General features: G+C 71.3%; 53 protein-coding genes, 2 tRNA genes, 1 rRNA gene and 1 other RNA gene (1 of these 57 cut by a window edge). 28 read left to right on the top strand and 29 right to left on the bottom strand.

Going from position 1 to position 57280, the window contains the following annotated elements:
- Positions 1-1058, top strand: the 3' portion of a protein-coding gene (locus QSK20_RS25625) for a GGDEF domain-containing protein (RefSeq protein WP_285791164.1). It extends 403 nt beyond the left edge of the window; the window shows 1058 of its 1461 coding nt (coding positions 404-1461); its start codon lies beyond the left edge, outside the window; the stop codon is at positions 1056-1058.
- A gap of 154 nt (positions 1059-1212) precedes the next feature.
- On the opposite strand, the gene QSK20_RS25620 is transcribed toward QSK20_RS25625, so the two are convergent.
- Together QSK20_RS25620 and QSK20_RS25615 are read right to left on the bottom strand one after the other, a co-directional pair.
- The gene (locus QSK20_RS25620; RefSeq protein ID WP_285791163.1) at positions 1213-2274 is read right to left on the bottom strand and encodes an aspartate-semialdehyde dehydrogenase; all 1062 of its coding nucleotides are present in this window, start codon (positions 2272-2274) and stop codon (positions 1213-1215) included.
- 5 nt (positions 2275-2279) lie between these two features.
- Positions 2280-3545 carry an aspartate kinase gene (locus QSK20_RS25615; protein ID WP_088981685.1) on the bottom strand — a complete coding sequence of 422 codons (1266 nt, stop codon included), beginning with the start codon at positions 3543-3545 and terminating at the stop codon, positions 2280-2282.
- A 232-nt stretch (positions 3546-3777) separates the two neighbouring features.
- Here QSK20_RS25615 and QSK20_RS25610 point away from each other — a divergent pair, with 232 nt between their 5' ends.
- The 3 genes from QSK20_RS25610 (at position 3778) to leuA (ending at position 7463) form a co-directional block, all read left to right on the top strand.
- Positions 3778-4596 carry a hypothetical protein gene (locus QSK20_RS25610; RefSeq protein ID WP_285791162.1) on the top strand — a complete coding sequence of 273 codons (819 nt, stop codon included), beginning with the start codon at positions 3778-3780 and terminating at the stop codon, positions 4594-4596.
- An 85-nt stretch (positions 4597-4681) separates the two neighbouring features.
- Positions 4682-5383 carry a nitroreductase family protein gene (locus QSK20_RS25605; protein ID WP_285791161.1) on the top strand — a complete coding sequence of 234 codons (702 nt, stop codon included), beginning with the start codon at positions 4682-4684 and terminating at the stop codon, positions 5381-5383.
- Between the two features lie 388 nt (positions 5384-5771).
- Positions 5772-7463: a 2-isopropylmalate synthase gene (leuA, locus tag QSK20_RS25600; RefSeq protein ID WP_285791247.1), complete on the top strand. Its 1692-nt coding sequence runs from the start codon at positions 5772-5774 to the stop codon at positions 7461-7463.
- A 169-nt stretch (positions 7464-7632) separates the two neighbouring features.
- Here leuA and QSK20_RS25595 read toward each other — a convergent pair whose 3' ends face one another.
- Positions 7633-9141, bottom strand: a complete 1509-nt coding sequence (locus QSK20_RS25595) for an MFS transporter (RefSeq protein ID WP_285791160.1) — start codon at positions 9139-9141, stop codon at positions 7633-7635.
- 142 nt (positions 9142-9283) lie between these two features.
- On the opposite strand from QSK20_RS25595, the gene QSK20_RS25590 reads away from it, so the two are divergent.
- Positions 9284-9895 carry an HNH endonuclease family protein gene (locus QSK20_RS25590; RefSeq protein ID WP_502889021.1) on the top strand — a complete coding sequence of 204 codons (612 nt, stop codon included), beginning with the start codon at positions 9284-9286 and terminating at the stop codon, positions 9893-9895.
- The gene (locus QSK20_RS25585) at positions 9886-10275 is read left to right on the top strand and encodes a hypothetical protein (protein ID WP_285791158.1); all 390 of its coding nucleotides are present in this window, start codon (positions 9886-9888) and stop codon (positions 10273-10275) included. Before QSK20_RS25590 ends, QSK20_RS25585 begins: the two co-directional genes overlap by 10 nt.
- A 133-nt stretch (positions 10276-10408) precedes the next feature.
- Here the strand turns inward: QSK20_RS25585 and QSK20_RS25580 are convergent, their stop codons facing one another.
- From QSK20_RS25580 to QSK20_RS25550, 7 genes are all read right to left on the bottom strand, one after another.
- Positions 10409-11512, bottom strand: coding sequence for an ABC transporter ATP-binding protein (locus QSK20_RS25580; protein ID WP_285791157.1), 1104 nt, complete (start codon positions 11510-11512; stop codon positions 10409-10411).
- A complete protein-coding gene (locus QSK20_RS25575; protein WP_285791156.1) occupies positions 11509-12531 on the bottom strand; it encodes an ABC transporter ATP-binding protein in 1023 nt (340 codons plus the stop codon). Before QSK20_RS25575 ends, QSK20_RS25580 begins: the two co-directional genes overlap by 4 nt.
- Before the next feature lie 8 nt (positions 12532-12539).
- Positions 12540-13511: an ABC transporter permease gene (locus tag QSK20_RS25570; protein WP_088981678.1), complete on the bottom strand. Its 972-nt coding sequence runs from the start codon at positions 13509-13511 to the stop codon at positions 12540-12542.
- Entirely contained in the window at positions 13508-14512 is a 1005-nt protein-coding gene (locus QSK20_RS25565) for an ABC transporter permease (protein ID WP_285791155.1), read from the bottom strand. Before QSK20_RS25565 ends, QSK20_RS25570 begins: the two co-directional genes overlap by 4 nt.
- Positions 14513-14586: 74 nt before the next feature.
- Positions 14587-16251, bottom strand: a complete 1665-nt coding sequence (locus tag QSK20_RS25560) for an ABC transporter substrate-binding protein (RefSeq protein ID WP_285791154.1) — start codon at positions 16249-16251, stop codon at positions 14587-14589.
- A 319-nt stretch (positions 16252-16570) separates the two neighbouring features.
- Positions 16571-17164 (bottom strand): recombination mediator RecR, encoded by a 594-nt coding sequence (gene recR / locus QSK20_RS25555; RefSeq protein ID WP_088981675.1) that lies wholly within the window; start codon positions 17162-17164, stop codon positions 16571-16573.
- A gap of 8 nt (positions 17165-17172) precedes the next feature.
- On the bottom strand, positions 17173-17481 hold the full coding sequence (locus QSK20_RS25550) for a YbaB/EbfC family nucleoid-associated protein (protein ID WP_222433135.1): 309 nt from the start codon (positions 17479-17481) through the stop codon (positions 17173-17175).
- A gap of 160 nt (positions 17482-17641) precedes the next feature.
- Between QSK20_RS25550 and QSK20_RS25545 the strand changes: the two genes are divergently transcribed.
- Positions 17642-18703, top strand: coding sequence for a DUF2332 domain-containing protein (locus QSK20_RS25545; RefSeq protein ID WP_285791153.1), 1062 nt, complete (start codon positions 17642-17644; stop codon positions 18701-18703).
- Positions 18704-18752: 49 nt separating this feature from the next.
- Here QSK20_RS25545 and QSK20_RS25540 read toward each other — a convergent pair whose 3' ends face one another.
- Both QSK20_RS25540 and ffs read right to left on the bottom strand, forming a co-directional pair.
- The gene (locus QSK20_RS25540) at positions 18753-21233 is read right to left on the bottom strand and encodes a DNA polymerase III subunit gamma and tau (protein WP_285791152.1); all 2481 of its coding nucleotides are present in this window, start codon (positions 21231-21233) and stop codon (positions 18753-18755) included.
- A 111-nt stretch (positions 21234-21344) separates the two neighbouring features.
- Positions 21345-21434: signal recognition particle sRNA small type (ffs, locus tag QSK20_RS25535), an RNA gene on the bottom strand.
- Between the two features lie 81 nt (positions 21435-21515).
- Between ffs and QSK20_RS25530 the strand changes: the two genes are divergently transcribed.
- Positions 21516-21603 (top strand) — tRNA-Ser (locus QSK20_RS25530).
- Positions 21604-21897: 294 nt separating this feature from the next.
- Positions 21898-22410 carry a hypothetical protein gene (locus QSK20_RS25525; RefSeq protein WP_285791151.1) on the top strand — a complete coding sequence of 171 codons (513 nt, stop codon included), beginning with the start codon at positions 21898-21900 and terminating at the stop codon, positions 22408-22410.
- Between the two features lie 107 nt (positions 22411-22517).
- Here QSK20_RS25525 and QSK20_RS25520 read toward each other — a convergent pair whose 3' ends face one another.
- The 3 genes from QSK20_RS25520 to QSK20_RS25510 form a co-directional block, all read right to left on the bottom strand.
- A complete protein-coding gene (locus tag QSK20_RS25520) occupies positions 22518-22769 on the bottom strand; it encodes a hypothetical protein (RefSeq protein ID WP_285791150.1) in 252 nt (83 codons plus the stop codon).
- On the bottom strand, positions 22769-23962 hold the full coding sequence (locus QSK20_RS25515; RefSeq protein ID WP_502889020.1) for a helix-turn-helix domain-containing protein: 1194 nt from the start codon (positions 23960-23962) through the stop codon (positions 22769-22771). The genes QSK20_RS25520 and QSK20_RS25515 overlap by 1 nt, the downstream gene beginning before the upstream one ends.
- Positions 23963-24181: 219 nt before the next feature.
- Positions 24182-24505, bottom strand: coding sequence for a DivIVA domain-containing protein (locus QSK20_RS25510; RefSeq protein ID WP_285791149.1), 324 nt, complete (start codon positions 24503-24505; stop codon positions 24182-24184).
- 242 nt (positions 24506-24747) lie between these two features.
- Here QSK20_RS25510 and QSK20_RS25505 point away from each other — a divergent pair, with 242 nt between their 5' ends.
- Both QSK20_RS25505 and QSK20_RS25500 read left to right on the top strand, forming a co-directional pair.
- Entirely contained in the window at positions 24748-24966 is a 219-nt protein-coding gene (locus QSK20_RS25505) for a helix-turn-helix transcriptional regulator (RefSeq protein ID WP_285791148.1), read from the top strand.
- Positions 24947-25180, top strand: a complete 234-nt coding sequence (locus tag QSK20_RS25500; protein ID WP_285791147.1) for a helix-turn-helix transcriptional regulator — start codon at positions 24947-24949, stop codon at positions 25178-25180. Before QSK20_RS25505 ends, QSK20_RS25500 begins: the two co-directional genes overlap by 20 nt.
- 326 nt (positions 25181-25506) lie before the next feature.
- Here the strand turns inward: QSK20_RS25500 and QSK20_RS25495 are convergent, their stop codons facing one another.
- Positions 25507-27276, bottom strand: a complete 1770-nt coding sequence (locus QSK20_RS25495) for an NAD(P)/FAD-dependent oxidoreductase (RefSeq protein WP_285791146.1) — start codon at positions 27274-27276, stop codon at positions 25507-25509.
- 369 nt (positions 27277-27645) lie between these two features.
- On the bottom strand, positions 27646-28926 hold the full coding sequence (locus tag QSK20_RS25490) for a DUF418 domain-containing protein (protein WP_285791145.1): 1281 nt from the start codon (positions 28924-28926) through the stop codon (positions 27646-27648).
- 108 nt (positions 28927-29034) lie between these two features.
- Here QSK20_RS25490 and QSK20_RS25485 point away from each other — a divergent pair, with 108 nt between their 5' ends.
- Positions 29035-29772, top strand: coding sequence for a TetR/AcrR family transcriptional regulator (locus tag QSK20_RS25485; RefSeq protein ID WP_285791144.1), 738 nt, complete (start codon positions 29035-29037; stop codon positions 29770-29772).
- 121 nt (positions 29773-29893) lie between these two features.
- On the opposite strand, the gene QSK20_RS25480 is transcribed toward QSK20_RS25485, so the two are convergent.
- On the bottom strand, positions 29894-31663 hold the full coding sequence (locus QSK20_RS25480) for an NAD(P)/FAD-dependent oxidoreductase (protein WP_285791143.1): 1770 nt from the start codon (positions 31661-31663) through the stop codon (positions 29894-29896).
- Positions 31664-32007: 344 nt separating this feature from the next.
- Between QSK20_RS25480 and QSK20_RS25475 the strand changes: the two genes are divergently transcribed.
- The 9 genes from QSK20_RS25475 (at position 32008) to QSK20_RS25435 (ending at position 38886) form a co-directional block, all read left to right on the top strand.
- Positions 32008-32976 (top strand): NAD-dependent epimerase/dehydratase family protein, encoded by a 969-nt coding sequence (locus tag QSK20_RS25475; protein ID WP_285791142.1) that lies wholly within the window; start codon positions 32008-32010, stop codon positions 32974-32976.
- 207 nt (positions 32977-33183) lie between these two features.
- Positions 33184-33798, top strand: a complete 615-nt coding sequence (locus QSK20_RS25470) for a hypothetical protein (protein ID WP_285791141.1) — start codon at positions 33184-33186, stop codon at positions 33796-33798.
- A gap of 32 nt (positions 33799-33830) precedes the next feature.
- A complete protein-coding gene (locus QSK20_RS25465; RefSeq protein WP_502889027.1) occupies positions 33831-34331 on the top strand; it encodes a hypothetical protein in 501 nt (166 codons plus the stop codon).
- A 134-nt stretch (positions 34332-34465) separates the two neighbouring features.
- Positions 34466-34984 carry a ribbon-helix-helix protein, CopG family gene (locus QSK20_RS25460; protein WP_285791139.1) on the top strand — a complete coding sequence of 173 codons (519 nt, stop codon included), beginning with the start codon at positions 34466-34468 and terminating at the stop codon, positions 34982-34984.
- A 76-nt stretch (positions 34985-35060) separates the two neighbouring features.
- Positions 35061-35909, top strand: a complete 849-nt coding sequence (locus tag QSK20_RS25455) for a DUF4097 family beta strand repeat-containing protein (protein ID WP_285791138.1) — start codon at positions 35061-35063, stop codon at positions 35907-35909.
- 24 nt (positions 35910-35933) lie between these two features.
- The gene (locus QSK20_RS25450) at positions 35934-36890 is read left to right on the top strand and encodes an ATP-binding cassette domain-containing protein (RefSeq protein ID WP_285791137.1); all 957 of its coding nucleotides are present in this window, start codon (positions 35934-35936) and stop codon (positions 36888-36890) included.
- Entirely contained in the window at positions 36887-37678 is a 792-nt protein-coding gene (locus QSK20_RS25445) for an ABC transporter permease (protein WP_285791136.1), read from the top strand. Before QSK20_RS25450 ends, QSK20_RS25445 begins: the two co-directional genes overlap by 4 nt.
- Before the next feature lie 147 nt (positions 37679-37825).
- Complete coding sequence (locus QSK20_RS25440) at positions 37826-38533, top strand: hypothetical protein (RefSeq protein ID WP_285791135.1); 708 nt, start codon at positions 37826-37828, stop codon at positions 38531-38533.
- The gene (locus tag QSK20_RS25435) at positions 38530-38886 is read left to right on the top strand and encodes a transcriptional regulator (RefSeq protein ID WP_502889019.1); all 357 of its coding nucleotides are present in this window, start codon (positions 38530-38532) and stop codon (positions 38884-38886) included. Before QSK20_RS25440 ends, QSK20_RS25435 begins: the two co-directional genes overlap by 4 nt.
- Before the next feature lie 86 nt (positions 38887-38972).
- Here QSK20_RS25435 and QSK20_RS25430 read toward each other — a convergent pair.
- Positions 38973-39059 (bottom strand) — tRNA-Ser (locus QSK20_RS25430).
- Between the two features lie 75 nt (positions 39060-39134).
- Between QSK20_RS25430 and deoD the strand changes: the two genes are divergently transcribed.
- Positions 39135-39842 (top strand): purine-nucleoside phosphorylase, encoded by a 708-nt coding sequence (gene deoD, locus QSK20_RS25425; protein WP_285791134.1) that lies wholly within the window; start codon positions 39135-39137, stop codon positions 39840-39842.
- Positions 39843-39956: 114 nt separating this feature from the next.
- Here deoD and QSK20_RS25420 read toward each other — a convergent pair whose 3' ends face one another.
- The 4 genes from QSK20_RS25420 to QSK20_RS25405 form a co-directional block, all read right to left on the bottom strand.
- Positions 39957-40403 carry a nucleoside deaminase gene (locus QSK20_RS25420; RefSeq protein WP_285791244.1) on the bottom strand — a complete coding sequence of 149 codons (447 nt, stop codon included), beginning with the start codon at positions 40401-40403 and terminating at the stop codon, positions 39957-39959.
- A gap of 206 nt (positions 40404-40609) precedes the next feature.
- A complete protein-coding gene (locus QSK20_RS25415) occupies positions 40610-41128 on the bottom strand; it encodes a tRNA adenosine deaminase-associated protein (protein ID WP_285791133.1) in 519 nt (172 codons plus the stop codon).
- Positions 41129-41316: 188 nt separating this feature from the next.
- Positions 41317-41484 carry a hypothetical protein gene (locus QSK20_RS25410; protein WP_170107950.1) on the bottom strand — a complete coding sequence of 56 codons (168 nt, stop codon included), beginning with the start codon at positions 41482-41484 and terminating at the stop codon, positions 41317-41319.
- 110 nt (positions 41485-41594) lie between these two features.
- On the bottom strand, positions 41595-41984 hold the full coding sequence (locus QSK20_RS25405) for a hypothetical protein (protein ID WP_416902015.1): 390 nt from the start codon (positions 41982-41984) through the stop codon (positions 41595-41597).
- A gap of 44 nt (positions 41985-42028) precedes the next feature.
- On the opposite strand from QSK20_RS25405, the gene QSK20_RS25400 reads away from it, so the two are divergent.
- From QSK20_RS25400 to QSK20_RS25390, 3 genes are all read left to right on the top strand, one after another.
- Positions 42029-42787 (top strand): M23 family metallopeptidase, encoded by a 759-nt coding sequence (locus tag QSK20_RS25400; protein ID WP_502889018.1) that lies wholly within the window; start codon positions 42029-42031, stop codon positions 42785-42787.
- A gap of 158 nt (positions 42788-42945) precedes the next feature.
- Positions 42946-45840: a glycosyl hydrolase gene (locus QSK20_RS25395; RefSeq protein WP_285791131.1), complete on the top strand. Its 2895-nt coding sequence runs from the start codon at positions 42946-42948 to the stop codon at positions 45838-45840.
- Positions 45841-46013: 173 nt separating this feature from the next.
- Positions 46014-47087 carry a PHP domain-containing protein gene (locus tag QSK20_RS25390; RefSeq protein ID WP_285791130.1) on the top strand — a complete coding sequence of 358 codons (1074 nt, stop codon included), beginning with the start codon at positions 46014-46016 and terminating at the stop codon, positions 47085-47087.
- A 61-nt stretch (positions 47088-47148) separates the two neighbouring features.
- Here QSK20_RS25390 and QSK20_RS25385 read toward each other — a convergent pair whose 3' ends face one another.
- On the bottom strand, positions 47149-48123 hold the full coding sequence (locus tag QSK20_RS25385; RefSeq protein WP_285791129.1) for a DMT family transporter: 975 nt from the start codon (positions 48121-48123) through the stop codon (positions 47149-47151).
- Positions 48124-48239: 116 nt separating this feature from the next.
- Between QSK20_RS25385 and QSK20_RS25380 the strand changes: the two genes are divergently transcribed.
- Together QSK20_RS25380 and QSK20_RS25375 are read left to right on the top strand one after the other, a co-directional pair.
- Entirely contained in the window at positions 48240-48839 is a 600-nt protein-coding gene (locus QSK20_RS25380; protein WP_285791128.1) for a Uma2 family endonuclease, read from the top strand.
- Positions 48840-48925: 86 nt separating this feature from the next.
- The gene (locus QSK20_RS25375; RefSeq protein WP_285791127.1) at positions 48926-50596 is read left to right on the top strand and encodes a DUF885 domain-containing protein; all 1671 of its coding nucleotides are present in this window, start codon (positions 48926-48928) and stop codon (positions 50594-50596) included.
- A gap of 55 nt (positions 50597-50651) precedes the next feature.
- Here QSK20_RS25375 and QSK20_RS25370 read toward each other — a convergent pair whose 3' ends face one another.
- The 3 genes from QSK20_RS25370 to nudC form a co-directional block, all read right to left on the bottom strand.
- Positions 50652-52196 (bottom strand): DUF6114 domain-containing protein, encoded by a 1545-nt coding sequence (locus QSK20_RS25370; RefSeq protein WP_285791126.1) that lies wholly within the window; start codon positions 52194-52196, stop codon positions 50652-50654.
- Between the two features lie 88 nt (positions 52197-52284).
- Positions 52285-52887, bottom strand: a complete 603-nt coding sequence (locus tag QSK20_RS25365; RefSeq protein WP_145834917.1) for a DUF6230 family protein — start codon at positions 52885-52887, stop codon at positions 52285-52287.
- A gap of 389 nt (positions 52888-53276) precedes the next feature.
- Positions 53277-54293 carry an NAD(+) diphosphatase gene (gene nudC / locus QSK20_RS25360; protein ID WP_285791125.1) on the bottom strand — a complete coding sequence of 339 codons (1017 nt, stop codon included), beginning with the start codon at positions 54291-54293 and terminating at the stop codon, positions 53277-53279.
- A 161-nt stretch (positions 54294-54454) separates the two neighbouring features.
- Between nudC and QSK20_RS25355 the strand changes: the two genes are divergently transcribed.
- Positions 54455-56290, top strand: a complete 1836-nt coding sequence (locus tag QSK20_RS25355) for a VanW family protein (RefSeq protein WP_285791242.1) — start codon at positions 54455-54457, stop codon at positions 56288-56290.
- Positions 56291-56411: 121 nt separating this feature from the next.
- Here the strand turns inward: QSK20_RS25355 and QSK20_RS25350 are convergent, their stop codons facing one another.
- On the bottom strand, positions 56412-57038 hold the full coding sequence (locus QSK20_RS25350; protein WP_285791124.1) for an NADPH-dependent F420 reductase: 627 nt from the start codon (positions 57036-57038) through the stop codon (positions 56412-56414).
- 135 nt (positions 57039-57173) lie between these two features.
- Positions 57174-57280 (bottom strand): 5S ribosomal RNA (gene rrf / locus QSK20_RS25345); the annotation flags it as partial.

Raw genomic sequence — 57280 nt, 5'->3', positions numbered from 1 at the left:
GGTGCAAGCCGGTGGAGCTGGGGCCGTGGCGGGAGACCGCAGAACGGATCGCCACCCGGCTCGGCGCGCGGATCGTGGCGTTGGGCGGCCCGCCGGCCGAGACACGCGGTGAGAAGATGCTCCGGCACGCTGCCGCGCTGACCGCCGCACCGACCGAGTGGGACCTGATGACCGCGGCGATCTGCGCGGCCCGGGACGTCTCCACGCTCTCCGCGGCCGTGCTGGTCCTGCCCGGTCCGGACGGCCCCCGGCTCGGAGCCCCGCCCCGCGTGCCCGGCGAACTGGAGGGCCGGGTGCGGGCCGAACTGGTCGAGGCGGGCCCGGAACCGCTGGGCCGGATGATGAGCCGGGCACACCGGTACGGTGCCGGCTACACCCTGGGCGAGGCGGGACACCCGCCGACCGAGGAGCACCAGCCGCTGGCCCGGGCCGGCGTCCGCACGCTGATCACCGTGCCGTTCGGACCGCCCGACGCCGGTGGCGTCCTGCTCGTGGCCGACGAGCGACTGCTCCAACCGGACCCGACCACGGTCAACCTGATCGAGTTGCTGGCCGGGCAGGCGTGGACCTCCCTGGACCGGCTGCGCACCCTGGCCCGGTTGCGCGAGCGGGCCAGCTCCGACCCGCTCACCGGACTGCGGCACACCGGGCCGTTCGGCGAGCGGATCGCCACCGCCACGCCGGGACGTACCGCCCTGCTGGCGATCGACGTGGACGGCTTCAAGAGCGTCAACGACACGTACGGGCACCAGGCGGGCGACCGGCTGCTGGTCGGACTGGCCCGGGCCCTGGAGGCGGCGCTCCGCCAGGGGGACGAGCTGTACCGCATCGGCGGGGACGAGTTCGTGGCGGTGCTCGAGGTGAGCCGCCCGGACGAGGCGGTCCGGATCGCCGAGCGACTCACCCAGGCGGCCCGGGGCACCGGCCAGACGATCAGCGTCGGAGTGGCCCTCCCCCGGCCCGGCGAGTCCCCCGAGTCGACGCTGCGCCGCGCCGACCAGGCCCTCTACGCCGTCAAACGCCGAGGACGCGACGGCGTCCAGCTCGCCGCCGCGTAGTGGCGGCTCACCGCCCTGAGGCGGTAGCTGAGGTGTTTCGTGGTAGCAGGGGACCCCTGCTCATCAAAAAGCGGTAACAGGGGTCCCCTGCTACCACCCGGCAAAGCTCCGGCGGGCGCACTCGGCCGGCGCGGAACTGAGGTGGGCGCGGAACTCAGCGGGTGCGGAACTCGGCGGCGAGCAGCTCGGCGATCTGCGCGGTGTTCAGGGCGGCCCCCTTGCGGAGGTTGTCGCCGGTGACGAAGAGGTCCAGGGCGCGCGGGTCGTCGAGAGCGCGGCGGATCCGGCCGACCCAGGAGGGGTCGGTGCCGACCGCGTCGATCGGCATCGGGAACTCGCCCGAGGCCGGATCGTCGACCAGGATCACCCCGGGCGCGTTGCGCAGCGCCTCACGGGCGCCCTCGGCGTCCACCTCGGCGGCGAAGACGGCGTGCACGGCCACGGAGTGCCCGGTCACCACCGGCACCCGTACGCAGGTGGCGGAGACCTTGAGGTCGGGCAGTCCGAGGATCTTGCGCGACTCGTTGCGCAGCTTCATCTCCTCGGAGGACCAGCCGCCGTCGGCGAGCGAGCCGGCCCAGGGGACCACGTTCAGCGCCAGCGGCGCGGGGAACGGGCCCAGCTCGTCCCCCACCGCTTGGCGTACGTTGCCGGGGCGGGAGCCGAGCGCGCGGTCCCCGGCGATCTTGCCGAGCTGGGTGTGCAGGGTGTCCACCCCGGCCTGCCCCGCTCCGGACACCGCCTGGTACGAGGAGAGCACCAGCTCGCGCAGGCCGTACTCGCGGTGCAGCGGCGCGACGGCGACGATCATCGCGAGGGTGGTGCAGTTCGCGTTGGCGATGATCCCCTTCGGCCGGTTGCGCACCTGGTCCGGGTTGATCTCGGGCACCACCAGCGGGACGTCGCGGTCCATCCGGAACGCCCCGGAGTTGTCCACCGCGACCGCGCCCCGGCTGACCGCGACCGGCGCCCACTCGGCGGAGACCTCGTCGGGCACGTCGAACATGGCCACGTCCACGCCGTCGAACGCCTCCGGCGTCAGCGCCTGGACGACCAGTTCCTCACCCCGGCAGCGCACCTTTCGCCCGGCCGAGCGCGGCGAGGCGATCAGGCGGATCTCGCCCCACACGTTCTTGCGGGCGGAGAGCAGCTCGCACATCACGGTGCCGACCGCACCGGTCGCCCCGACCACGGCGAGGGTGGGCAGCGGCGCCATCGGCGCTACCGCCCGGTTCCCGCGTAGACCACGGCTTCTTCGTCACCACCGAGTTCGAACGTGTCGTGGATGGCCCGCACGGCCACGTCGAGGTCAGTGTCCCGGCAGACCACGGAGACCCGGATCTCCGAGGTGGAGATCATCTCGATGTTGACCCCGGCCGCGCCGAGCGCGGCGAAGAACCCGGCGGCCACGCCGGGGTGGGAGCGCATGCCGGCGCCGATCAGCGACACCTTGCCCACGTGGTCGTCGTAGAGCAGGCCCTTGAACTTGACCGACTCCTGGATCTTGTTGAGCGCGGCCATCGCGGTCGGGCCGTCCGTCTTGGGCAGGGTGAACGAGATGTCCGTCCGTCCGGTGCCCTCGGTGGAGACGTTCTGCACGATCATGTCGATGTTGATCTCGGCACCGGCCACGGTGTCGAAGATCCGGCCGGCCGCTCCCGGCTCGTCCGGCACCCCGACGATGGTGATCTTCGCCTCGCTGCGGTCGTGGGCGACCCCGGTGATCAGTGCTTGCTCCACAGGAAGGTCCTCCATCGATCCGGTGACCATGGTGCCGGTGTTGGTCGAGTATGACGAACGGACGTGGATCGGCAACCCTGCGCGACGGGCGTACTCCACGCTGCGCAGGTGGAGCACCTTCGCCCCACAGGCGGCCAGTTCCAGCATCTCCTCGTAGGTGATCTGCTTGATGTGCCGGGCGTTGGGCACGATCCGTGGGTCGGCGGTGAAGATCCCGTCGACGTCGGTGTAGATCTCGCAGACGTCGGCGTCGAGCGCCGCGGCGAGCGCCACGGCGGTGGTGTCGGAACCGCCCCGGCCCAGCGTGGTGACGTCCTTGGTGTCCTGGGAGACGCCCTGGAAACCGGCCACGATCACCACCGCGCCCTCGTCGAGCGCGCCCTTGAGCCGGCCCGGGGTGACGTCGATGATCCGCGCCTTGCCGTGCACCGAGGTGGTGATCACCCCGGCCTGCGATCCGGTGAACGAGCGGGCTTCGTACCCGAGGTTGTGGATGGCCATGGCGAGCAGCGCCATGGAGATCCGCTCCCCGGCGGTGAGCAGCATGTCCAGTTCCCGCCCCGGCGGCAGCGGGCTGACCTGGTTGGCCAGGTCGAGGAGTTCGTCGGTGGTGTCCCCCATCGCGGAGACCACGACGACCACGTCGTCACCGGCCTTGCGGGCGGCGACGATCCGTTCGGCCACCCGCTTGATCCGCTCCGCGTTGGCGACGGAGGACCCGCCGTACTTCTGCACCACGAGTGCCACGACGGCGCACTCCCTCCCAGCAGCCCTGAGCGTGCCGACGCCGCCGGGTGAGTGGCCGGCGGCGCGGGTCAGACCTACCCAGGGTATCGGGCGGCTCTGTCCGGCAGGTCAGGTGATCCCACGATCCGGCCCGGGAGCGGTCGACGCCACATCGGCCGCCGGTGCGACACGCCGTGCGGGCCGTGGCCTTCCGGGCTCCCACCGGACGGCGCCGGAGGCGGAGAATGGGCGGGTGCCTACCGGTGTCCACCTCCGCGCCGCGCGCCGTCGACCGACCGTCCTGCTCGCGCTCACCGTCCCCCTCCTGCTCGCCGGAGCCTCCCTGGCCGGCTGCACCTCCGAGGAGCCCTCGACCGAACCGCCCGAGCCCGCCGGGGGCAGCCCGACACCGGCCCGCGCGGATGGCGCGCGCGACGACCTGGCCGCCCTCGCGGCAGCCGCCCAGGACCGCCACCTGACCGCCCAGTACACCCTCACCACCGACGACGGGTCCACCCGGACGATCACCGTGACCAACGCCAACGACGGCAGTTGGCGGGTCGACGTGCCGGGCTGGGCCCTCGGCGGCACCGTGGACGTGTCGCTGGTCAGCACCGCCGAGGGGCTCTTCCAGTGCACGCTGCCCTCGGCGACCCGTCCCGAGCCGGCCGGCTGCGTACGCCTCGGCGACCCGGACGACACGATCCCCCGCCGGCTGGACCCCCGGGTGCAGCACCCGTTCACCGACTGGCTGGACGTCCTCACCGACCGCCAGGCCCCACTCGCGGTGTCGGTCAGCAAGCCGCTGCCCGGCACCACCGGGACCTGCTACTCGGTGGAATCCACCTCGGCGTCGCTCAACCCCCCGCTCGACGTCGGGATCTACTGCTACGAGGCGGACGGCACGCCGACCGCCGTCCGGACCGCCCTCGGCACGCTCCGGCTCGCCGGCCCGCCCGCCGCCGCCCCGGCGACGGTGCAGCTGGCCGGACCGGTGACCGAAGGTGAACCGGTCGACGTCGCCGCCCCCACCCCGGGAGAGTCGGGCACCGATCCCGGCCCGACGCCCTGAGCCGCCGTCACGACACGGGTGCGGTTGATCACACCAGGTCGCGCTTCCGTTCCAATGCGTGACGCGGTAGGGAAAGCTCGGACCCATGGCCGAACTCTCCCCGCTGCTCGCCGCACGCTGGAGCCCGCACGCGTTCGACCCGTCGGTGGAGCTCACCGACGGTGAGGCCGCCTCCCTGCTGGAGGCGGCCCGCTGGGCGCCCTCGGCGGGGAACCGCCAGCCGTGGCGGTTCCTTCTGGGGCGACGAGGCGACGAGGCGTACAAGCGGCTCTTCGTGCACCTGGCCGCCGAGAACCAGCGCTGGGCGGGACCGGCCTCGGCCCTGCTCCTCGGCGCGTACCTGCGGCCGGCGGCACCGACTGTGGCCGTCCCCAACCCGGCCGCGCCGGCACCGGCCACCCGCGAGCCCGGGCGGGCCGCACACGACCAGGCACAGCCGGGGGACGACCGGGCGCGGGGCACACACGACCAGGCAGCACCGGGGGACGACCCGACGCGGGCCGCACACGACCAGGCACAGGCGGTCTACGACCTGGGGCAGGCGGTGGCGCACCTGACCGTGCAGGCCGGCGCGATCGGCCTGCACGTGCACCAGATGACCGGCTTCGACCGGGCCGGGCTCGCCGTCGACCTGGCGCTGCCCGACGACGTCCGCCCACACGTCGTGGTGGCGATCGGGCGACTCGGCGATCCGCTCTCCCTCCCCGGGGACCTGCGCCGACGGGAGACCGAGCTGCGCCACCGACACCCCGTCACCGATCTGCTGCTCGGGCCGTCGCCAGGCTGAGCTGGAGGTTGTCGGCTTCGTCTCATAGTCCGGAAGGTCATTTCCGTGAGCCAACCTGATCACGTAGGGTCACCAATATCATGTGGCAGGCGAGCCTCCTCCTTCCTTGCCGCGACGAGGCCCATCCGGCCGGCACCTCGTCGCGGGTCTGACGCGCGCCGTCCAGCACACCGAACTCGTCCGGACCGATCCGGGTCCGACCCCACTCGTCGGCACCGACGCCGACCTTTCGACGCTGACGCCACATGATCAACGGGAGCATTCCGCCATGGCCCAGTCCGCCGGCACCAACGACGTCGAACCCGATTCCCGGGTAACGGTCGACCCCGCCACCCACGACACCCGTTCCGCCGCTGCCGACCCGATCGCCCGGCAGCAGCCCAGCCGCATGCCGCACCACCGGTACCAGCCGTACCAGCAGCAGTTCCGGATCGACCTGCCGGACCGGCAGTGGCCGAGCCGGCACATCGAGGCCGCCCCCCGCTGGTGCGCGGTCGACCTGCGCGACGGCAACCAGGCGCTGATCGACCCGATGTCCCCGGAGCGCAAGCGCCGGATGTTCCAGCTCCTGGTGCAGATGGGCTACAAGGAGATCGAGGTCGGCTTCCCGTCGGCCAGCCAGACCGACTACGACTTCGTCCGGCAGCTCATCGAGCAGGACCTGATCCCGGACGACGTCACCATCCAGGTGCTCACCCAGTGCCGGGAGCACCTGATCGACCGGACCTTCGAGTCGCTGCGTGGCGCGAAGCGGGCCATCGTGCACTTCTACAACTCCACCTCGACGCTCCAGCGTCGGGTGGTCTTCGGGCTGGACCGGGCGGGCATCACCGACATCGCCACGCAGGGTGCCCGGCTGTGCCGGAAGTACGCCGAGATCCACACGCCGGACACCGACGTCTTCTACGAGTACTCCCCCGAGTCGTACACCGGCACGGAGCTGGACTACGCGCTGGAGGTCTGCGCGGCGGTGATCGAGGTGATCGACCCGACGCCGGCCCGGCCGCTGATCATCAACCTGCCGGCCACCGTCGAGATGGCCACCCCGAACCTGTACGCCGACTCGATCGAGTGGATGCACCGGCGGCTGCCCCGACGGGACAGCCTGGTGCTGAGCCTGCACCCGCACAACGACCGGGGCACCGGCGTGGCCGCCGCCGAGCTGGGCCTGCTGGCCGGGGCGGACCGCGTCGAGGGCTGCCTCTTCGGCAACGGCGAGCGCACCGGCAACGTCGACCTGGTGACGCTGGGGCTGAACCTCTTCTCGCAGGGCGTCGACCCGCAGATCGACTTCTCCCGGATCGACGAGATCAAGCGGGCCGTCGAGTACTGCAACCAGCTGCCCGTGCACGAGCGTCACCCGTACGCCGGTGACCTGGTCTACACCGCCTTCTCCGGTTCCCACCAGGACGCGATCAAGAAGGGCTTCGACGCGCTGCACGCCGACGCGGCGGCGGCCGGGGTGCCGGTCGACGAGTTCGCCTGGGCCGTGCCCTACCTGCCGATCGACCCGAAGGACCTGGGCCGCACCTACGAAGCGGTCATCCGGGTCAACTCGCAGTCCGGCAAAGGCGGTGTGGCCTACGTGATGAAGACCGAGCACCAGCTCGACCTGCCCCGCCGGCTCCAGATCGAGTTCTCCGGGGTGATCCAGCAGGTCACCGACCACGGCGGCGGCGAGGTCGACCCCGCCACCATGTGGACGATCTTCGCCAGCCAGTACCTGGTCGACCACCAGGCCGCGCCGGTGGTGGCGCTGGCCGACTACACGATCGGCACCACCGAGGGCAAGGTCGAGATCTCCGCCCAGGTCGACTTCGGCGGGGAGCGCCGGGCCCTGGCCGCGATCGGCAACGGCCCGATCGACGCGTACGTCAACGCGTTGCAGTCGCTGGGCGTGGCGGTCCGGGTGCTCGACTACCACGAGCACGCCCTCTCCTCGGGCGGTGACGCCCAGGCCGCCGCGTACGTGGAGTGCGAGGTCGACGGCCGGACCGTCTGGGGCGTCGGCATGGACGCGAACATCGTCACCGCCTCGGTGAAGGCGGTGACCAGCGCGGTCAACCGCGCCCGCCGCTGAGCAGGGTGACCAGCGCGGTCAGACCGCGCCCGTCGCTGAGCAGCCGGAAGGGTCCCCGCAGTCGCGCGGGGGCCCTTCCGCGCGTCCGGGGCCGGTCTCCGCCAGGCCGGACGGGCGCGGTCCGCCTGTCCGTCGGCCAGCCCCGCCTCTCGTCCCGCTCCCCCGCCGGTCAGCCCCGCCTCTCGTCCCGCTTCCCGCCGCTCAGCCCCTGCCTCTCGTCCCGCTTTTCCGGGGCGGCGTTCGGTTCGGCGGCCGGGGCACCGGTCAGCAGGAGCCCGGCCAGCAGGGCGGCGGCCAGCAGGAGCCCCGCGCACCAGAGCAGCGCGCCCCGGTACGCGTGGGACAACTCGGCGGCCTGCTCGTAGCCGGTGCCGGAGAGTCCGACCAGCAACGGCAGCGCGGCCACCGCGAGCAGACCGCCGACCCGGGAGGCGGCGTTGTTGAAGCCGCTGGCCACCCCGGCGAAGCGGTCGGCGACCGCGGCCAGCACCGAGGCGGTCAACGGGGCCACCACCAGGGTGAGGCCGAGGCCGAACAGGGCCACCCCGGGCAGCACGTCCGTCCAGTACGAGGCACCCGGCCCGACCCCGCGCAGCAGCAACAGTCCGGCGGCGGCGATCACCGGCCCCACGGCCAACGGCAGCCGGGGACCGATCCGCCCGGCGAGCGCTCCGGCGCGGGCCGAGCCGACCAGGAGCAGCAGGGTCATCGGCAGGGTGGCCAGTCCGGTCCGCAACGCCGACCAGCCGACCACGTTCTGCAGGTAGACGGCGAGGAAGAAGGTGAAGCCGCCGAGCGCCGCGTACACCGCCACGGTGAACATGTTCAGCACCGTGAAGCGCCGGCTGTGGAACAGGGTGGGCGGCAGCATCGCCCCGTTCCCGCGTCGCCGCTCGACCAGCACGAAGGCCGTCGCCGCGACCACCCCGACCAGCACCGCCCCCAGGACCGGCAGAGCGGTCGCGCCGCGCCCGGGGGCGTCGATCAGGGCGTACGTGATCCCGGCCAGGCCCAGCGCGCCGAGCAGCGCCCCGAGCACGTCGAACCGGCGGCGGTGCCCGGGTGCGCCGCGCCGCCCGACGTCCTCGTCCCGGCTCTCCGGCATCCACCGCAGCGCGATCAGCACCAGCGGCACGGCGACGACCACGTTGACGAAGAAGATCCACCGCCAGGAGAGAGTGTCGATCAGCCAGCCGCCGACGAACGGGCCGATCGCGGTGGAAACGCCGGAGAGCCCGGCCCAGGTGCCGATCGCCCGGCCCCGGTCGTCCGGGTGGAAGCTCGCCTGGAGCACCGACAGCGACCCGGGGGTGAGCAACGCGCCGCCCGCGCCCTGGAGGATGCGGGCCACGATCAGCCAGCCGGTGCCCTGGGCCAGGCCGCAGAGCACCGAGGCGAGGGCGAACCAGAGCACGCCGTACAGGAAGACCCGGCGTCGACCGAAGCGGTCACCCAGGGCACCGCCGAGCAGGACGAAGGCGGCCAGCATCAGCGCGTAGCCGTTGATCGTCCATTGAAGATCGGCGACGGTCGCCCCGAGGTCGGCGCCGAGCCGGGGCAGGGCCACGTTCACGACGGTCGAGTCCAGGAAGACCATGCCGGAGGCGAGGATGGCGGCGAGCAGCGTCCCCCGTCCGGCGGCGGTGCCGGTACGCAGGGTGGCCGAGGCGGCGGTCATAGGCTCCAATCTGCCTTCTCGGATATGAGAGTTGCCACGAAACGCCGAAACCGCACCGCCGTTGCCGTGCGGATCCTCCGGAACCCCGCAAGCTTGAAGGGTGTCGTCTCCACATACCAGAACAGGACCTCGTGCCCTCGCGGTGACCGCGATCGTCGCGGCAGTCGCCCTCGGGGCCACCGGTTGCGTCACCGTGACGGAACCGGACGCCCCGCCCCCGGGCAGCGGCGGCAACGCCAGCGACAAGCTGGAGACCCTGACCGTGGCGAAGGCCGGTTCGATGCGGGGCTACAGCCGGGAACGGTTCCCGCACTGGCGGGACACCGGCAAGAACTGCGACGTCCGGGACAGCGTCCTGGAGCGGGACGGCAGCGACATCAAACGGTCCGGCTGCAACGTGGTCGCCGGCCGCTGGGAGAGCGTGTACGACAACCGCGCCTTCACCGACCCGTCCGACGTGGACGTCGACCACATGGTGCCGTTGGCGAACGCGTGGCGTTCGGGGGCGAGCGAGTGGGACGACACGCAGCGGGGCGAGTTCGCCAACGACCTGACCCGACCGCAGCTCATCGCCGTTTCGGCCTCCTCCAACCGGGCAAAGGGTGACCAGGACCCGTCGCAGTGGAAGCCGGCGAACCGTTCGTACTGGTGCGAGTACGCCGAGAGCTGGGTGACGGTCAAGCACCACTGGCAGCTCTCGGTGACCAGTGCCGAGAAGGCCGCGCTGGCGGACATGTTGGAGGAGTGCGCGTGAGCGAGCGGGTCGGTACCGGGGCCGGAAGTGCCGCGGCCACCTCGGAGAACGGAACGTCTCCGGTCCCGGCGGCGGACGGAACGCCGCCAGCGCCGGCCCCGGACACCGCCACGGCGGAGCCGGTCGGCGGGCCGGAGACCCGGACCGCCGACATCGTGCCCGGTCCCGGCGGGGTGATGACCGACGAGGTGGGCGTGGTGACCGGGGAGCTGACCCTGCGGACCGAGTTCGCCGCCGGTCAGGTCACCCTGCGGGTGCAGTACCGGGAGGCCGACGAGTGGTACTCGGTGACCGGCGGCCGGGTGGCCCTGCCGGACGTCTCGGGCCTGGACGCCGTACACGGCGTCGCCGTCGCGCTGCTCCACCGCCCCGAAGGCTGACCGTCCCCGCGCACCTGCTCCTCTCCCCCGTACAGGGGTTGCTCGCCCGCTGAGGTGGTTGCAGGGGTCCCCTGCTCCGCAAAAAGCGGTAACAAGGGCCCCCTGCTACCACCTCACACGTACGGCTACCACCTCACACGTACGAGCCCGGCTCGGTCGGGGCGGAGACCACTCCGGGTGCCTCGCCCTCGTCGGCCGGGCGGACGAGTTCGGCGTCCACCCGGTGCGGGCGCAGCTCGCCGCTGGCGATCTGTTCCGCCCAGTGGCAGGCGACCCGACTGCGGCCGATCTGCCGCAGCGCCGGCCGTTCGTCCGCGCAGCGGGTCGGCTGGGCCCACGGGCACCGGGTGTGGAACCGGCAGCCGGACGGCGGGTTGGCCGGTGAGGGCAGGTCACCGGCGAGCAGGATCCGCTCCCGCCGGTCCTCCACGTCCGGGTCGGGCACCGGCACCGCCGACATCAACGCCCGGGTGTACGGGTGCAGCGGCTCGCTGTAGAGCCGGTCGCTCGGCGCCTCCTCGACCAGCGCGCCCAGGTACATCACGCCCACCACGTCGGAGATGTGCCGCACCACCGCGAGGTCGTGCGCGATCACCAGGTAGGTGAGGCCGAGGTTCTCCTGGAGTTCGTCGAGGAGGTTCACCACCTGGGCCTGGATGGAGACGTCCAGGGCGGAGACCGGCTCGTCGGCGACGATCAGCTCGGGGCCGAGCACCAGCGCCCGCGCGATGCCGATGCGCTGCCGCTGGCCGCCGGAGAACTCGTGCGGGTAGCGGGAGAGCGCCCAGCGCGGCAGTCCCACCGCGTCGAGCGTCTCGCTGATGATCCGGCGACGCTCGTCCCGGCTGTCGCCGATGCCGTGCGCGTGGAGTCCCTCGGTGAGGATCGACTCGACGTTCTGCCGGGGGTCCAGGCTCGACATCGGGTCCTGGAAGATCATCTGCATCCGGCGGCGCATGCCGCGCAGCTTGTTCGGCGGCATCCGGGTCAGGTCGATGCCGTCGAACGTCACCTTGCCGCCGGTGGGCGGAGTGAGCTGGAGCAGCGCCCGGCCGAGCGTGGACTTGCCGCAGCCGGACTCGCCGACCAACCCGTACGTCCGGCCCCGGGGGATGTCCAGGTCGACCCCGTCGACCGCCTTGACGTGGCCCACCACCCGGTCGAAGAGCACGCCCCGGGTGATCGGGAAGTGCACCTTCAGGTCGCGTACCTCGACGAGGATCTCGTTCTCGGTCACGCCTTGTCCTCCTCACGGCGGGTGCCGGCGGGCGGTTCGCTGCCCGGGACCGGGGCCGGGTTGACGCAGCGGTAGCTGCGGCCGTCGTGGGTCAGCACCAACTCGGGCGGTTCCCCCACGCAGGCGTCGACCCGGCGGGCGCAGCGTGGGGCGAACGCGCACCCCTCCGACCAGGGAAGCAGGTCGCGTACCGAGCCGGGGATGGGGGTCAGGCGCTCGCCGCGCCCGGCGTCCAGGCGCGGCACCGAGCCGAGCAGACCCACGGTGTACGGGTGCCGGGGCTGGGCGAACAGCGGCCGGCGGCGGGCGGTCTCCACCACCCGACCGCCGTAGAGCACGTTGATCGTGTCGCACATGCCGGCGACCACCCCGAGGTCGTGGGTGATCATCACCAGTGCGGTGCCCGAGTCGCGGACCAGTTCCTTGAGCAGCTCCAGGATCTGCGCCTGGATGGTCACGTCGAGGGCGGTGGTGGGCTCGTCGGCGATCAGCAGCCGGGGCTTGCAGGCCACCGCCATGGCGATCAGGGCACGCTGGCGCATGCCGCCGGAGAGCTGGTGGGGGTACTCCTTCAACCGCCGGCGCGGGTCGGGGATGCCGACCCGGTCGAGCAGCTCGGCGGCCTCCTTCGCCGCGGCGTCCCCCTTCATGCCCCGGTGCCGGGCGAGCACCTCGGTCACCTGGAGCCCGATCGGGATGACCGGGTTCAGCGAGGAGAGCGGGTCCTGGAAGATCATCGCCACGTCCCGGCCCCGGATGTCGCGCCGGGACCGGTCGTCGAGCTGGAGCAGGTCGGTGCCGTCGAAGACGGCCTTGCCGCCGATCCGGGTGCCCCGGTGCTTCGGCAGCAGGCCCATGATCGCCAGCGAGGTGACGCTCTTGCCGCAGCCGGACTCGCCGACCAGGCCGACCACCTCGCCGGCGTCGACCGAGAAGGAGACCCCGTCGACGGCGTGCACGGTGCGCTGGCCGCGCCGGGAGAACGTGACGGTGAGGTCGTCCACGTCGAGCAGTGCCATTTTCGACCTCACTTCCGGAGCTTCGGGTCGAGGGCCTCGCGCATCGCCTCACCGAGCAGGGTGAAGCCGAGCGCGGTGATGATGATGGCGACCGCCGGGTAGATCGCCAGCGCCGGCCGGATGCCCAGGTACGGCTGCGCGTCGGCGAGCATCACCCCCCACTCGGGGATCGTCGAGTCCGGGTTGCCCAGGCCGAGGAAGGAGAGCGCGGCGGCCTCGATGATCGCGGTGGCCAGGGTCAGCGTGGCCTGGACGATCACCGGGGCGAGCGAGTTCGGCACCACGTGGGTGAGCGCGATCCGCGACCGCTTCACCCCGAGGGAGGTCGCCGCCAGCACGTAGTCGCTGTTGGACTGGGAGATCATCGAGCCGCGCAGCAGGCGGGCGAAGACCGGCACGGAGACCACGCCGACCGCGATCATCACGGTGGTGAGGCTCGCCCCGAGCAGCGCGGCGACGCTCACCGCGAGGAGCAGGCTGGGCAGGGCCAGCAGCATGTCGACGAAGCGCATCAGGGTGCTGTCCACCCAGCGGCCCCAGCGTCCGCCGAGGCCGGCGGCGGCACCGGCGACGCCACCGATCAGCGCGCCGACGGCGAGCCCGATCAGGGTGGAGACGACGCCGACCAGCAGCGTCTGCCGGGCTCCGACGATCATCCGGCTGAACACGTCCCGACCCTGGTGGTCGTAGCCGAGCCAGTGGTCGCCGGAGGGGCCGGGGATGATGCCCTGCCCGGACTTGACCACACCCTCCCGGATGCCGATCGAGTCGGTCGCCCCGTACGGCACGAGGAACGGGCCGACGACCGCCACCAGGACGAAGAGAGCCAGGATCACCGCGCCGACGATGGCGGCCGGGTTGCGGCGGAGTCGCCGGAACGCCTCCTGCCAGAGGCTGACGCCGCGTTCGTCGTCGCGGACGGCGGCGAGTTCGGCGAGCCGGTCGATCTTCTCGCGCTTCTTGCCGGGGGTGATGGTCATCGCACCCTCACCCTCGGGTCGATCAGGCTGTAGGAGAGGTCGACTATCAGGTTCACCAGCACGTACACCACCGCGATGATCAGGATGAAGCCCATGAGTACGGGGTAGTCGCGCTGGCTGATCGACTCGGCGACGAACGCCCCGATGCCGCTGAAGGCGAAGACTGTCTCGGTGAGCACCGCGCCGGAGAGCAGACCGCCGGCGAGCAGACCGATCGAGGTGGCGACCGGCAGCATGGCGTTACGCAGCACGTGCCGCCGCCGGACCACGTTCTCGGTCAGGCCCTTGGCCTCGGCGGTTCGGACGAAGTCCTCGCCGAGCACCTCCAGGACGCTGGCCCGGGTGATCCGGACGATGATGGCCAGCGGGATGCTCGCCAGCGCGATGCCGGGGAGCACCAGGTGCCAGATGGCGTCGGCGGCGGCGTCCCACTCGCGGGTCATCAGCCCGTCGAGGACGAAGAAGTTGGTGATCCGGGTCGCCTCGATGGTCGGGTCCTGCCGGCCGCTGGAGGGGAACCAGCCCAGGTTCTCCGCGAAGATCGCCTTGAGCACGTAGGCCAGGAAGAAGACCGGGATGCAGATGCCGATCAGCGAGCCGCCGACCGACAGGTGGTCGAGGAGCCGGCCGCGACGGCGGGCGGCCAGGTAGCCCAGCGGGATGCCGACGCCGATCGCGATGATCATGGCCGTCACGGTCAGCTCGACGGTGCCGGGGAAGCGCTGGAGGAACTCCGTGGTGACCTCCCGCTTGGTGGAGGTCGAGGTGCCCAGGTCGAGCCGGACCATCCGGCGGATGAACCGGCCGTACTGCACCAGGATCGGCTCGTCGAGGCCGAGGTTACGGCGGATCGCGGCGCGCATCTCGGGGGTGCCCCGCTCACCGAGGATCGCGGTCTCCGGACCGCCGGGCAGTCGGCGCAACCAGATGAAGAGCAGGATGGAGAGCCCGAACAGGGTGGGTATCAACTGCAACAGGCGTCTGACGATGAACCGGAACACGGCGGCCTCGAAGGGGTGCGGAGGGATGCGGGCGGGCGCTGTGACCAGCGCCCGCCCGCGTTCCTTGCGTCAGGTCAGGACTTGAACTCGGCGGTGGAGTACCGCTCGTCGGTCAGCGGGCTCGCCTTCACGCCCGTCACGTCCTTGCCGAAGACGATCGCTGGCGGCGAGTGCGAGATCGGCACACCCGGCAGGAAGGTCATGATGTCCGCGTTCAGTTCCTTGTACAGCTCGACCCGGGCGCCCATGTCGGCGGTGGTGTCGGCCTTCTGGAACTTGTCGAACAGCGGCTTGTTGTTGAAGCCCCACTCGTCCTTCGGCCGGTCGAACATGGTGCCGATGAAGTTGTAGCCGTCGCCGTAGTCACCGGTCCACCCGAGGAAGTGCAGGTCGTGCGCGCTGCCCGAGGTGGTGGCGTTGAGGTAGTCCGGGCTCCACTTCAGCGGGATCGGCTGGACGGTGATGCCGACCGCCTTCAGGTCCGCCGAGAGCAGCTCGAAGATGTCCTTCGGGTTCGGCATGTACGGCCGGGTGACCTCGGTCGGGTAGTGGAACCGCAGGGTCAGGTTCGACGCGCCCGCCTCGGCCAGCAGCTGCTTGGCCTTCTCCGGGTTGTAGTCGTACTTGGTGACGTTGCCGTTCCAGCCCTCGACGGTGTCCGGGAAGAAGTTCTCCGCGACCTTCGCGCCCGGGGGCAGCTTCGAGTCGACCAGCGCCTGCCGGTTCAGGGCGTGCGCGATGGCCTGCCGGACCTTGATGTCGGCCAGCTTCGGGTTCCCCTTCTGGTTGATCGCCAGGTAGAGGATGTTGAAGGCCGGGCGGGTGAGGAGGTTGAAGCCCTCGCCCTTCAGCGGCTCGACGTCGGCCGGGCCGACCAGGTCGTACCCCTGGATGTCACCGGAGCGCAGCGCCTGCTTGCGCGCGTTCTCGTCGGAGATGGTCTTGAAGATCAGGGTCTTCAGCTTGGCCTTGGCCCCGGAGTAGTCCTCGTTCCGCTCCAGGGTCAGCGTCTTGTTCGCGATGTCCCAGGACTTGAACTTGAACGGACCGGTGCCGGTCGGGTGCTCCGTCGCGTACGAGGGGTACTTGATGTCCTCGGCGGTGCCACCGACGCTGCTCGCCTGGTACTGCTCCAGCGCCTTGGGGCTGTGCATGGAGAACGACGGCAGCATCAGCGCGGCCGGGATCTTGCTGGAGACCCGGGTGAAGGCCAGGTCGACCGTGGTGGCGTCCTTGGCGGTGCAGGACTTGAAGAGGCTCGGCGGCAGTTCCGGGTCCTCGTTCTTGGCGAAGCCGCCCATGACGTCCTGCCAGTACGGGGTCACGTCCGGGCTCTGCATCAGGCCCGTGGCGTTGTACCAGCGGTTGAAGTTGACGCAGACGGCCTCGGCGTTGAAGTCGGTGCCGTCGTGGAACTTCACGCCGGAGCGGAGCTTGAAGGTCCAGGTCGTGCCGGCTGCGTCCGGCGTCCAGGACTCGGCCAGGCCGGGAGTCACCTTGGTGCCGCCCTCCTCCGGGCGGACCAGGGTCTCGAAGACCTGACGCGCCATGCGCAGCGACTCACCGTCGCTGGCAAAGCTTGGGTCGAGCACCTTCGGGTCTCCGGCGACGCCGAAGACGAGAGTGTCCTTCTTGCTACCGCCGGAATCGTCGCCGCGGTCACTCTCGGCGCAGCCTGCTACCGCGAGGGCCGCGGCCGCGACGGCCGCCAGCGCGACCTTCGACCTGGGTGCACGCATGGGTGCTTCACCTCGTCCTAGGGGGTACGGACAACCTGGTGACAGGGGTCACCGATGGCGGTGACCTTAGCCCCCGTTCGGACTTCCCCGGAACTATTGACGAAGCTGTTGGTACCGGATCGTGTCTTTACCGCTGCGACGAGCGCCGGATGGGCCCGTTTTCCGCCCTGGGATGGGATGGTTCGCCCCGGTTCACCTATACGAATTTGTTACATCGAATGTCGAGCCCGACCGGGCCATGTCAGACCTGGACGGACCGGTCCCACCACAGTGGACCGACGCCACCGGGGTGGGCGACGCCGGTCCACGGCGGACGGTCTCAGACGGCGCGACGGCCCTCGAACGCACGTCCCAGGGTGATCTCGTCGGCGTACTCCAGGTCGCCGCCGACCGGCAGGCCGCTGGCCAGCCGGGTCACCGCGATACCCATCGGCTTGACCATCAGGGCCAGGTACGTCGCGGTCGCCTCACCCTCGGTGTTCGGGTCGGTCGCCAGGATCAGCTCCCGGACGGTGCCGGTGCCGAGCCGGGCCAGCAGCTCCCGGATGCGGAGATTGTCCGGACCGATCCCCTCCAGCGGGTTGATCGCCCCGCCGAGCACGTGGTAGCGGCCCCGGAACTCACCGGTCCGCTCGATCGCCACCACGTCCTTGGGCTCCTCGACCACGCAGAGCACCTCGTCGGTGCGGCGCGGGTCGCGACAGATCCGGCACTGCTCGGACTCGGCGACGTTGTAGCAGCTCGTGCAGAACCGCACCAGCTCCTTGACCTTGCGCAACGCCCCGGCCAGCCGGTTCACGTCGGCCGGATCGGCGGATAGGACGTGGAAGGCGATCCGCTGGGCGCTCTTCGGGCCGACGCCCGGCAGCCGTCCCAGCTCGTCGATCAGGTCCTGGATGGCACCCTCGTACATGCAGCGACTCAGAACCCGGGCAGGCCGAGGCCACCCATGCCGCCGGCCACCGGGCCCATCTTCTGCTCGGTCAGCTCCCGGGCCGCCTCGGTGGCGTTGTGCACGGCAGCGACCACGAGGTCCTCCAGGGTCTCCACGTCCTCGGGGTCGACCGCCTTCGGGTCGATCCGGATCGCCTTGAGGTCGCCGGAGCCGGAGACGGTCGCGGTGACCAGGCCACCACCGGCGGTTCCGGTCAGCTCCGCCTCGGCCAGCTCGGCCTGCGCCTTGGCGATCTGCTGCTGCATCTTCTGCGCCTGCTTCAGCATCTGCTGCATGTTCGGCTGTCCACCTGGGCGCACGGATGGCTCCTTCTCGCACTCGTCCCACTCGGCCGCCGCCAGCCTAACCGCTGTGAGCAGCCTCGCCCCGCGCGGTGCTTTCCGCCGCGTCGCGTTCCGGTGCACGATCACGACGAGCCCACCGGAGGGAGCGCCGATGACCCGGGATCAGGCCGCCACGGCCATGGAACAGCAGGCCCGCGCGTGCGCGCGGATGGCCGCCGGGCTCTACGCCGACCTGCTCGTCCGGGCTGCGGCCGACGTCCGGGCCGGCGGGCCGTGCGCCGCCGTCATCCAGGGGTACGAGGACACGCCCGCCGACGCGGCCCTGTCGCTGCGCCTGCTCGGCGGAGTGCACGCCCTGACCCTCACCGGGGCCGCCCCGGAGCTGGCCCGGTACTACCCGAGCGCCGGTGGGACGTACCGGCCGACGGACGCGGACGCCTGCTGGGCGGCGTTCCGGCACACCGTCGCCAGTTCGCCGGACACGCTGCGGCAGTGGCTCCGCCGCCCGCCGCAGACCAACGAGGTCGGACGGGCGCACCTGCTGCTCACCGGCCTGCTGTACGCCCTCGGCGAGCTGGGCGACCGGCCGGTGCGCCTGGTCGAGCTGGGGGCCAGCGGCGGGCTGAACCTGCGCGTCGACCATTTCCGGGTGGAGGCGGACGACTTCGCCTGGGGACCGGTCGACTCCCCGGTCCGACTGCCCGACGCCTGGCGGGGCGCGGTGCCCGGCTGGCTCCGGGAGGCCGCCGGGACGTACCCCGAGGTGACCGTGGTGGAGCGGCTCGGCTGCGATCCCCACCCGCTCGACCCGACCGACCCGGCGGACGCGCTCGCGCTGCGGGCGTACCTCTGGCCGCAGCACACCGCCCGCGCGGCGCGGCTGGCCGGGGCGCTGGAGCTGGCCGGGCGCCTGCCGGTACGGATGCACGCCGCCGGGGCGGCCGACTTCCTCGCCGGCGTCGACCCCCGCCCGGACGTCCTCACCGTGATCTGGCACTCGGTGATGCGGCAGTACGTGCCGGCCGACGAGTGGCGGCGGGTCAGCGCCGAGATCGACCGGCTGGCCGGCAGCGGCGCGCCGGTCGCACACGTGTCGTTCGAGCCGGGACCGGTGGACGGCTCCCGCTTCCAGCTGCGGGTCCGGCTCGGGGACCGCCCCGAGCGGCTGCTCGCCGACGCGCACCCGCACGGTCTGCCCGCCTGGCTGCCCTGACCGGCCCGCGACAGGAAGGTGTCGCGACGGACGCGAGGCACCCGCCCGCCTACCGGGCGTCGACCTCGTCGATCTTCTCGGCGCCGAACACCTCGCGGAGCAACTGCACCGCCTGTTCCTCGCTGGACTGCCGGGCGGTCTTCTCGTCGATCACGTCGTCGAGCGGCTCGTCCCCGGGATCGAAACCCTCGTAGCTCGGGGCAGCCGGCTGCGGGGCGGCGGCCCCCGACGGCGCCCGGCCGGCCGGCGCGTTCGCCCGGCCGCCGCGCAGCGGGCCGTCGTAGTCCGGGTCGTAGGGCGGTTCACCGGCGAACTCGTCGTCCGCGGTCTTCCGTGCTGACGCCTCGGTACGCGCACCCCGACCGGCTGCGGCGGCCCGCGCGGCGGCGAGCGCGCTGCTCACCGGGGCACCGCCGGTCCCCCCGCCGGCAGGTGCCGGCGACGGCGTGGACGTGGCGGGCCGGGACGCCGGTGCGGCGCTGTCGGCGGCCCGGGGCGGCGGTGGCGGAACGGATGGTGTCGCGGTTCCGCCCGGGGTGGCCGGTGCGGGCCGCCCGTTCGGGGCGGCCGGCGAGGTGGCGGTCCCGCCGGGACGGGCCGGCTCCGGCCAGTCCTCGGCCCCGCCCGGCACGGCACCACCCGGACGGGCCGGCTCCGGCCAGTCCTCCTCGGCAGCGGACGATCCGCCACTGGTCCCCGCAGGGCGGGCGGCCGGGCCGGACCGTTCCGGAACAGCCGGTCGGGCCGTCGGCGGCGCCGGGGTGGACCGGGCAGGTGGGGGTGCCGCGGCAGCCGGCCGGGACGCCCCGGCGGATGCCCGGGAGCCGCCCCGCTCACCGGCCACCTCGCACCGGATCTGCCAGCGCCCGCCGAGTTCCTCGTAGAGCGCGTCGGTGAGCACCTGGGCGTGGTCGGTCAACATCCTGGCCAGGACCGCCGACTTCACGGTCAGCACCAGGGTGTCGCCGTCCAGGTCACGGACGACCGCGTCCCGCATCAGCGCGGCGATCTTCTTGTGACTCCGGTTGACCTTGCCGACGACGTCGCCCCAGACCCGGCGGACCGAGACCGCGTCGACCGTCCCGGAGGGCGGGGCGTCCGGGCGGGGCGGAGCGGGGGTGACCGGATCCGGCATCACCGCCTCCGCTGGCACCGCCCGGTGCGACGCGGTCAGCGTGGAATCGGCGGTCGGCGTCCGCGCCGCGCCGGTTGCCGGAGCGTGCTCCACGGCGACGCCCTGCGACGGCGGAGGTGCGCCCCGGTCGGTCACCGGAGCCACCGGGGCGGATGCGGGTTCCGGGCGGGCCGGCGCGACGGGCTCGGGGTGGGCCGGCGCGACATCGGCGGCGGGAGCGGCGGCGGGGATGCCCAGGGTGAGCCGGCGTTCCATCCGCTCCAGGCGTTGCAGCAGGCCACCGGCGGAGTCGTCGACGCCGGGCAGGAGCATCCGGGCGCAGATCAGCTCCAGCAGCAGCCGGGGGGCGGTGGCGCCGCGCATCTCGACCAGGCCGTTGTGCACGATGTCGGCGCAGCGGGACAGCGTCGCCGGGCCGAGCCGCTGGGCCTGTGCCGTCATCCGCTCGATCTGGTCGGCCGGCCCGTCGATCAGGCCCTTGCCGGCGGCCTCCGGCACCTGCTGGAGCACGATCAGGTCGCGGAGACGTTCGAGCAGGTCGGACGCGAACCGGCGCGGGTCGTGACCGGCCTCGGCCACCCGGTCGACGGTGGCGTACGCCGCCGCGCCGTCCCCGGCGGCGAGGGCGTCGCACATCTCGTCGATCAGCGCGGAGTCGGTGACGCCGAGCAGGGCGGCAGCCCGGGCGTAGCTGACCCCCTCCGGTCCCGCCCCGGCGATGAGCTGGTCGAGCACGGAGAGACTGTCCCGGGCGCTGCCGCCACCGGCCCGGACCACCAGCGGGAAGACCGCCGGGTCGACCGTGACCCCCTCGGCCTCGCAGAGCTGCTCCAGGTACGGCCGGAGCACCTTCGGCGGGATCAGCCGGAACGGGTAGTGGTGGGTCCGCGACTTGATCGTCCCGAGGACCTTCTCCGGCTCGGTGGTGGCGAAGATGAACTTGACGTACTCCGGGGGCTCCTCGACCAGCTTGAGCAGGGCGTTGAAGCCGGCCGACGAGACCATGTGCGCCTCGTCGATGACGTAGATCTTGAAACGGCTGTTGGCCGGCGCGAAGAAGGCCTTCTCGCGCAGTTCGCGGGCGTCGTCCACGCCACCGTGGCTGGCCGCGTCGATCTCGATGACGTCGATCGAGCCCGCGCCGTCACTCGCCAGCGACCGGCAGGAGCCACACTGCCCGCACGGTTCCGGGGTGGGACCCTGCTCGCAGTTGAGCGAGCGGGCCAGGATCCGGGCGCTGGAGGTCTTGCCGCAGCCCCGCGGGCCGGAGAAGAGGTACGCGTGGTTCAGCCGGCCGCTGCGTAGTGCCTGCGACAGCGGCTCGGTCACGTGCTCCTGCCCGATGACCTCCGCGAACGTGCGCGGCCGGTACTTGCGGTAGAGCGCCAGTGCCACCCGTCCCGCCTCCTCTCGACCGAGCCATTCTGCGCCGGCCCGCCACGGGTGACCACCCACCCCGCCGGCCGGACGCCGACCGGAGGAGACGTTATCGGGCACCGGAGACGAAAAGGCCTCCCGTGCACCCGGCAGAGCTCGCTTATCCTTGCTGCCTTCCGGCCCTGGGGAGGTTCACGAGGTACCGCCGCACGGGAGGTGCACCCAGCCTACCCGACCCCGTGACGATCTTCAGGGGGTGGTGGGGTGAACAAGCCGGACGGGACCTGTACTCTGTTCGGCGGAGGATTCGCCTAGAGGCCTAGGGCGCACGCTTGGAAAGCGTGTTGGGTTCACACCCTCACGAGTTCGAATCTCGTATCCTCCGCCAGAGGTAGGCATCTCAAGATGCAGGTCAGGCCCGGTCCAAGGACCGGGCCTGACGATCTTCAGGGGACAGGTAGGGGAAGTCAGCTTCGCTGAGACCCCGGACGCGAGCGTCAAGGGCCAGGAAACTTCCGCCAGCCGCCGGCAGACCCCGATTCCTCGAGTGGGGTCAGGGCCGGGCGCGCGCCGGCCGGCGGCGACGTCGACCGGGCGGGTAGGTTGGCCCATGGGTCGGAGCCGCGCACCTCCGTGAAAATTGGCGCTGAGCTGCCCAAACATCAACAGAGCAGGAGGTCCCGTGCAGTTGTCACAGGCCTTGGACGTGATGGAGGCTCTCCACCACGCTGCCGAGCACCCCGACGTCACCGACATCAGGCGGTACGGGCGGGACGCGCAGCCGGGCGGTCAGTCGCCCGCCGGCGTCAGGGTGTGGTACCGGTCCGGGTCAAGCTTCATGCTCTGGGGCGCGGTGCCGCCGCGCGAGGCCAAGCCAGTTCCGCTGCCCAGCGAGATGCCGCCGCCTCGGCTGCGCGCAGCTCGCGGGCTCATGTTCGCCCACCAACTCTTGGACGTCGCCCAGCCGGAGCAGTTCACCAGCTGGGAGCTGTGCCGCCAACCGGGCTGCGAGGTCCCCGTCGCCGCCGCCCTCCGGATCACCGCCCGCGACGGGACCATGATTTACCTGCGGGGCACGTCGGCGTGTGGCCAGGGCGCTGAGCCAGAACAGGAACCGTACCCGGACTACCACATCCCAGAAGGAGTCCGCGAATGGCACCTCAAAGCAAGTGCAGTGTCTGCGGGGCACGCGTAGGACCGCCCCCCGGCCGCCCCTGCCCGCCCCACCAAGCGGAGGGCAGCCGGCGGATGTGCGAAGGATCCGGACAGCCCACCACCTCCATGTAGCAACGCCGAGTCGCCTCAGCGCGGCAGTTGGCGGGTGCACTTCCCGTCGTGGTCGGGGCGGAGCAGGCAGCGCAGGCCGCTGGGAAGCTGTCGCAGGCAGAACGCCGGATGCCGTACGGCCGGATGGTCGACCGTGGCGACGGTGGCCTCGTCGCACTCGACCAGATGGTGGAAGCTCAGCGAACGGGCGATGACCCGGGCGACGCGCGCGGCGGTGGTCAGGTCGTCGGCCGCCACCGGCAACTGGATCAGGAAACGGCGGCCCATCAGACCACTCCGAGGGTGGTGGCCAGGTGCGCGACGCCGGCCATGGCGGGTTTGCCGCGTGCGACGGCCGCGATGACCGTACGGGCTGCCGGTCGTGATCGGGTCTCGGCCGGTGCGGTGCGGTCGGCCTCGACCAGGGCGCGGCCGGCGGCGGCCAGGTCACCGACCTGGAGGTACGCGCGGGCGGCGTCGATCAGGTACGCGGCACGGTGTCCGGCCGGGAGTCGTCGCCACTGGTCCCGGCGGGTGGCGTGCCCGTGCCGGATGATCGCGTCCTCCGAGTCGCCCAGGTCGACCGCCGCCACCACCCGAGCCAACTCGACGGTGGTGGGCCCGAAACACGTCCACTGGTGGTCGTGACCTTCACCGACCAGGTTGGCGATCTCACCAGCCCGGTCGGTCAGTTCGTGGACGGTGCGTCTGTCGCCGCAGCCGGCGGCGGCTAACGCCGCCTGGAGCAGTAGCGTCCCGAGCACCGACAACTCGCCCAGCGTGCCCTCGTCGTACGGAATGGGTGTGATCTGGGATGCGGCGGCGAGTGCCGCTGCCATCGCGAGCTGATTCCGGCCGAGGGCTCGTAGCGCCTGGGCAAGGGGAATCGCCGCGACGGCAAAGAGCAGCCGGTCACCTCCAGCAGCCGTCACCGCTCGGTCGGCGGCCAACCAGGCAAGATCAGCCTCCCCGAGTTTCACCAGTACCGACGAGGTGACCCGGTACACCTGCACCAGCAGGCCCACCGCGCACTCCGGCTGCTCGGCGTGAGTGCGTTGGGCATCGACGAGCAGGCCCGGCAGCATCCGCAGCAGACGGAAGTAGTGGGCGTGCTGGTAGGTCAACCAGGCATGCCCCACCCGCCGGCTCAACTCTGCGACCGGCGGTGCCGGCCGGCGGTCAAGGTCGTGTGGGGTGAAGTCGTAGCGGGCGAGGGCGGCCCGTACCAGGTCGACGCTGTCAGTGTCGGCGGCGGTTGAGGGCGGTGTGGTGCGGCCGAGCAGCACGACCGGGTCGACGCGGAGCACCTCGGCAAGGTCCTGGATAACGGAGAACCGGTCGAGGGTACGCACGCCCCGTTCGACCTTGTCCACCCAGCTCTTGGACTTGCCGAGCCGGTCGGCGAGCATCTGCTGCGTCATCCGCCGCCGGATCCGCCACTGCGCGACCCGACGCCCGATCGGCAGCTCATCCACGTTCACGATGCCACCACCGTCCCGTCGTCCGGGCATGTTCGTCGAGCCAGTGGCCACGGTTGACCGGCAGGCGGTACCAAACCCGGCACGGCAGGTCGGCACCACACCGACACACCCGCCGCCACCTGCGCCACGACCACACCGGCCGATGCCGGTCGGCGAGCAGGATCGCTGAGGCCACGACGAACCCGTTGGACGGACCGCGTCCCGCCCGGCCGTCGTCGCTCATCGGTGCAGGGCGTAGCGGTCGCGGGTCCGGGTCTGCTCGGACTGCCAGCGCCGCAGGGCGTCCTTGATCCGGGCGGTCTCGCGGCGAGCCCGTTCGGCCGCCTCCTGGGCGTCGGCCAGTTCGAGGGCGACCCGGTCGAGGAAACGCTGCACGTCGTCCGGGTCCAGGCCCCGCCGACCGAGCCGGGTACGCCGGAACCGACGACTGCGCACCTGGGCCGGGAGCAGCGGCACGCAGTACCGAGAGCGGTACGGCGCTCCATCGGACCGCCGATGCCGGGCGGGACGACGACCGAGCAGCCGCTCAACGAGATGTCTCACGGGAACCTGCCTTTCGACATGTACCAAGAGGGGGGCGGGTCCGTCCCCGGGTCGGGCTCCCGAGGACGGACCCGCGACGCCGAACCGCGCAGGGGGACGTGGCGGTCCGGCAGCGGAGAGTCCTGCTTGCGGAAACCCGCCCCGCCATCCTGCCTGACACATCTGCTAAGTGGCAAGTCTGTGCACTGGCCGATAAGGGAAGTGACGCATCAGCTCTGCCCAGACCGCCTAGCGTCCGGTCTATGGGGGTCAGGAAGAAGAGGCTGTACGGCGCGCAGGAGCTTCGAGACCGCTTGGGCGTGTCGCGTACACGCGTGCTTCAGCTCGTCGCGCGGCCTGACTTCCCAGAGCCCTACGAACGGTTGGCCGGCGGGGCGATCTGGCTGGCAGAGGACGTGGAACGCTGGATCGCGGAACACCAGCCCTGGAAGCTGGACGACCATGCTGACGAAGAGGGTTGACCACACGCCGCGTCAGCCGCTGCGGGTGATGGGAACCGCCGAGATCGCGGAGTACCTCGGCGTCTCCCGGCAGTGGGTAGAGGTCCTGAGCAAGCGCCGCGACTTCCCCGAGCCGGCAGCAGTGCTGAAGGCTGGCCGCATCTGGCGAAGCGAAGACATCGAGCAGTGGGCGGCCGAGCACCGCCCTCGATCAGATCCCGACGAGTCCGCATAGCCAGGCAGCGAGTTGACTACACGCCTCCGGCGGCCCGAATTCGGACGCAAGCCTGGGCGGACTCAGCCGCCAGCGGGTCTACGCCTACACGTCACACCGCTCGTTCAGGGGGTGCGGCCCTCCGCCGTCCACACGCTCGCCCCGGCATGCCGGTCGCGCTGCCCCGGACCGCTAACGCTGATTGGTGCGGTGACTGACTCAAGTTGCGGCATACCGGGGTTTCCGCAGCAGGCGATACGCCGACATGCCGCAACCTGAGTCAGTCACCGCGCCGATGCGGTGCCCGTGGATCACGATCGGGGCAGCGCCCGTGGCGTCCAGGGCTGTCAGGTCATGGGGTTGATCTGGAGGAAGCCGGTGACGCACATCCGCTTGACCAGGCGGGTCTGCGGTGGGCTGAGGCGTCCGGCGATCTCGCCGTACTTGACCGGGCCGGCACTGAGCAGGTCCCACAGGTCGTCGACGCCGTCGCGCTGCGGGTCGGCGTCGATGGTGGCGCCGTGGGGGTCGGCGGTGGAGTAGATCCGCCGGCACGGGATCGTGTCCCGCAGCGGCGACGGTGACGAGGCGGCGTTCATGATCGGGTTGCGCCAGTAGTCCGCCATCCCGTCGAGAATCACGGGCGGAAGCTTGACGTTCGCCGGCGGGTTGGTGGCCTTGAAGCCCGGCACCACGAACGTGACACTGTCCCGGATCGCCGTGGTGGGAGCCAACGCGACGACCGCGTCGTCGGTCAGGTCCGCTGGCTCGGCCAGGGCGCTCGCCGCCAGGTACGGACCGGCGGCATCCAGATCTTCCATCCTCCGGCTGCCGTGGGTCATGACCTCCAGCAAGGCCGGCTGGAACGCCGTGTTCAGCAACGCGTCGAAGGTCTGCTCACGAATACCCAGGTCAGCACCCGTGCCACGAGTGTTCCAGTAGATACTGCCCGGATTGTTCTTCGCGATCGCGTGATACCACTGATCGATCATCAACGCGAACGTCTCCGCAGTACCGTGCCACTTCGCGTTGTAATCCAGCCACAACTGGCGCTGGTCGGCCTCGTCCAGGAGGCCGTCGGTCGTCTTCTGCAGCAACAACGCGGCGGCCGTCGCCTGGGTCAGCGCGACTGCCACACCGGACGAGAAGAGCGGGTCCACGAAGAACGCCGCGTCACCCACGAGCAGATGCCGCTCGTCGTAGTCCGCGAACTCCTCACTCACCCGCGAGTAGTTCGTGGCGGTCAACATGTGATCGGCGACCGGCACCGCCGCGCCGATCAGATCCTTGAGGTACGGGACCTGCCGTACCGTTTCCAGGAAGGTCTCCTGGTCGGTGAAGTCACGGCCCGGCTCCCGGAGCACAGCCGGATTCGTCACGATGCCGATCGAGTGCGTCAGGACCCGCCGGCCGTCGATGATTTTCGGCACCGGAATGTACCAGCACCAGCCGTCGCGGAAGGCGAAACAGCCGATCGGGGAGAGGTTGTCCGCCGTGAAGATGTTCCAGTCCGCCACAAGATTCTGAGTCTGGCCACAGTTGGTGAAGTGCTGCCAGATCGCGATGTTCTTGAAGTTGGACAACCAGCCACGCTTGTTACGCGCCGCCGAGACGCTGCTCTGCCGCCCCGACGCGTCCACGAAGTAACCCGCACGAACGGCTCGGCCGCCACCCAACCGCACCAGGCCCCCGCGCCCGTCCGGCTCGTACGACGTCACCGCCACACCCTGGAACACGTCCACACCCACATCCGCCGCATGATCCAACAGGATGTGATCGAACTCCGCCCGATTGACATGCATCGTCCACCGGTGCACGCCATCCCGCTCGAACAACACCTCGTCGAACTGGGCGATGCTCGGCCGCTCCGGATCCCAGGCATAGACACCACCGAACTTCTTCACCCAGCAGGGGCTGGCGAGGACCTTGGCCAGCGCACCGCTCTCCTGAAGCGCGGGAACAACCGGGTGGGCGAAGGACTCACCGATGTGCTCCCGGGGAAACACCTCCTGGTCGAAGATCGCAATTCGCAGATCGGTACGTTGGGCAAGCAGGGCGCCGAGGGTGGACCCGGCCGGACCACCACCCATGATCACAACGTCGTAGTACTCCCGCACGTGTCTGACCTTTCGCTCGCTGGTACACGGTATGAGCCGAGTTCTGCGGTGCCGGAAGGTGGAAGAGTGCACGAGTTGCATATTCTTACTCTGCCCAGATTTTGAGATGCCGGAGTCGGGAAACGACCAGGGAAGGATCACCTCGCCTCATGAGTTTCGCCGTCGCCAATGTAACAACGCCCTCTGAGGTTCTGAACTGAATGTCAACTAGTTACATGCTCCGCCAATCCGGCCAGATCTCCCCGAGTCCACCCCTTTCCAATTGATCAATCGGGGTTCCGACAGCGATAACTGCCTCGCCAACCGGTACGACCGGGCGTGCCGGCGACGGTCTCAGCCGCAGACCTGCCCCGCGACACAGACTCCCCGTCAGCGCGGTTCGGGCTGGCGGAGCCCGACGCCGGACCGGTCCACCGGGGGCACGGCACCGGCGTGGACCGGATCGACGTGCGGCGGCACGGTCGTCCCTCCCGGATCGACGGGCGGAACGACGAAGGCCGGGCGGCGGGCGTTGGTGAGCCAGCGCAGCGCCCACTCGACCGGGCCGTAGCGGAACCAGCGCAGCCAGAGCGCGCTCACCACGAGTTGGGCCCCGAACACGGCCAGGGCGAAGGCGAAGAGCGCCAACGGGGAGAACGTGCCGGCGAGCCCGAACCCGATGCCGGTGAAGGTGAGCAGGCCGACCACCGACTGGCCCAGGTAGTTGGTGAGGGCCATCCGTCCGGCCGGGGCGAGCGCGGACCGGACCGCCGCCGTACGCGCACTGTGCATGACCCGCAGCAGCGTCGCCACGTACGCGGCGGCCAGCAGTGGCGCTGTCGCGACGCTCGCCGCCACCCCGAGGCTGTTGCCGTTACCGCCGCTGGCGGCGTAGACGATCGCCCCGAGCAGCCCGACCGGGAAGCCGATCCACTGGATCCGGCGCAGCACCGGCCCGCTGCCGGAGACCCGGCTCAGCCACTGCCGGCGACCGGCGACCATACCGAGCAGGAACAGGCCCAGCGCGGTCGGGCCCTGCAGGGCCACCGCCTGGATGAGCAGCAGCGGCAGACCCGCGATGCGCTCCTCGATGTTCGACTCCCAGCCGCCGAGCAGCGCCCGCGTCGCCTCCTCGCCGTTGGCGAGCGCCTCGGCCTCGCCGGGCAGGAACGCCGAGCGGTCCACGAAGAGCGCACTCGCGACCAGGCTGACCAGCACGAAAACGTAGAGGCCAACCGCGATCCGGATCGCCGTACGGTCCTGCACGTTGCGCAGCAGGAGCAGCGCGAGACACGCCACGGCGTACGTGGTGAGGATGTCGCCGCCGTAGAGGAAGACGGCGTGCAGGGCACCGAGGACGAAGAGGCCACCGATCCGGCGGAGCATCCGTGCCGGGAAGGCTGCACCGGCCCGACTCGCCGCTGCCATCTGCAGGGTGAAGCTGTATCCGAAGAGGAACGAGAAGAGTACGTAGAACTTCATGTCGACGAAGACGGAGGAGAACGTGCGGACGGCATCGTCCAGTCCCGAGTCGAAGTCGGGGTCGGTCACCAGGTTGCCCGGATAGCCGGAGGCCATGAACGTGACGTTGACGACGAAGATCCCGAGCAGTGCGAAGCCTCGGACCGCATCGACGTCGAGAAGACGCCTGACTGGATTCGGTGTGGTCACAATCCACCCTCCGGGTGATCTCTGTATGCAACACAGTGTACGCAGTACAGAGTCGTCAGGATCTAGGGTGAGCACAAGGCCCTGGGGGTGGAGGCGAGGAGTCGGAACGTGACGGAACACAGCCTTCCCCCCGTGGTGGCCCGGATGTGGGGCCGCGAGACCAGCCCGAGGTACGGCCCCCGGCCCAGCCTTGACCTGGGAACAATCGTCGACGCCGCGCTTCGGATCGCCGACCGCGACGGTCTGGAGGGGGTGAAGATGAGCAGCGTCGCCGCCGAAGTCGGGATGGCGACAATGTCCCTGTACCGCTATGTCGGCAGCAAGGACCAACTGCTGATCGTGATGGCGGACGCCGCCTCGCCCGAACCACCAGCGCTCCACGACCGGGGCTGGCGCACCTACCTGGCCGACTGGACCCGGGCCAACCGGGACTTCCTGCTCAGCCGGCCCTGGCTGCTGGCACTCGGCCACCGCACTCCGCCCGCCGGGCCTCGGTCGCTGCGCTGGCTCGACCGCGCGATCGCCGCACTCGCCGACACCGACCTCAGCTACGGCGAGCGGCTCAACATCGCGGCCACCCTCTCGGGCTACGCCATCCAGCAGGCAACCCTGGCCCACGCTCTGAACCGCACGACCGACGCCACCGACTCGATGGTGGGGCTGGCCGAGTACGCCGACGTCCTCGGGCAGGTCCTCGACCCGGACGGCTACCCGGAGCTGACCGCCGCCGTACGCGCGAACGCGTTCGGTGTCTCCGAGGAGTGGGTCGACGACGCCGACTTCACCTTCGGGCTCGATCTGCTCCTCGACGGCATCCAGGCACTCATCGCCCGCGGGAACAGATGAGCCGTTGGTCCTGGACCCCAGGGTTGCCGCATGCCGGGGTGTCCGCGACCTGCGATACCCCGACATGCCGCAACTGGAGGGGATCAGGATGGTGCTCGCCCTGGTTCGTTCGGGTAGGGGGTCAGGTCGTCGGGTTGATCTGGAGGAAGCCGGTGACGCACATCCGCTTCACCAGTCGTGTCTGCGGTGGGGTGAGGCGGGGGGCGATCTCGCCGTACTTGACCGGGCCGCTGCTCAGCAGGGTCCACAGGTCGTCCACGCCGTCCCGGCGGGGGTCGGCGTCGATGGTGAGGCCGTGCGGGTCGTCGGTGGAGTAGATCCGCCGGCACGGGACGGTGTCCCGTAGCGGTGACGGCGACGAGGCGGCGTTGGTGATCGGGTTACGCCAGTAGTCCGCCATTCCGTCGAGGATCGCGGGCGGAAGCTGGACGTTCGCGGGTGGGTTGGTGGCCTTGAAGCCCGGCACCACGAACGTGACACTGTCGCGGATCGCTGCGTTCGGTGCCAGCGCGACGACTGCGTCGTCGGTGAGGTTGGCCGGCTCGGCGAGGGCGCTCGCCGCCAGGTACGGGCCGGCCGCGTCCAGGTCCTCGACCTTCCGGCTGCCGTGGGTCATGACCTCCAGCAGCGCCGGCTGGAACGCCGTGTTGAGCAACGCGTCGAAGGTCTGCTCACGGATGCCGAGGTCAGCACCCGTGCCACGGGTGTTCCAGTAGATACTGCCCGGGTTGTTCTTCGCGATCGCGTGATACCACTGGTCGATCATCAACGCGAACGTCTCGGCGGTGCCGTGCCACTTCGCGTTGTAGTCCAGCCACAGTTGGCGCTGGTCGGTCTCGTCAAGACTGCCATCGGTCGTCTTCTGCAACAGCAGGGCGGCGGTCGCTGCCTGGGTCAGGGCCACCGCGACGCCCGAGGAGAACAAGGGATCCACGAAGAACGCCGCGTCGCCGACGAGCAGGTGTCGTTCGTCGTAGTCGGCGAACTCCTCACTGACCCGGGAGTAGTTGGTGGCGGTCAACATGTGATCAGCGACCGGCACGGCGTCAGCGATCAACTCCTTCAGGTACGGGACCTGGCGTACCGTTTCCAGGAAGGTCTTCTGGTCGGTGAAGTCACGGCCCGGCTCCCGGAGCACAGCCGGGTTGGTCACGATGCCGATCGAATGGGTCAGAACCCGTCGGCCGTCGATGATCTTCGGCACCGGAATGTACCAGCACCAGCCGTCCCGGAAGGCGAAACAACCGATCGGGGAGAGGTTGTCCGCCGTGAAGATGTTCCACTCCGCGACAAGATTCTGAGTCTGGCCGCAGTTGGTGAAGTGCTGCCAGATCGCGATGTTCTTGAAGTTGGAGAGCCAGCCGCGTTTGTTGCGGGCCGCGGAGACACTGCTCTGCCGCCCCGACGCGTCGACGAAGTAGCCGGCACGCACCACCGCGTCGTCGCCCAACCGCACCAGGCCCCCGCGCCCGTCCGGCTCGTACGCCGTCACCGACACACCCTGGAACACGTCCACACCCACATCCGCCGCATGATCCAACAGAATGTGATCGAACTCCGCTCGGTTGACGTGCATCGTCCACCGGTGCACACCGTCCCGCTCGAACAGCACGTCGTCGAAGCGGGCGATGCTGGGCCGCTCCGGATCCCAGGAGAAGATGCCGCCGAACTTCTTCACCCAGCAAGGGCTGGCAAGGACCTTGGCCAGCGCACCGCTCTCCTGAAGCGCGGGAACGACGGGGTGGGCGAAGGACTCACCGATGTGCTCGCGCGGAAACACCTCTTTGTCGAAGATCGCAATTCGCAGATCGGTACGTTGGGCAAGCAGGGCGCCGAGGGTGGACCCGGCCGGACCACCACCCATGATCACAACGTCGTAGTACTCCCGCACGTGTCTGACCTTTCGCTCGCTGGTACACGGTATGTGCCCGGTGCTGCGGTGCCGGAAGGTGAAAGGATGCGCGAAGTGCGTTTTCTTGCAATGCCCAGATTCTGGGACGACGAAATCCGCCGCCGCCAATATATCAACCTCAGCCTATAGGTTTGACCGGGATTCCAACAAATTACATGCGCCGCCAATCCGGCCAGATCTCCCCGAATCCGTACCTGCGCCGATGGATCAATCGGACGCCGGCAGTGCCGCCGTTCCGCCCGCCCCGATTCGCCGAGGCGGCCGGCGTTCTGCCCTGGGCCGATCGGCGGACACGGCCCCCACCCGCGTGCTCGGCTGGTCACATGCGGGTCGTGGTGCTGGGTGGTACGGAGTTCATCGGGCGGCGGGTGGTCGAGCGGCTGGTCGGGCGGCACGACGAGGTCGTGGTGGTCCACCGGGGCCGCACGGAGCCCGAGGACCTCCCCGACTGCGGGCACCTGCACGTCGACCGGCGCGACTTCGCCGAGGTCGCCGACCGGGTACGCGGATTCGCGCCGGACGCCGTGGTCGACTCGTACGCCCTCACCCGGGCGGACGCCGACTCGGTCCTGCCGCACCTGCCCGACGTGCCCCTGGTGCTGCTCTCCAGCGTCGACGTCTACCGGGTCTGGGAGTTGCTCCTCGCCGACGACGACACCCCGCTGCCGGCGCCGGTCACCGAGGACGCGCCGCTGCGGCGGGGGCGCTTCCCGTACCGGGGACAGGGCACCGGGCTGGACGACTACGACAAGCTCGACGTCGAGCCGGCCTACCTCGCCCGGGGCGGCACCGTGCTCCGCCTCGGCATGGTCTACGGCCGGCACGACCAGCAGCGACGGGAGGAGTTCGTGCTGCGACGGGTCCGGGCGGGGCGTGCCCGGATCCCGGTCGGCGCGGGCGATGCCCTGATCACCCGTCTGCACGTCGACGACGCGGCCGGGGCGGTGCTCGCCGCTCTCGACCGGCCAGAGTCGGCCCGGGGCGAGCTGTTCAACCTGGGCGAGTCGGTCACCTATCCGGTGCGGGGCTGGCTACGGCTGATCCTCGACGCGGCCGGGCACGATGCCGAGCTGGTCCGGGTGCCCGACGAGCGGGTGCCGGACGACCTGTGGTTGACCCGGCGGCTGGCCCAGCACGTGCTCGTCGACAGCGGCAAGGCCGGCCGCCTGCTGGGCTGGCGACCGACGGATCCGGCGACGGCGGTGGCCCGTTCGGTGCGCTGGCACCTGGACCATCCGCCGCCGGACGCGCCGGCCGACTTCACCGCCGACGACCGCGCGCTCGCCGGCTGACTCGACCCTCCGACCGGTCACCACCTGGCTCCGCAGGTGGTCGCTTCCCGCCGGCTCCGTCGGTAGCACGAACGGGGCAGCTCCAGAGCGCCGCCGGAGCGACCCTTCCGCGCCGCCGCCATCACGCTGGGTCACCGGGTGCGCCCGGATGCGGTTTACTGACGACGTGATCATCGACGCCTCCGGGCCGGCCGTCCGCCATACCGCATGAGCTACCAGCTCAGTGCGGTCGTCGCCGACGTCGAGTTGCTCGCGGAGCAGACCGGCGAACTCGACCACGCCGTCCTCGCCGCGCTCCGGCAGGACTTCGCCCTGCTGCCGGTCACCCCGCAGTTGGTGGAGGAGCTGACCGGGTCGCTGCCCGACTTCGCCGTCGAGGAACCGGGTCCGCAGCAGCCGTTCCGACTCGTGCTCTCGGCCGCGCTCACCGAGGTGTTCGCCCGCTGGTCGCGGCGGGGTCCGGTGGCGTACCTGGAGGCGGAGTTCTCCGGCGGGACCGGACACCAGGCGGCGGTGGTGTGGCTGGACGGAACGGTCGCCTGGGGGCCGGGTTTCGACGCCCTCCTCGACCGGCCCCGCGCCGAGTGGCCGATCAACACCGCGCTGGTCCGGATCGGAGTGGAGCCCGGTCGCTGGATCGATCCCTTCGCCGAGCTGGGCCTGCACCTGGAGGGGAGCACCGACGGCTGGTTGGCACACGGGCGGCGACGCCTCTCCGCCGACTACTGGGATGATCTGGCCGAAGAGTGGGAATACCGGCAAAACGCCACAGACCAGCAACCTTGGCGGCCCGGCGCCGTTGGGGACTGGGGGATTTCATGACTTTGCGGCAGTTCTTGTTCATCGCGGCATTACTGACGGCGGCCTCGATCGCCGGAAGCGGCAGCCGTCCACATGCGCCGGTCGGCCCGGCGGAACCGATCGGTCCGGTCGTCGACGAGGTGATCGACCTGCACGGGCTGGCCGGGGTCGAGTTCGGCGACAGCCAGCGGGAGCTGGCCGAGCGGGGGATGCTCCAGGAGACGGCCGAGTCCTGCGGACCGACCCTGGTCGGCCACGAGACGGCCAGCCCGGTCTTCTACGACGACCGGCTGGTGCTGCTCTGGGTCAGCGCCCCCGTCCGGACTCCGGAGGGGGTCACCGTCGGCACGCCGCTCGGCGAGCTACGGTCCCGTTTTCCGTCACTGACCCGGCTCGACGCTCCAGAGGGGACGTACCGCTTCGACGGCCTGCTCGCCCAGCGGGGCGACCGCGCGTACCTCTTCCTCCACGACGGACGGACGGTCCGCAAGACGATCGCCGGTTACGCCGACTACGCCGAGCGCCTCTTCGACGAGGGCCACGGCCCCTGCTGAGACGCCGGTGGCCCCGGCACTCCTGTCGCGGCACGGGACGCGGAACAGCAGCGCGCCGCCAAACTGGTGCCACTCTGAGCCAAGGTGAGCCAAGTCGAGTTGTCCATGGCACCACTGTGTGCCATAGTGATGCCATGGACCTGAACCCGTACGTGGCATCTCTCGGTCGCGAGCTGCTGACGGCTGTGGAGACCGGCGGTGACGACGGCACCGCGTTGATCGAGCGGTTGACCGTGTCGATGGAGTCGGCGATCCGGCTCGCCCTGCTCGAAGCGCTGTCGGCCGCCGCCGACGAGATCACCAGGGAACTGGCTCCCGGTTCGGTCCAGGTTCGCCTTCGGGGCCGTGACCCGGAGTTCGTCGTGGCTCCCCACCACGTGGAGCAGCCGACGGAGCACACCACCGACCGGGGTGCGGTGCCGGCCGACGACGCCGTGGCGGGCTTCGAGGACGGCGCCACGGCGCGCATCAACGTCCGCCTCCCCGAACAGCTCAAGGCCGCGGTCGAGGAAGCGGCGGGCAAGGAGGGCCGGTCGGTCAACGCGTGGCTGGTGCGTGCCGCCTCGGCCGCGCTGCGGGCCCCGGAGCGCGACCACGGCTCCGACCGGCGCAGCAAGCCCAGCGCACAGCGCTACACCGGCTGGGCGCGTTAGCCGAGTCCGGCCCCACTTCACCGTCACGTCCCCCACCAGCGGGGATGTTCTTCCGACTCATTCCGAGGGGACCGCCATGCCTGTTTTCGCCACCCCCGACCCGATTTCCGTCACGATCGAACTCTCCGTCGGCGACGTACGGCTCGTCGCCAGCGACCGCACCGACACCGTCGTCGAGGTACGGCCGAGCGACGAGTCCGACGACTCCGACGTGAAGGCCGCGCAGCAGACCCGCGTCGAGTACGTCGACGGCGTGTTGACCGTGCGCGGGCCGAAGAACCGGGTGTTCGACTTCTCCAAGAGAACCAGGTCCGTCGCCGTACTCGTCGAACTTCCCGCTGGCTCGGCGGTGCACGGTGACGTGTCGGCCGGAGACTTCCACAGCACCGGCGTGCTGGGGGAATGCCGGATCAAGACGTCCCTCGGACACCTCCGGCTCGACCGGACCGGCCGGCTCCGCGTGGACACCTCCGCCGGTCACGTCACGGTCGACACGATCGACGGTGACGCCGAGGTCGCCACCGGCAGCGGACATGTCCGCATCGGCGAGATCGGCGGAGCTGCGGTCATCAAGAACTCCAACGGCAACACCGACGTCGGCACCGTCGCCGGCGAACTGCGGGCGCGTGCGGCGAACGGCGACATCTCCGTCGGACGGGCCGACGCCGGAGTGGAGGCCAGGACCTCCAACGGAGCCATCCGCGTCGGCCGGGTCGCGCGCGACTCGGTGACGCTGACCACCGCGGCCGGCGACCTGGAGATCGGCGTCGCCGCCGGCACCGCCGCCTGGCTCGACCTGAAGACCGGATACGGGCGGGTGCACAACGCCCTGGACGACCTCGGCCAGGGACCGGAGGGGTCCGAGGACACCGTCGAGGTCCGTGCGCACACCACCTTCGGCGACATCACCGTCCGCCGTTCCTGACCAGACCTCTCGAAGGGGCCTCCCATGACCACTCCATCCCAGCCGGCGATCACGGCGACCGGACTGCGCAGGTCGTTCGGCGACCACGTCGTGCTCGACGGAATCGACCTGAACGTCCCCCGGGGCACCGTCTTCTCGCTGCTCGGCGCGAACGGAGCGGGCAAGACCACCACGGTCAAGATCTTGTCCACGCTGATCCGCGCCGACGGGGGCAGCGCGCTGATCGCGGGTCACGACCTGGCCACCGAGCCCGACGCGGTCCGCGCCGCGATCGGGGTCACCGGCCAGTTCTCCGCGGTCGACAACCTGCTGACCGGCCAGGAGAACCTGACCCTGATGGCCGATCTGCACCACCTGGGCCGGGCGGCGGGCCGGCGCAGGGTCGCCGAACTGCTCGACCAGTTCGACCTGGTCGACGCGGCCAGGAAACCGGCCGTGACGTACTCCGGCGGCATGCGCAGGCGGCTCGACCTCGCGATGACCCTGGTCGGGACCCCCCAGGTGATCTTCCTCGACGAGCCGACCACCGGGTTGGACCCGCGTAGCCGCCGTGGCATGTGGCAGATCGTGCGGAAGTTGGTCGCGGACGGCGTCACCATCTTCCTCACCACCCAGTACCTGGAGGAGGCCGACGAACTCGCCGACCGGATCGCGGTACTGGACCACGGCCGGATCGTCGCCGAAGGCACTGCGGACGAACTCAAGCGCCGCATCTCCGGCGGCCACATCCTGCTGCGGTTCGCCGGCCTCCGTGATCTCGAATCCGCCGCACGTGCCGTGGGCCAGGCGTCCCGCGACAGCGACGCGCTCGCCCTGCGGGTTCCGCACGACGGCAGCCTCCGTGCGTTGAAGGCCCTGATCGACCGACTCGACGAGAACGCGGTCGAGGTCGACTCGCTGAGCGTGCACACCCCCGACCTCGACGACGTCTTCCTCGCCCTCACCGGCAAACCCGAGAACGAGAAGGTGACCACCCGATGAGCACCATGTCGTACGCACTGACCGACTCGGCGACGATGCTGCGCCGCAACCTCCGGCGTATGGCGCGCTACCCGTCGATGACGGTGACGCTCGTCGGCATGCCGGTCGTCTTCCTGCTGCTGTTCGTCTACGTCTTCGGTGGCACGCTCGGTGCCGGACTCGGCGGTCCCTCCGGCGGGCGGGCGGAGTACGTCAACTACGTCACCCCCGCGATCATCCTGATGACGATCACCGCCGCGGTCCAGGGCACCTCCATCTCGGTCACCATGGACATGACCGAGGGCATCGTCGACCGGTTCCGCACCATGGCCATCGCCCGCGTCTCCGTCCTGACCGGACACGTCGTCGGCAGCCTCGTCCAGACGATGCTCAGCATCGCGGTGGTGGTCGGCGTCGCACTGCTCGTCGGGTTCCGACCGTCGGCAGGTCCCGGCGAGTGGCTCGCCCTCACCGGCGTCCTGGTGATGATGGCCTTCGCCTTCATCTGGCTGTCGGTGGCGTTCGGGCTGGCCAGCAAGACCGTCGAGTCGTCGAGCAATGTCGGCCTGCCCCTGGTGCTGCTTCCCTTCCTCGGCAGCGGGTTCGTCCCGACCGACTCGATGCCCACCGCGCTGCGCTGGTTCGCCGAGTACCAGCCGTTCACCCCGCTCATCGAGACCATCCGCGGTCTCCTGATGGGCACTCCGATCGGGAACAGTGCCGTCGTCGCCGTCGGCTGGTGCGTCGTCATCACCCTCGGCGGCTACCTCTGGTCGAAGAAGCTGTTCAACCGCGAGTCCACCCGATGACGCGAACGGTCCGTCGCGGAGACCCCGACTCCGGCACGGGCTGAAACCGGAACCCGGACGAGGACGCGCCCGGCGGCTCCGCGTGGAGCCGCCGGGCGCTCTCGTACGCCACTAGCGCCAATCGGTTTGTTATGGAAACCTATTGGCATGACTTCCGAAGCGGTTCATGCCGGCGGTGACCCCCGCCGACTGTTGGCTGAGGCGCGCGACCTCGCACGCCGGGTTCGTCTCGCCCAGCGGGTGACCTGGTTGCCACTGCTGGTGCTGGGCCTGGTGACGTTCGGGGCGATCCCCGCCTACCGGTACGGCCACACGCTCGTCAGCGACTGCCGGACGGTGGACGGCGGCCAGGTGTGCCGGGTCTGGGAGCCGCCCGCGCAGTTCTACTGGCTGGCGGCGGTGGTCCTGGCGTACGTGGTGATCGCCGGCGGCTACCTGCGGGTGGCCCGGGCCCGGGGAGTGGACGCCCGGGTGCTGCCGTACGTGCTCACCGGTGTGGCGCTCTCGGTCGTGCTGTTCGCTGCCATCGCCGCCGGCGCCGGGGCGTGGATCGTCCGCGACCCGCAGGCGCTCCTCGACCCGTCCGCCTTCGTCCAGGCCCTGTTCCGGCTGCTCACCCCGACCGGTGGGATCGGGCTGGCCCTGCTGGTGCTGGCCTGGCTGGAACGGCACGTCGCGTTGCTGCTGTTCGCCCTCGGGTACCTTGCAGTGGTGCTGGTGCCGATCGACTTCGGTTGGGGAGCCCACTGGGGTGGCCAGTGGGAGAACGTGCCGATGCTGGTCATCAGCGGCGGCGTGCTGATGCTGGGCAGCGCCGGCTTCGCGCTGGCGCAACGACTGCGACGGTCCCGGTGACCGGCCCCGTCGACACCCCGGCACCGGAGGAGACCGAGTCCCCGCATCCGGCCACCGCACTCGACGACGTGGTGCACCAGCGGATCCGGCTCGGCATCCTCACCATCGCGCACGAGGCCCGTCGGGTGGAGTTCGGCTACCTGCGCACCCACCTGGAGCTGACCGCCGGCAACCTGTCCAAGCACCTCAGCGTGCTGGAGACCGCCGGCCTGGTCCAGATCGAGAAGGGCTACGCCGGCCGGCGCGGCCGGACCTGGATCACCCTCACCCCCGCCGGTAACGCCGCGCTCGCCGAAGAGATCACCCGACTGAAGCAGCTCATCGCCCGCGTCGACCCGACAGCCGGGCAGTAGCGGCAGCAGCCGACAGGAACTGAGACCACAAGCAGAACGCCCGGTCGATCCTCGCGGATCTTCCGGGCGTTCGCGCTGTTCACGAGCGGTGGCGGCGGGATTTGAACCCGCGGAGGGCGTAAACCCTCACACGCTTTCGAGGCGTGCTCCTTAGGCCACTCGGACACGCCACCGCCGAAGAGGTTACAGGACCACCGGCCCGGACGCCGAACCGGTATGCCACCGGACGGCCTGGCAGGATCCTTCCCATGAGTGTGCACATCGGCGCGAAGCCGGGAGAGATCGCCGAACGGGTCCTGATGCCGGGCGACCCCCTGCGGGCCAAGTGGATCGCGGAGACCTACCTCGAGGACGCCACGTGCTACTCGACGGTCCGGGGCATGCTGGGCTTCACCGGCCGCTGGAACGGCGTCGAGGTGTCCGTCCAGGGCTCCGGCATGGGCATGCCGTCGGCCTCGATCTACGCCCACGAGCTGATCAACGAGTACGGCGTACGGTCGTTGATCCGGGTGGGCTCCTGCGGTGCTCTCGCCGAGGACCTGAAGCTGCGGGACGTGATCGCGGCGAACGGCTCGGCCACCGACTCGAACATGAACCGGGTACGTTTCGACGGGCTCATCGACTACGCCCCGGTCGCCGACTTCGGGCTGCTGCGCACCTCGGTCGAGATCGCCGAGCGGCGTGGCGTACCGATGCGGGTGGGACCGGTGCTGGCGGCGGACGCCTTCTACACCGACCGGCCGGACCTCTACGACCGGCTCGCCGACTACGGCGTGCTGGCGGTGGAGATGGAGTCGGCGGCGCTCTACACCATCGCCGCCCGGTTCCGGGCCCGTGCCCTGACCGTGCTGACCGTCAGCGACCACATCAAGACCGGCGAGAAGACCAGCTCCGCCGAGCGGGAGCAGACCTTCTCCCAGATGGTCGAGATCGCTCTCGACACCATCGTCGCCTGACCGCGCGTCCAGTGGTGGTAGCAGGGGACCCTTCCTACGCAAAAACCGGTAACAAGGGTCCCCTGCTACCACGCCACGCCACGCCACAGCACATCGTGTTGAGGTGGTGCGGCCTCAGCGGAAGAAGGCGCGCAGCAGGGTGGCGGACTCGGTCTCCAGGATGCCGCCGTACACCTCGGGCCGGTGGTTGAGCCGGCGGTCACGCAGCACGTCCCAGAGCGAACCGGCCGCCCCGGTCTTCGGCTCCCAGGCCCCGAAGACCACCGTCGACACCCGGGCCAGCACCAACGCGCCCGCGCACATGGTGCACGGTTCCAGGGTCACCACCAGGGTGCAGCCGTCCAGCCGCCAGCGTCCGAGCCGCTGCGCGCCCCGGCGCAGGGCCAGCACCTCGGCGTGCGCGGTCGGATCACCGGTCAGTTCCCGCTCGTTGCGCCCGACCGCCAGTTCGACGCCGTCCGGGGCGTAGAGCACCGCGCCGACCGGGATGTCGTCCGCGCCGACCGGAGCCACTGCCGGGCTGTCCGGGCCGGTGACGGCGACCGCCAACGCGCGACGCATCCACAGCTCGTGCCGCTGCCGGCGGCCGACGCCGCCCGGATCGGCCAGCCCCTCCTGTGGTCCCGGTCCGGTCCGGCCGACGTACCCGGGGGTGGGTTGGCCCGGCCGGACGGTCTCCAGGGCGGGGTCCGTGACGTCCGCCGGCTCACCAGCGGGACGCGGGAAGTCGGCGGCGGAGGGGAGCCCACCGGCGGGAGGAGGTCCGTTCACACCTCGCGCAGCTCCTCGACCTCGTCGGCGCAGCCGAGCACCTGACACACCTCGGCGGTGACGTCGGCGGGAAGCATGCCCTCCCGGGTGCAGAGGGTGACCAGCCGCTGTGCCGGGATGCCCAGGTCGTCGAGGAGGTCGGCGTCCCCGACCGGGTCGGCCTCGGGGTCGACCGCCGGCTGGTCGCTCTCCCCGCCGCCGGTCGTCCGCCGCACGTCGCCGACGTCGTCCAGGTCGGGGGCCTTCAGGTCGCCGACCAGCACCGACCCGAGCCGGGACTCCTCGGCGTACGCCGAGTCGGAGCCGAAGACCCGCAGGTCCTCCCCCTCGTCCAGGCGCAGCACCACCAGGTACGCGTCGTCGGCCTCGACGAAGAGCAGGGACAGGTCGGCGTCGGGCTCGACGTCCCGCAGGCGCTCGGCCACCTCGTCGAGATCCGTGACGCCCCGCAGGTTCACCTCGGCGGCGGTCCAGCCGCCCGCGTCCCGTAACGCGGCCGCAGCGAAGTACGACACTGTCCCCCCTGTGACTACCCGGCACCGCGTGCCGACCTGTTACGCGTGCACGGTAGCCGGTCGCATCGGCGGGCGACCGGTCAACGCCCCGATGAGGCGGTCAATCCCCGGGAAAGTCGGGCCGGCCGCCGGGGGACACCACAGGAAGCCTCCGGTCCCCGCCGGCCATCCGACGGCGGGTGGCTGGTTCAGCCGGCGACCCGGCGACGGGTGGCGATGAGCTGGCGTAGCCGCTCGCTGCGTACCCGCTGCGGTCGCTCGCGTTGGCGGACCGCTCTGGCCCCGGCCAGTTCCGCGAGGAGCTGCAGGCGTCGGCGGCTGCGGTCGGGGTCGAGCCGCGGGGTGGTCCAGGCCATACCGCCGAGGGTGACCCAGTCCTGCCGCGTACGTCAAGACGTGCTTCGGCGTGCAGCGGGACGACCACGCAGCGCTCACCGGAGCGGCCCGTGGGACCCCGGTGCGACGGTCACCAGAGCGGCCAGTTCCCGCTGCCCGCCCAGCTCGCCACCACCACGGCCACGGCGATGCTCCAGCCACCGGCGGTGACGATCGCCACGCCGGTGCCCACCCCCCGGTCACCGAAGCGGACGAGCACCAGGGCGACGACCCAGGCGACCAGGCCGGCGCCCACCGTCCACCAGACGTAGCCGCGCAGGCCCTCGCCGAGCAGGCCGAAGAAGAGCAGCCAGGCGGCACCGACCGCGCCACCGACGGCGACGCCGCTGCCGGTGACGGGATGCGGCTCGCGGTAGGTCGGGCGGACGGGCCGCCCGGAAGGGAAGAGACCCGACGGGGTGCGTCCCATCGGGTGGTGTCCCACGCCCGGCGGGGGCGGCGGGCCGGGTTGCCAGGTCATCGCCGTCGTTCCTCCCCGGGCCCGGCGGGCCCCCTCCCACCGTAGTGGTCTGCCAGGATGGTCGGGTGTTGCCGCGACTGATCGGGTGTGGGCCCACGCGGCCGGTTCTGCTGCTGCTCGTACCGGTGCTGCTGGCCGGCTGCGCGACCACCCGGCCGGTGAGCGCTCCGTCGGCGTCGGCACCCGTCGGGTCGTGGTCACCGACCCGGTCCGCCTCGGCGTCACCGCCGGCGGCGACCGGGACGCCGACGGCCCGTCCCGCGCCGTCGGCCACCGGACTGCGGTACGCCTTCCCGGTGCGGTCACGCAAGGTCGGCTACCACCCGACCCACTCGGCGTACCCGGGCACGGACATCTTCGCCGACTGCGGCGAGCCGGTGGTCGCGGTGACCGACGGCGAGATCCTCGAGGTGAGCCGGGTGGACCGCTTCGATCCGGACGGGCCGAGGGGGCCGAACAACGGCGGCCTCTCGGTGTCGCTGCTCGGGGACGACGGTGTCCGGTACTACGGCTCCCACCTCAGCGTCGTGGCCGACGGGGTGGACGCGGGGGTCCGCGTCCGGTCCGGTCAGCAGCTCGGTCTGGTGGGCCGGACGGGCAACGCGAACAACGTCTGCCACCTGCACTTCGGCATCTCGCCGCCCTGCCCGGGGAAGGACGGCTGGTGGATCCGCCGGGGCGTGGTCTGGCCGGCGCGCTATCTGGACGCCTGGCGGCGCGGGGTCGACCGGGACCCGGCCGCCGAGGTGCGGGCCTGGCACCGCAAGCACGGCTGCCCACCCGCCCCCACCTCGGCCAACTGATCCTCCACTCAGCGTTTAACGGGTAGGACACATTGACGAGTGTTGCCTTGTCGGCTACCGTCCGAGCGAGAGAGCGCTCTCACAGCACCCTTTCCCCCCATTTCTGACAAGCGCCCCGAAGCCGACCAAAGCGGCGTCGGACGCGCGATGGAGGCCCGATGAAACCTCCCGTCCCCCACCGCCCGCTGGCGCTGGCCGCCGCGACCGCCCTGGCCGTCCTCGTCGGCGGCCTGGCCGTCAGCGTCACCACCCCCGCCGAGGCCGCCACCGTCGGCCGGGGCAGCTACACCACCGACCCGGTCGGTCCCCTTCCCGCCGGCTGCGGGCAGATGTCCACCAACCCCCGCCAGTTCGTCACCGCCAACGCCCCCACCGGCCCGGTGCCCACCAACGACTGGTGGTCGTCCCTGCTGTGGAAGAAGACCAACTGCGCGTTCAGCGAGCCGCTGCACGCGCACCCGATCTCGTTCAACACGCTCACCGACGGTCTCGGCTTCTCGGCCACCTCCACCCCCGTCATCACCGGCACGGCGACCGGCGTCGGCGAGTTCAAGTACCCGTACCAGGAGGACATCCGGGTCGGGGTGGCCGGACTCGCCGCGCCGAACGTCAAGGTCGACGGCTGGACCGACTGGACGGTCAGCCCGCACTGGAGCGACGGCGCACGGACGATGCGGGCCACCATCGGCCACGGCCTGCCGTACGCCTACCTCCAGACCGGCGGCGGCGACGCGGTGGTCAACGTGACCGGCGGCAGCCCCACCGTCTGGTCGAACAGCGGCGGCACCATCGGCTTCACCGTCCGTGGCAACAACTACGTCGCGTACGCCCCGACCGGGGCGACCTGGACGGTCAGCGGCACCCGGATCTCGTCCAACCTGGCCGGTCGGGGTTACTTCTCGGTGGCCCTGCTGCCGCAGACCAGCGACACGGCGACCCGCGCCTCGCTCGCCACCACCTACGGCCAGTACGCGCACGCGCACGTCACCGGCACCCGCGTCTCCTACAGCTACGACCAGGCCAGCAGCACGGTCCAGACGACGTACGCGTTCACCACCACCGCCCGTGAGGGCAGTGCCAACCGGACCGTGGTCAGCCTCTACCCGCACCACTGGAAGTCGCTGGCCGGATCCACCCCGATCGCGCAGACCTACCCGTCGGCCCGGGGCCGGATGAAGGTGCTCACCGGCGTCAGCCAGTTCCAGACGTCGATGAAGTTCCACGGCGTGGTGCCCGAGGTGCCCGCCGTCGCCACCGGCGCCGGCAGCGACCTGACCACCCTGCGCAACCACCTCGCCGCCGTCCGCGGCAACCCGATGGACCAGCGTGGCAACGACACCTACTGGACCGGCAAGGGCCTCGGCCGGGCCGCCCGGATCGCCGAGATCGCCGACCAGGTCGGTGACACCGACACCCGCAACGCCGCCCTGAACGCCATCCGCAGCACCCTCAACGACTGGTTCACCGCCTCGCCGGGCAAGACCCAACGGCTGTTCTACTACGACCGCAACTGGGGCACCCTGATCGGCTACCCCGCGTCGTACGGCTCCGACCAGGAGCTGAACGACCACCACTTCCACTACGGCTACTACATCGCCGCCGCCGCGACGCTTGCCAAGTTCGACCCGACCTGGGCCCGCGCCGACCAGTACGGCGGCATGGTCGACCTGCTGATCCGGGACGCGAACAACTACGTGCGCAGCGACACCCGCTTCCCGTACCTGCGGGACTTCGACATCTACGCCGGCCACGACTGGGCCTCCGGACACGGCTCGTTCGCCTCCGGCAACAACCAGGAGTCCTCGTCGGAGGGGATGAACTTCGCCAACGCGCTGATCCAGTGGGGTCAGGCCACCGGCGACGCCGCCGTCCGGGACGCCGGCATCTGGATGTACACCACCCAGGCGGCGGCGATCAACGAGTACTGGTTCGACGTCGACAACGAGAACTTCCCGTCCGCGTTCGGCCACTCCACGGTCGGCATGGTCTGGGGCGACGGCGGCGCGTACGCGACCTGGTTCAGCGCCGAGCCGGAGATGATCCAGGGCATCAACATGCTCCCGGTCACCGGCGGCCACCTGTACATGGGCTACCGGCCGGCGTACAACTCGACGAACTACGCCGAACTGGTCCGCAACAACGGCGGCGAGCCCACCGTGTGGCAGGACATCCACTGGCAGTTCCTCGCCCTCGGCGACCCGGACTCGGCCCTGGCCAAGCTCCGCGCCAACCCCGGTTACACCCCCGAGGAGGGCGAGAGCCGGGCACACACCTTCCACTGGGTACGCAACCTCGCCGCGCTGGGCAACGTCGACCGGTCGGTGACGGCGAACCACCCGCTGGCGGCGGTGTTCGTCCGCAACGGGGCCCGTACCTACGTGGCGAGCAACATCAGCGCGTCCCCGATCACCGTCCGGTTCTCCAACGGCACCACGCTGAACGTGGCGGCGGGCAAGACCGCCACCACCGGGGCGTACACCTGGAGCGGCGGCAACGCGAACGGCGGCGTGAACCCGAGCAACCCGCCGACCACCACGCCCCCGCCCACCTCCAGCCCGACCCCGACGCCCACCCCGACCGGCACGCCGGACTCCCCGACCCGCTACCTGCTCGCCGGCGGCGGTCTCGCGGGCGCCGGCACGGCGGGCACCGCCACGGTCGCCGCCGCCAACGGCAACCACGACGGACAGCCGACCAACGCGCTGGTCTTCACCGCGACCGGCCTCGACCTCACCTACCAGGGAGGCAACGGCAGCTTCGACCTCTTCCTCGACGCCGGCACGGCGGTCGGCAACGGCGTGCAGCTGCGTGCCTCGTACGACCTGACCGGTGACGGCACCTTCGAGCGGGTGGAGACGTACCGCTACTTCGCCACCGACCCGGTCCGGGGCTACGAGCACTACACCCAGAACCAGGGCCTCCAGACGGCCACCGGCAGCCACGGCAACCTGCGCAACGGCACCGTGAAGCTGGAGGTCTGGTCGGCCATCGGCAACAACCCGACCACTCTCGGCGTGGGCAACCAGTCGGTTCTCCGGCTTCCCCACGCCTGATCCCGCATCCACCGACCCGGGGGCCGTCGTGGCACGCCACGACGGCCCCCGTCTGCGCGCCCGTCGGGTCGGCCGTACCGGACCCCGCGCCGCCGGCCCGACGAGCGCGACGCGGCCGGAACGCGGGGACGGAAGGACGGGCGGAACCGGAACCGGAGGCGTAGGTTCGCAGGGTGAGCCGGGATCCCGTCGCCGACCTGCGCCGCATCGCGTTCCTACTGGAACGCGCGAACGAGGCCACCTACCGGGTCCGCGCGTTCCGCTCGGCGGCCACGACCCTCGCCGCCCTGCCCGCCGGGGAGTTGGCCGAACGGGCCCGCACCGGGAAGCTCACCGAGCTGACCGGGGTCGGTGACGTCACCGCCCGCTGCGTGGTCGAGTCGCTGGCCGGCGAGGAGCCGGTCTACCTTCGTCGGCTGGCCGCCACCGAGGGCACCGACCTGGACGCGGCCGCCACCGACCTGCGTACGGCGCTGCGCGGCGACTGCCACTCCCACTCCGACTGGTCCGACGGCGGGTCACCGATCGAGGAGATGGCCCTCGCCGCGGTGGAGCTGGGCCACGAGTACCTGGTCCTGACCGACCACTCGCCCCGGCTGAAGGTGGCGCGGGGGCTGACCGCCGACCGGCTGCGCCGTCAGCTCGACCACGTGGCGCAGCTCAACGACGCGCTGCCGGAGGGATTCCGCGTCCTCACCGGGATCGAGGTGGACATCCTCGCCGACGGCTCGCTCGACCAGGACGACGAGTTGCTCGCCCGGCTGGACGTGGTGGTCGGCTCGGTGCACAGTGGCCTGAACGACGACCGGGCGAAGATGACCCGGCGGATGCTCACCGCCGTCGCCAACCCGCACCTGGACGTCCTCGGGCACTGCACGGGGCGGATGGTGTCGTCCCGTCCGGCCGGGGTGCGCGGGCCGGGCGACCGGGCGCACCGGCCGCGTACCCGGCCGGAGAGCGACTTCGACGCCGACGCCGTCTTCGCCGCCTGCGCCGAACACGGCAAGGCCGTGGAGATCAACTCGCGGCCGGAGCGGCAGGATCCGCCGAAGCGGCTGATCCGGCGTGCCCTGGAGGCCGGCTGCGTCTTCGCGGTGAACACCGACGCGCACGCCCCGGGGCAGCTCGACTGGCAGCGGTTCGGCTGTGAACGCGCCGCCCGGTGCGGGGTGCCCGTCGACCGGGTGGTGAACACCCGCTCGGCCGACGAACTGGTCGCCTGGGCGCGGAGCCACGACACCACCTGAGGAGCCGGCGGGCCCGCACCGGCGGACGACCGGGCGGCGGACGGACCGGCCCGGCCGGGGGTCAGTTCCGGGAGGCCACGGTGGGCACGGCGGGCGCGGGAGCGTTGGTCGCCGCACGGCGCGGCCAGCGGACGAGGCCCTGCGACACCGCCACCCCGAGCAGCACGACCAGCGCCCCGACCGGCTGGTGCCAGGTGGGCGTCTCGTCGAGGGCCACCGCGCCGATGAGCACCGCGAAGACCGGGATCAGGTAGGTCACCGTGGACGCCGCGCTCGCGCCGATCGACCGGATGTTGTGCATGTTGATCACGAAGGCCAGCCCGGTGCCGAGCGCACCGAGCGCCAGCACACTGCCCAGCACGTCCCAGGAGAGCGCGGTCGGCGCGGGCGGTGCCCCCGCCACCAGCGGTGCCACCACCGCCAGCTGGACGGTGGCGATCAGCAGCTGCGCGGCAGAGAGGGCCAGCCCGGACTCCGTGCGGCCCGCGACGAACCGCTTCTGGTACGGGATGGCCAGGCCGTAGCAGGCCGCCGCGCCGAAGCACATCAACTGCCCGGTGAAGGTGGCGCCACCGACGCCCTGCCAGACGCCGAGCACCACCAGCACCCCGACAAAGCCCAGCCCGAGCCCGACGGCCCGCCGCGCGGTCAACCGCTCGGTGCGGAACACCAGCACCGCCAACGGCAGGACGACAAGTGGCGTGGTGGCGTTCCAGATGCCGGCCAGCATCGACGGGATCCGCTGCTCGCCGTAGCCGAAGAGGGTGAACGGCAGCGCCACGCCGAAGGCGGCCACCACCGCGAGGTGCAGCCAGAGCCGACGGTCCCGGGGGAGCCGGTCGCGGAGCACGGCGAGCACCACGAGGAGGGTCAGCGCCCCGGTGGCGACCCGCCCCAGGGTGACGTAGAGCGGGTGCAGCTCCCGGATCCCGATCTTGATGAACAGGAAGCTGGAGCCCCAGATCGCCGCGAGCAGGACAAAACCGGGCAGCCAACTACGCAGGGGCGCCCGGTCAGGGGTGGAGTCCGGTGTCACTCCTGACACTCTGCCGTAGCCCCCCGACATTGTCCGGCGATATTCGACGGCCGTGTCGCGGGTCACCGCAACCTGCCTACAGTGGTGGCGTTGACCAGCCGAGGAGGTGGCGACCGATGGCCATGCCGATGCAGTTCGACCCGCTCGTCGATCTCGACGGGATGTGGACGACCGCGCTCGCCGACCGTTACCTCCCGCTCCCGGAGCTGCCCCAGGCGCGCTACGAGTGCATCGACGGAAGGCTGGTCATGACTTCCGCGGAAGTAGGCAGCAACAGTTTCGGCGAGATCAGGCTCGCCCGGCTACTGGCGCCCGGGGCCGAGGCCGCCGGCTTCTACGTGTACGGGCAGGTGAACCTCACCTTCGGCCCGCAGCGGTGGATCCAGCCGGACGTCACCGTCCTGCACACCCTGCCGGCCACCGACGAGGAGGACCGCTGGGTCCCGGCCCGGCTCTGCACCATGGCGGTGGAGTTCGTCTCCCCGGGCAGCCGCCGGCAGGACTTCGTCGACAAGCCGCGCCGGTGCGCCGAGGGCGGCGTGCCGTACTTCATGCGGGTGGAGATCGTCCGACGGCTGCGCAGCGCGGCGGTCGAGTTCTTCGCCCTCGACGCGGCCGGCGGCTACACCCCGGTCGCCAAGGCGGTCGGCGGCGAGCGGCTGACGGTCGACGCGCCGTTCCCGATCGACCTGGACCCGACCGAGCTGCTGCCCTGAGCGGGCGGAGAGCCGACCGAACCGCTGGCCGGGCACGCCGGAAAGAAGGTCGACAGCCCGGGGAGCCGGTCACGTAGGGTTCCCCCGTGGGACGAATCGACGACCTCGCGAACCGGTACGTGGTGGAGTGGGCCGCACTCAATCCGGCCGGTGCCGCCTACGCCGGCATCACCGGCCAGGACGACCGGCTCGACGACCTCTCGCCGGACGGCTACGCCGCCCGCGCCGAGCTGGACCGGCGCACCCTGGCCGAACTGGACGTCATCGAGCCGGAGACGCTGGCGGAGCGGACCGCCAGGGAGGCCATGCAGGAGCGACTGGGCCTGACCCTGGCCCGCTACGAGGCGGGCGAGGAGACCAGCGCGATCAACGTGATCACCGGTGGCCTGCACGACATCCGCTCGGTCTTCGACCTCATGCCGACCGAGGGCGAGCAGGCGATGTCGAACGTCGCCGCCCGGCTCCACCAGTTCGCCGGCGCGCTGGAGGGCTACAAGACCACCCTGCGCGAGGCGGCCGACTCCGGCCACGTCTCCTCCCGGACGCAGATCATCGAGGTCGCCAAGCAGTGCGACGTCTGGACCGATCCGGACGGCGACAACTTCTTCCACGGCCTCGTCGAGCAGCTCGGCGCAGACGGCACGCTCGGCGCGGACCTGCGCCGGGGTGCGGCGGCGGCCACCGCGGCGACCGCCGAGTTCGGCCAGTTCCTCCGCACCGAGCTGGCGCCCCGGGGGCGGGAGAAGCAGGCCGCCGGCCGGGAGCGCTACGCGCTGGCCTCCCAGTACTTCCTCGGCGCGAAGATCGACCTGGACGAGACGTACGCCTGGGGCTTCGAGGAGTTGGCCCGCCTGGAGGCCGACATGCGGACGGTGGCCGCCGGGATCGTCGGGCCCGGGGCGACCATCGACGAGGCGGTGGCCGCGCTGGACGCCGACCCGGCCCGCACGATCCAGGGCAAGGAGGCGTTCCGGGACTGGATGCAGGCGCTCGCCGACAAGGCCGTCGGCGAGCTGCACGGCACCCACTTCGACATTCCCGAGCAGGTACGCCGGATCGAGTGCCGTCTCGCCCCGACCAGCGGCGGCGGCATCTACTACACCGGTCCCAGCGAGGACTTCTCCCGGCCGGGCCGGATGTGGTGGGCCGTGCCGCAGGGCGTCACCGACTTCTCCACCTGGCGCGAGGTGACCACCGTCTACCACGAGGGCGTGCCGGGTCACCACCTCCAGGTCGGGCAGACCGCCGTCCGGGCCGAACTGCTCAACCGCTGGCAGCGGTTGCTCTGCTGGGTCTCCGGGCACGGCGAGGGCTGGGCGCTCTACGCCGAACGCCTGATGGATGAACTGGGTTACCTGGAGGACCCGGGTGACCGGCTCGGCATGCTCGACGCGCAGGCGTTCCGGGCGGCCCGGGTCATCGTCGACATCGGCATGCACCTGGAGTTGGAGATCCCCCGGGACAACCCGTTCGGCTTCCACCCGGGTGAGCGTTGGACGCCGGAGCTGGGCTGGGAGTTCATGCGTGCCCACTGCCGGGTGCCGGACGAGAACCTGCGCTTCGAGCTGAACCGCTACCTGGGCTGGCCGGGGCAGGCCCCGTCGTACAAGGTCGGCGAGCGGATCTGGCTCCAGGCCCGGGACGAGGCGAAGATCCGCAAGGGCGCCGAGTTCGACCTGAAGGAGTTCCACCGGCAGGCCCTCGACCTGGGCGCGCTCGGGCTCGACCCGCTGCGCCGGGCACTCGGCCGGCTCTGAGGCGTCAGCGACGACCGGGCCGGACGGTGACGTCCGGTCCGTCCCGTCGGCCGGCTCAGGGCAGGGTCAGCCGGAGCGGTTCGTCCCCTGTGGTGAGGACGTCACAGTCGACGAAGGCGAGGTCGATCACCGGGTCCTGGAAGACGAGCTGCGGCGCGGTGATCGGAATGCCGTCCGGGAACGGCAGGTCCGGGGTGAGCGTGACGGTGACCAGACCGGGACCGCCGAGCAGGGCCAGCCGACCGGTGAACCGGGTGGCGTAGAACGCCACGTCGCCGTCGACGGTGAGTTGGTCGGTGACGTACCGCAGCGGGGTCCCGGCGGTGCCGGACGACTGGAGCGCGAAGTCGTCGGTCACCGCCCGACGCATGCTGAACTTCAACGCCCGCAGGGTGCCGTCGATCGTCCTCAGGTCGACGACCCCCTCGAAGCGGATCCCGGTCATCACCACCTTCGAGCCGGTGAGCTTCGACGGCGTGCCCACCGTGGGCGTTCCCGGGTCGGCGTCGATCCGGGGCAGCGGCTTGCCCGGCCGGACCGGCTCGGGCTGCTCGGACTCGTCAGGCTCGGCCGGCTCGCCGGGGGTGGGGGTCGCGCAGGCCGGCGGGGCGGCGGACGTCGCGGCCGGGGCGGGACGCGCTGCGGGCGGTCGGCCCGGGGTGGCCGCCGGCGTGGTCCCGACCGGGGTCGGGTCCGGCTCTTCCCGGGCGTCGTCCCCGGTACGGAGGTCCCCGTTCCCCCCGAGGATGTCGGTGACCGGTCTGGCGTCCGGCGGGGCGGAGGTGACCGGTCCAGGGGGCGTGGTCGGGCGCGCCGTGCCGGGATCGGGGGTCGGGGTGCCGTCCCCGGGATCCGGGGTGGTCGACGGACCCGGGGTGGTGGGCGGGCCGGACGGGGCCGGGGCGGTCGGCGTGGGGCAGCCGGAGCCGAGCGGGGCGGCCCGCACCGGCATCGGGCCGTTCAGGGCCAGCAGACCGGCCGCGCCGAGGGCGAGCAGGGCCACCGCCCCGGCGAGGAACCGGGGATCGCGGGGGGACGGTCCGGCCTCCCGGTCGACGGGCATGATCTCGTCGACCAGGGTCCGGTCCGGGTCGTCCGCCGGGCCCGGTCCGGCCGGCGGGGCGCCGGCGGGCGGCACGGCGGTGGACTGCGCGACGGCGGGCGGCTCACCGACGGCCACCGCTTCCCCGGTCGTGGACGCTGTCGGCGCACGGGCGGGTGCCCAGGCGAAGCCGAGAGCGCTGCCGACCATGCCCAGCAGCAGGCCGACGAAGAAGCCGCCGAGGTTCACGCCGATCAGCGAGAACAGCGCGGTGACCGCCGCGACGACGGCGTAGAACATCCGGTGCTGCGGGGTGAACCACATGAACATCCCGCAGGCCACCAGGATGGTGGGGATCACCCAGGAGAGGAACCCGGTCGGCCCCATCTGGAACGTCAGGCCGCCGAGGCTCATCTGGGTGGTGCCGAAGATCTGTACACCGGCCAGGGCGGTCAGCAGTCCGCCCCAGAACGGCCGGCTCCGCCGCCACCGGTGGAATCTCCGCCTCGTCTGGCTGAACCCGCCCGAACGGGCATGCTGCGGGTCCGCGCTTGTCACGTACGCCTCCTGGCGGCTCGGGTGGTGGGGCGGAAAGGGACGGGCCGGCGGGGCCCACGGCGGTGTCCGCGTGGGCCCCGGGGTCACCTCAGAAGCACTCCTTGGCCTCGGCGCCGACGTTCACCTTCAACTTGAGCCCGGTCAGGGTGAAGGTGCCGGCGCTCGTGGAGCGGGCCACCTGCTTCAGGTCGGTGATGACGACGCTGTCCGCGCTCTGCCCGAACGACTTCGGCGTGGCCTTCGCGTTCAGGTCGGTGGCGTCCCGTCCGATCTTGATATTCGAGAAGGTGGCGTCGCCCTCCAGCGACTCCATGTCGATCAGCAGGCCGCTGGCGGTGGCCGGCTTGCCGCCACCACCGGCGTTGATGGTGAGCACGATCGGCATGTTCGGGATCTTCACCGACTGGCAGAGGTTGTGGAGGTCGGCGCTGGTGATCTCCGAGACGGCGACCGGATGGGTGGTGCCGTCCTTCTCCTCGACCATGCCGCCGTACTGCTTGAAGCCGTCGCCCTCCAGCTTGGAGGCGCTGACCTTGAACGTCTGCCCGGAAACGGCGAAGGACGCCGCGATGGCACCGTTGGCCATGCCGACGACGATGGCACCGGCGACGACGGTGGTGGGCACCAGCATGGCGGCGAACCGACGCCAGCGCACACCGCCCTGGGTCGGGGAGTCGGTGGAATCCTGCACGGGTCCTCCTCGGAAGGGGTCACCGGGGCAACGGCACCCGGGACTACGGGGGGAGCACTTCGCGGCGCTGCGGACCCACGGTGCTGCTGACGGTGCGCAGCGTGCGGATTGGATGGTCGCGCGCGGCGACGTACGTCACAAGACCCTTGCTACCCGCCGGTAACTCCATGGCCGCATCGAAGATCGCCAGTTCCTCACCGGCCGTGAGAACGCCTCGGGGCGCGGGTCGGGCAAAGCACCCCGATTGCCGCATGGCGCCTTCGCGCACCTCACCAGCGGTAGCCGCCTCATCGAAAGGTCACATTTTGGAAACGGCCACCTGACAAACCGCTGAGGATGATCGGCGATCAACCGTCCGGTGGATGGACACCGGGCCCGTCCGGTAGTGATCAGTCGTCCGCCGTCAACCAGTCGTGCAGCAACCGGTGGCCGATCGAGTCCGGTCGCCCCATCGGCAGCCCGGCGGCCAGCCGTGCGCGCAGCTCGGCCCGGGAGAACCAGCGCGCCTCCACCAACTCCACCCCGTCGACCCGAACCCGGTCCGACACCGCGACCGCCCGGAACCCCACCATCAGTCCCGCCGGAAAGGGCCAGGCCTGCGAACCCTGGTACGACACCTGCCGTACCGACACCCCGGCCTCCTCGGCCAACTCCCGGCGCACCGCGTCCTCCAGGCTCTCGCCCACCTCGACGAACCCGGCCAGCGTCGACCAGCCCTCCGGCCCGGCGCCGGCGTGCCGGGCCAGCAGGCAACGGGCCGGCGGACCGGACGCCTCGACCAGCACGATGACCGCCGGTTCGATCCGGGGAAAGAGCAGCCGACCGCAGTCCGGACCGGCACAGCGCCGCGCGTGCCCACCCGTCACCGGCACGGTCACCGCCCCGCAGCCGCCGCAGAACCGCTGCTGCCGGTGCCAGTGCAGCAGACCCCGCGCGTACGCCTGGAGAGCCGCCTCCGCCCCGCTCAGCGCTCCCACGATCGCCCGTACGTCCACCGCCGCGTCCGCGCCCGTCACGGCCAACGCCCGCGCCTCGGTCAGCTCGGAAAGGTCCACCGCGAAGAGTGCGCCGCCCCGGCCATCGGCCCGTCCCCCGCCGGCAGCACCGACGCCGGGCACCACGTCGACGGCCGGACCGCCGACGGGCCCGGTGCGGGCCGCCCGGTCGTCGAGGCCGAGGAAGACCACCTCACCGGCTTCGGCGAGCAGCGCTGCGGCGTCGGTGGCCGGAACACGTACCGGCCGGGTCCCGGCACCCGTCACCAGACAACGGTCCCGCCAGAGCGCCAGTACCCCGGTGTCCGGCAAGGTCAGCAGGGCCGCCAGCCACGCCGGGTCGTCCCGCCGCGCCCCGGCCCGGTCCAACCAGCCGCCGCCGTAGGTCAGCCCGTAACCGTCGCTCCGCATCCCGTCACCGTGCCATGATCGAGGGCACCGGCGCGATCCGGAGTCGACACGCGTACCGACCTGCGTGGCGGTGCACACTGCCGGCTACCCCTCCGCGTTGGTTACCGTAGTCGTTCACCGGGGAGTCCCCCGCTCCCCCCGTGGTACGTCCGATCGAGGTTCTGCCTGTGACTCTGTACGGCGACAAGCTGCCTCCCGCCGACGACCGGCCGACCGTCCAGGTCACCGCGGTCACCTGGCCCGCCGCCGAGGCCGGGCCGCCCCCACCGGCCACCGGTGGGGAGCCCACCGGTCCCGCACCGGATCCGGCCGCCCCGCGCGGAGGACGACGGCGACGGGTGGTGCTCGCCGCCGGGATGGCGACGGTACTGCTGGCCGCCGGCGCCGGCGCGGGCGGTTACGCGTACGCCGGCGAGGTCCCGCGTGGCACCACGGTGCTCGGCACCGAGGTGGGCGGCAAGAGCCGGGCGGACGCGGCCCGGGCGCTCCGGGCCGAACTCGACCGCCGGGCCGTCACGCTCACCGCCCCCGTCCCGGTACGCATCGGCGACCGGACCACCGAGATCATGCCGGCCGACGTCGGGCTGACGGTGGACGTGGACGCGACCGTGGCGGCGGCTGTCGAGGCCCAGGCCGCCCCGCTCAGCCGCCTCTTCGGCTCCCGTACGGTCGAGCCGGTGGTGACGGTCGACCCGGCCCGGTTGGAGACCGTGCTGGAGGCGGCGGTCGGCCCGCAGGGGCGCAAGATGACCATGCCGAAGATCACCTACAGCGGCACCACCCCGAAGAAGGTCCACCCGAAGCCGGCCCTGACCGTCGACGCACAGGCCTCCGCCGAGGCGTTCCGCAGGAGCTGGCTCGGCGCGGAGCCGGTCACCGTGTCGCTGGTCGAGAAGCACCCGGCGACCTCCGCCGAGGAGGTCGACCGTCTGGTGGCCGAACTGGCCGCGCCGGCGGTCGCCGCACCGGTCAAGCTGACCACCGAGAAGGGATCGGTGACCATCCCGGCGAGCGCGATCGCGCGGAGCCTGAGCTTCCCGGCCGACAAGACCGGCAAGCTCACCCCCAAGCTCGACGTGAAGAAGCTCCGGACCGCCCTGGGCGACAAGCTGGCCGCCATTGAGGTGGAACCGCGGGACGCCGCGATGACCCTGGCCGGCGGAACGCCGAAGGCCGTGCCGAGCCGCCCCGGACAGCGCCTCGACGACGACGCCCTGGGCCGCGACCTGCTCGCCGTGCTACCGAAGGCCGACGGCCGTACGGTCGACGGGGTGCTCAAGCCGGTCGAGGCCGAACTGACCACCGAGAAGGTCACGCAGCTCGGCATCAAGGAGAAGGTGTCCAGCTTCACCACCCACTTCACCGGTGGCCTCTCCTCGGCGCGCAGCAAGAACATCGTCCAGATCGCCAAGGACGTCGACGGCACGGTGGTCCAGCCCGGCGAGACGTTCTCCCTCAACGGCCACACCGGTGAGCGCAGCTACAAGCAGGGCTACCACGACGCGCCGGTCATCCTCGACGGCAAGCTCGTGCCCGGGGTCGGCGGCGGGACGTCCCAGTTCACCACCACCCTGTTCAACGCCATCTACTACGCCGGGCTGGAGGACGTCGAGCACAAGCCGCACTCGTACTGGTTCAGCCGGTACCCCGCGGTGATCGAGTCGACGATCTTCTACCCGAACCTCGACTTCAAGTTCCGCAACAACACCCCGTACGGGGTCATGATCGACACCTCGTACACGTCGAGTTCGGTGACCGTGGCGATCTGGGGCACCAAGATCTACGACAGCGTGAAGACCGAGTACAGCCCGCGCCGGAACATCACCAGGCCGAAGGTCGTGCACCTGGAGCCCGGACCGTCCTGCATCGCCACCAACGGCATCAACGGCTTCACCCAGGACGCCTACCGGATCATCCGCAAGGACGGCAACGTGGTGAAGCGGGAGAAGTTCACCTGGACCTACCAGGCCGAACCGCGCTTCGTCTGCGGGCCGTAGCAACGCGGACGCCCCAGGCACGACGACGCCCCGCCGGTCCGGTGACCGGCGGGGCGTCTGCCTTTCCGCGCGTCCCCCGCAGCGCGCTCCCGGGGGTCGGGCGCGCCCTACCGGGTACGCCTCAGGGCCGCACCTCGGCCAGCCCCTGCCGCACGCCCTCGGCGTCCCGGTCGGTGCCGTAGACCGGGGTGTCCGGCTGCTGCCGCCAGCTCTCGTCCAGGGTCCCGGCGTCGACCGGGTCAAACCCGAGCGCGTCGACGATCTCCATCACGAGCCGCTTGGCCTCCTCGTCGTCCCCGGCCACGGGGAGGGCGATCCGGTCCGGGGTGCCGGCCGGACGGCCCTTCTCCAGCAGGTGCTGCGCCTGGATGTTGTTGAACGCCTTGACCAGCCGGGCGCCCTTGAGATGGTCGGCGGTCCACCGGCTGGAGCTGACGCTCCGATCCGCGATCTCCGGGACGTCCCCGTCCCGTTGGGGGTAGTAGTTGTTGGCGTCGACCACCACGCGGCCTTCGAAGGCCGCTGCGGGCAGTTGCGGTACGACCTTCAGGGGTACGGCGACCACCACGAGATCCCCGCCGCGTGCCGCCTGGTCCACGGTGCCCGGGGTCGCTCCCGTCTCCGAAGCCAGGTCGCGTAGCGACTCGGGGCCCCTCGAGTTGGCCACCGTCACGTCGTGGCCCAGGTCGCGCAGTCGTCGGGTCAGGGTGCCACCGATGTGACCCGAGCCGATGATGCCGATCCTCATGAGCACTCTCTCCTGCCTCCGCCGGTACGGCGGTCCGGGTCGGGACAGGAAGGAGGTACCCCGAAGGATCGGGCTGACTCCCCCGGGAAATACAACGAGGGTCACCCCGATAACAGGGTGACCCTCGTGAAAGAAGTCCGGCGGTGTCCTACTCTCCCACACCCTCCCGAGTGCAGTACCATCGGCGCTGGAGGGCTTAGCTTCCGGGTTCGGAATGTAACCGGGCGTTTCCCCTCCGCCAT

Source organism: Micromonospora sp. NBRC 101691 (assembly GCF_030269285.1).
GTDB lineage: Bacteria > Actinomycetota > Actinomycetes > Mycobacteriales > Micromonosporaceae > Micromonospora > Micromonospora echinospora.
Note: the sequence above shows the minus strand (reverse complement) of the source record. Positions and strands in the feature narration are given on the sequence as shown.

Bases quoted from the DNA above. Each gene is read 5' to 3' on its own strand.
- QSK20_RS25420 (WP_285791244.1), bottom strand. From the start codon at position 40,403: ATGCGTCGCGCGTTGGCGGTCGCCGTCACCGGCCCGGACAGCCCGGCA.
- QSK20_RS25455 (WP_285791138.1), top strand. From the start codon at position 35,061: ATGCCTGTTTTCGCCACCCCCGACCCGATTTCCGTCACGATCGAACTC.
- QSK20_RS25505 (WP_285791148.1), top strand. From the start codon at position 24,748: ATGGGGGTCAGGAAGAAGAGGCTGTACGGCGCGCAGGAGCTTCGAGAC.
- QSK20_RS25550 (WP_222433135.1), bottom strand. From the start codon at position 17,481: ATGCAGCAGATGCTGAAGCAGGCGCAGAAGATGCAGCAGCAGATCGCC.
- QSK20_RS25450 (WP_285791137.1), top strand. From the start codon at position 35,934: ATGACCACTCCATCCCAGCCGGCGATCACGGCGACCGGACTGCGCAGG.
- QSK20_RS25520 (WP_285791150.1), bottom strand. From the start codon at position 22,769: ATGGGCCGCCGTTTCCTGATCCAGTTGCCGGTGGCGGCCGACGACCTG.
- QSK20_RS25560 (WP_285791154.1), bottom strand. From the start codon at position 16,251: ATGCGTGCACCCAGGTCGAAGGTCGCGCTGGCGGCCGTCGCGGCCGCG.
- QSK20_RS25545 (WP_285791153.1), top strand. From the start codon at position 17,642: ATGACCCGGGATCAGGCCGCCACGGCCATGGAACAGCAGGCCCGCGCG.
- QSK20_RS25575 (WP_285791156.1), bottom strand. From the start codon at position 12,531: ATGGCACTGCTCGACGTGGACGACCTCACCGTCACGTTCTCCCGGCGC.
- QSK20_RS25620 (WP_285791163.1), bottom strand. From the start codon at position 2,274: ATGGCGCCGCTGCCCACCCTCGCCGTGGTCGGGGCGACCGGTGCGGTC.
- QSK20_RS25595 (WP_285791160.1), bottom strand. From the start codon at position 9,141: ATGACCGCCGCCTCGGCCACCCTGCGTACCGGCACCGCCGCCGGACGG.
- QSK20_RS25395 (WP_285791131.1), top strand. From the start codon at position 42,946: ATGAAACCTCCCGTCCCCCACCGCCCGCTGGCGCTGGCCGCCGCGACC.
- QSK20_RS25410 (WP_170107950.1), bottom strand. From the start codon at position 41,484: ATGGCCTGGACCACCCCGCGGCTCGACCCCGACCGCAGCCGCCGACGC.
- QSK20_RS25605 (WP_285791161.1), top strand. From the start codon at position 4,682: ATGGCCGAACTCTCCCCGCTGCTCGCCGCACGCTGGAGCCCGCACGCG.
- QSK20_RS25445 (WP_285791136.1), top strand. From the start codon at position 36,887: ATGAGCACCATGTCGTACGCACTGACCGACTCGGCGACGATGCTGCGC.
- QSK20_RS25500 (WP_285791147.1), top strand. From the start codon at position 24,947: ATGCTGACGAAGAGGGTTGACCACACGCCGCGTCAGCCGCTGCGGGTG.
- QSK20_RS25475 (WP_285791142.1), top strand. From the start codon at position 32,008: ATGCGGGTCGTGGTGCTGGGTGGTACGGAGTTCATCGGGCGGCGGGTG.
- leuA (WP_285791247.1), top strand. From the start codon at position 5,772: ATGCCGCACCACCGGTACCAGCCGTACCAGCAGCAGTTCCGGATCGAC.
- deoD (WP_285791134.1), top strand. From the start codon at position 39,135: ATGAGTGTGCACATCGGCGCGAAGCCGGGAGAGATCGCCGAACGGGTC.
- QSK20_RS25460 (WP_285791139.1), top strand. From the start codon at position 34,466: ATGGACCTGAACCCGTACGTGGCATCTCTCGGTCGCGAGCTGCTGACG.
- QSK20_RS25380 (WP_285791128.1), top strand. From the start codon at position 48,240: ATGGCCATGCCGATGCAGTTCGACCCGCTCGTCGATCTCGACGGGATG.
- QSK20_RS25440 (WP_285791135.1), top strand. From the start codon at position 37,826: ATGACTTCCGAAGCGGTTCATGCCGGCGGTGACCCCCGCCGACTGTTG.
- recR (WP_088981675.1), bottom strand. From the start codon at position 17,164: ATGTACGAGGGTGCCATCCAGGACCTGATCGACGAGCTGGGACGGCTG.
- QSK20_RS25350 (WP_285791124.1), bottom strand. From the start codon at position 57,038: ATGAGGATCGGCATCATCGGCTCGGGTCACATCGGTGGCACCCTGACC.
- nudC (WP_285791125.1), bottom strand. From the start codon at position 54,293: ATGCGGAGCGACGGTTACGGGCTGACCTACGGCGGCGGCTGGTTGGAC.
- QSK20_RS25470 (WP_285791141.1), top strand. From the start codon at position 33,184: ATGAGCTACCAGCTCAGTGCGGTCGTCGCCGACGTCGAGTTGCTCGCG.
- QSK20_RS25570 (WP_088981678.1), bottom strand. From the start codon at position 13,511: ATGACCATCACCCCCGGCAAGAAGCGCGAGAAGATCGACCGGCTCGCC.
- QSK20_RS25405 (WP_416902015.1), bottom strand. From the start codon at position 41,984: ATGACCTGGCAACCCGGCCCGCCGCCCCCGCCGGGCGTGGGACACCAC.